This is a genomic window from Paenibacillus sp. FSL R5-0908 (assembly GCF_038006245.1).
Lineage (GTDB): Bacteria > Bacillota > Bacilli > Paenibacillales > Paenibacillaceae > Paenibacillus_AQ > Paenibacillus_AQ odorifer.
In genome coordinates this window covers 5,823,634-5,881,304 of the sequence record NZ_JBBOUV010000001.1, presented here as the reverse complement: position 1 = coordinate 5,881,304, position 57,671 = coordinate 5,823,634, and the positions used below count along the sequence as shown (strand labels likewise).

Below are 57,671 nucleotides of genomic sequence, written 5' to 3'. Positions count from 1 at the left end.
TTGGAATGTCGACATTAGGATCAATGTCAGCTTCGTAGTCTACACCCTCTGTTCTAAAACCAAACAGGTTAAAGAAATCTTGGCGGTAGCCTTCAAGATCAGCAAGCTCACCTGCATTGTCGGTTGTCAGCTCGTCCCAACGTTTCATAACCTCAGTCTGAACATCCTCACGCATTTCCCAGTCATCAATTCGGATCAAGCAGCCTCCGTCAGCAGTAGCTTCGCCCCCACTGTAAAGATGCTCAGAGAATAAACGGTACATTTGTTCAATACAGTTCTCGTGCAGCCCTTTTTCCTTCATTACTTCATACAATGCAGAGATATAAAGAGGGACTACAGGAATCGCGGAGCTGGATTGGGTTACCAGAGCTTTGTTCACGGAAACAAAAGCACGTCCACCTTGAGTGGACAGGCGATCATTCAGTTGGATCGCTGTTTGTTCCAGATCATGTTTGGCTTGACCAATCGTTCCGTCGCGATAGATAGGGTGAGTGATTTCAGGCCCGATGTAGGAGTAAGCAACGGTTGTAGCTCCATCGGCAAGCACGCCAGCTGCTTGAAGCTGATCGATCCACATTCTCCAGTCTTCGCCGCCCATAACTGCGATGGTCTGACGTACTTCCTCTTCTGAAGCAGGCTCAATAGTGGTCATGGAAACTTCACCTGTGTGGAAGTTCAAGGTTTTGTTCGAATAAGCGGTTCCCACCGGTTTAATGACAGAGGAGAAGGTTTCTCCTGTTACCGGATGAGTGCGGCGTGGTGAAGCGACACTATAGACAACTAAATCAACTGTGCCATATTCAGCTTTAATCAATTCAATGGTCTTTTCTTTGATAGCATCGGAGAAGGCATCGCCAACTATGCTGTGAGATTTAAGTCCAAGCTGCGCTGCTTGTTGTTCAAAAGCTGCGGAGTTGTACCAGCCAGCAGAAGCTGTACGTTGACCTTCAGCAGCTTTATCAAAGAAAACACCAATAGTGTTGGCTCCAGCACCGAAAGCGGCTGAAATTCTGGAAGCTAGTCCGTATCCGGTAGAAGCACCAATGACTAGTACATTAGCGGGTCCCTCAATTTTCTTTTGTGCTTTTACATATTCAATTTGTTGTTGTATTTGTTTGGCGCATCCCTCTGGATGGGCTGTTGTACATATAAATCCGCGAGTTTTAGGTTGAATAATCATCAAGGAATTCCCCTTTTTATAATAATTAAAGTCCAATGTTACTTCAGAGAAAGTATAGCAAACAATATTTACTAATACAAAGAATTTAGGATATTGGAGAAGAATGACTGCTCTCCACTACGATCGACTGCCATCCGCTGTCGCTTACGGACCCAGATGACTTTATATGCAAATTTATCGCCTTTTCAGCAGGGTTTCGGACCCCAGAGACGTTATTGCTTAGAAAAAGGTTCATATTAGGTGTATTTCGTGCCAATAGAGGCTATGAGGTCCGTTGGAATTCCAAATGTGCAATAATGCTGCGTTACGGGTCAACTATGTCCGATAGGGGATTGTGCGGGGAGCTGGGATAGGTCGATCGAAGAACGTACGAAGGAAATAAAACGAACAAATGACGAATCTTACGAATCGTGGCAATCCAACTAACTAATCCGAATCATCCGATGAACCAAAGCAGAAAAGGGGCTGCCCCAGCAGCCATTTCGTGGCCATGGGACAACCCCTTAATATAATGAGGCTAGATTACGCCTTAAATATGGAATCTATAGTTTTGATCTCTTCAGGTGTCAGCTGCACCTTCAGCGTCTCTAAGTTGGAAACGATCTGCTCAGGACGTTTGGCACCCGGAATAAGCGCATCGATGGAAGGTACGGTCAAATACCAGGCAAGTACGACATGTGCGACTTCGACACCTTTGGCATTGGCAATCTGACGAACCTTGTCCACCTTCTCCAGATTCTTGGCAAAGGTCTCCCCTTGAAATAGCGGATCATTTTTTCTAATGTCGCTGAATGTATCGCCTTGCTTATATTTGCCGCCCAGCAGGCCCGACGCAAGTGGGAAATAGGGCACGAAAGAAATGCCGTGTTCCTGCGTATAAGGGAGCAAATCTAGTTCCGCATCACGATGCAGCAGATTGTAATGGGATTGAAGAACATCCACATGACCGTCTTTGTTGGCTTCTTTCAGCTGATCAATGGAGAAGTTAGACACCCCGATCGCTCTAATCTTCCCTTCATCCTTCAGCTTCTGAAGTTCACCTACAGCTTCGTCCTTAGGTGTGCTTTCATCAGGAAAATGAATATAGTAAAGATCAATATAATCGGTCTGGAGGCGTTTCAAGCTGTCTTCCACAGACTGTCTTAGAAAAGCTGGAGAGTTGTCGAGTGTAATCTTGTCACCGGTAATCACGTGAGCGCCTTTAGTAGCAATGACCACATTGTCGCGGCCGCCTCTTTCCTTCAGCACTTCGCCAATCAGTTCCTCGGATCTTCCTGGTCCATAAATAAAGGCGGAATCAATAAAATTAATCCCATGATCCAGAGCGCTGCGCACAATATTTCTGCCGGTTTCATCATTTAAACCCGGAAATAAATTATGCCCGCCAACAGCATTGGCACCCAGACCCAGTGGGAGAACCTGCAGATTGGTTTTTCCTAAAGTTATTTTATTAGCCATAATCAATAGTCAGCTCCTTAAAATATAATACGTACTATATTAAGTATAGAGAATAACTGAGGTCAGGACAAATTTTGCCTTCCAGCTTTATACATGAATATTTAAACCGGATAAGTTATGATAGTAAGAAAATTTTATATTTGCGTTCGTGCAATCATGATGAGGAGAAGGAGGTCCGTCTTATGCTAGTCATTAATCAAAATGAAGTGGCCGAACTGTTAGCTATGGAATCTTGCATCTCCGTTATGGAATCTGTTTTGAAGGCTCTGTCCGCTGGACAAGCCGTACAAAGCTTAAGACAAGTGCTTCCTTTACAAAAGAGCAATCTGCTCGGTTTAATGCCGGGTTATTTGCAGCATGAAGAGGTAGCTGGTGCCAAAATCATCAGTGTATTTCCCAGCAATCATGGTTCAGGCCTGCCTTCTCATCAAGGTCTTGTTACCCTATTCGATTCATCTACGGGTGTTCTGAAAGCTATAGTGGATGGACAAAAGATTACAGCCATTCGTACGGCGGCAGTCAGTGCAGCAGCAACCCGATATCTGGCCAGAGAGGATGCTGAAATCCTTGCTCTTCTTGGAACTGGGGAACAAGCAAAAAGTCATCTGGAAGCGATGTTGCGGGTTCGACCCATCCGTGAGGTAAAAGTATGGAGCAGGACACTCGCAAAGGCGCAGGATTTCCAAATGGAGATGAGCCAAAAATATGATGTGCAGATCATTGTTGCTGAGACAGTTCAAACGGCAGTCAGCGCAGCGGATATCATTTGTACCGTGACAGCATCCACCGAACCTGTGCTCAAGGGAGAATGGCTGAAACCGGGTGTACATATCAATGCTGTCGGCGCATGTAGACCCAATGATCGTGAACTGGATTCGGAGACCGTCCAATTAGCTAAGTTATATGTAGATCGGCTGGAATCCGCTCAGAATGAATCTGGGGATTATTTAATCCCGCTGAACGAAGGCAAAATCACAGCAGATCATATTGTCGGGGAGATTGGCGAGCTGATCAGCGGCACTATCGAGGGCAGAAGGTCCGCAGCTGACATTACTCTTTTTAAAGGATTAGGGCTGGCTATAGAGGATTTAGCAGCAGCTAATTTTATATATAGTGAAGCTGTTAGATTACATAAAGGCACTGAAATTGCATTCTAAGGAGCGACTACACGATGAGCACTTATGAAGGTCTGTATGATTTCAAGTTGACGGAGCAAGAGGAGGAGCGGGCTAAACGCTTGCATGAACAGAACATTATTATCGATTTGCTGTTTCAAGGGCCCTTATCTCCAAGCGCGATTCCAGACTCTATCTCTGACAGAATCAAAGAATTATGTGAGCCTTATAAAGATGAGCCAATGGTATACAGCAGTATGCCTGCAAAAATCATCACAAAGCTATCTGCGAGCGGAGAGATCCCTGAGTATAAGGAAGAGTGGTACAAGTCCGGAATTACAGCAGGGAACCGCGAACTTCATTTGGAAACCTTAGACAGCATCATTACAAGCATGGCAGAGGTGCAGCTGCAATTCGATTCTGCAGATTGGTTAATCAAAGCCTTAACTGCCGAAGACATACGCGCTGCCAAGCGTAATGGTCATAAGGCGGGCATTATCACAGCACAAGAAACGGATGGTCTGGGCACGAATCTTGATCAATTAGATGTACTTTATAACTTCGGATTAAGAATTCTACAATTGACCTATAACAATCAGAACCAGGTTGGGGCGGGCTGCGCAGAACAATCGAATGCCGGTGTCACTAATTTCGGAAAAAGATTCATTGCACGCTTGAACAAGCTGGGAATCATTGTAGATACGGGGCATTGCGGGAAACAGACTACGTTAGATGCCTGCGCTTATTCCACAACTCCGGTGATTGCTTCACATACGGGTGTAGAGGCGATCTATCCGCATATGCGCTGTAAAAGTGATGAGGAGATTATCGCGATAGCCAAGACGGGTGGAGTTATTGGTATTTTTGCTATGCCTTGGTTTGTTCATGAAGATCCTAAACATACAACTATTGACCATGTGCTGGATCATATCGAATATGTAATCCGGCTTGTAGGCGTGGATCATGTCGGAATTGGAACCGATTGGCCGATGAGCGATGTACTCTGGTCATTGGTTTATTTTAAAGAACATATCGCACCCAAGCTTGGATTTGCCAAAGGAGACGGACCTTCTACAGAAACCGTTGCTGGACTTGAGAAATATAGTTATTTTATTAACTTTACTAGAGGTTTGGTTGCCCGCGGTTATGCGGATGCAGATATTGCTAAGATCATGGGCGGCAACTGGCTGCGCGTATTTGAAGAAATTTGCGGATAGGGGATCAACAGATGACAACCTACTTACACACAACTACATTTAACGTCTACTTTTCTGGTGTTTATACAGGCAAAATTCATTTTACAGAGCAACAGATCATGCTCGCTAAGGTCGATCCGCGCAGAAGAACGCAAATGCAGGACAATGTGCTGGATGGACAGTTCAAGACCGTACTCCCGCTTCAAAAAATCCACAAACATTTGGATGCTTATGCTAAAGCAGAATGGGCAGAAGACGAGGTAGTGCTGAGTAATGGCGATATCTATCAAAAGCATATTCAGTATCAGGCGCAGATTGAAGGCCGCGAACTGACCTCACAAGTATGGGCGCTGCGCAAAGAGACGGCTCTGGACATTGTGACTTTGGACGGGGAGATTATCGCTTTTTTAACGCCGAATCGGTATGGTATTGAGCTTATGGTTAAAGCTGGTTATGAGAAGCTGACTCCGTTAGTGGTCTACGATGATCCTCTTCTATCTAAGGCAGAATATGGTGTAAACGATCTGGGCACTGATCTGATTCCGATGCGCGATGGGGTGAAGCTGGCCACAGATGTTTTTTTACCAGAGGGTATTAAGCCGGGAACTAAGTTGCCGACTATTCTCGTAAGAACATGTTATGACCGCAACGGAAAAAAAGAGATTTTTATGAGATGGGCCAATAAAGGTTATGCAGTAGTATCGCAGGATGTTAGAGGTCGGGCGGATTCGGAAGGAGAACTGCTTCCTTTTTATAATGAACGGGAGGACGGCTATGATACGATTGACTGGATTATTGCTCAGGAATGGTCGGATGGCAACGTCGGCATGTGGGGCGCATCCTATCTAGGTTTTGTTGTTGTGGCGGCGGCCACCAGTGGGCACCCGAATCTGAAGGCGGTTGTGGATGAAGTGAATGTAGGCTCTCCATTTGTTGATACCGTTCGCAAAGGGGGAACTCTTTGTTCTTGGCCGTTGCTCTCTTGGACTCTTGCTCAATCTGTGGGTACTCGGACGGATTTTGATATCTTTGGAGGCATTACGGTGAATCCGGAAGCAGCTGTTGATGCAAGACCGATTAGAGAGATCCCTCAGCAAATGATTGGCAAAACATCAGGTCCTTGGGATCTGTGGAGCCAGCATCCGGAGTATGATGATTTCTGGAAAAACTGTACTTTTACCGAGCGCGGTGATCAGGTGCAGGTGCCTATGTATGTTATCTCAGGCTGGTATGACGGCGATAGCGCCGGCGTATCGGAGACTTGGAGAATGCTGACAGAACATGATGTGCCTAATCGCAAAATCCGTCTGGGCGCTTGGGAGCACGGGCCTAACAGAGCCAGAGACTATGAAGGTGTGAGCTTCGGCAATGATGCCGTAGTCTATGATTACGATGTTTCTGTGCTGCGCTGGTTCGACCGCTTCCTCAAGGGCATTCCAAATGGAATAGATCAGGAGCCTAGAGCCTCTTATTATGTTGTTGGTGAAAATAAGTGGAGAACGTCTGCGGATTGGACACCTGCTGAAGCCACAACTTCTTCCTTCTATCTTTCCAGTGGTGGGCGAGCGAATTCAGGACATGGGGATGGTCAACTGCTAGCGGCGCCTGAAGAACATTCTCCTGAAGAACATTCTCCTGAAGATACTTATCTCTATAATCCTCATGATCCTATGAATGATAGTGGTGAACGAGAGCCAGAGAATTTGCGAAAATACGAGCTACGCAATGATATCCTTGTCTACACTAGTGAGATTCTGACGGATGAGCTGACTGTGGCTGGAGAATTGTCTGCGGTTATCTATGCTGCCAGCACGGGCAAAGACACGGATTGGGTAGTTACGCTTAGTGATGTGAATGAACAAGGGGACTCTATCCGGTTATCCAATTATATTGTCAGAGCTAAATACCGTCATGGATTGGAAGCGCCTGAGCTGTTGATTCCTGGGCAGGTGGAGAAATATGATATTTTCATGCCGAATATTGCCCATAGATTTGCTGTGGGACACCGAATTCGGTTCTCGATTACTTCGTCCAGTAAATTCGTTGCTTTCCCTAATACAAATACAGGAAGTAATCCGTATGAAGATTCAGAAGCGATTACTGTGCTGCAGACTGTTTACCATAATCGTGAGTATCCGAGCCATGTGAAGCTGCCGGTGGTTCCTAACGCTTAAATGTGATTTTAATACGAAGAAGGTGCTTAACAAAGGTAAAGGGAATTAACACTTGAAGCTGAAGCTGCATTTGATGAGCAATGATGCTTCAAGTGGTGTACCGAGAGAGCACCAAGTGAACACCGAGTGAGGCCTAGGTGAAACAAAAAGTGAAGAATGAACTTATGCTTCAATAGAAGCGAAAAGTAAAACACTTATAGAGCGATTAGGGAATTTATCCCTGAAATTCTTAGGATTCTGGTCGTCAGGCATATAATTGGGGAAAAACTCCCTAATTATATGCCTGATTTCCGGAAAATTAGGAAAACCCCCTAATTATTAGGGAGTAATTCCCTGATTTCATTCATTTAGAGCGAAAATCTCCTACTTTGAGGGAGTTTTTCCCTAATTAGTTTTAGATCCACTCCGCACAACGCGCAAACGCAGAACGCATTCCCCCATCACGCAAACGCCGCAGAACGCCTACATCGCCACCATCCCAAATGCCACCGCCCAATCCAATGGCATAACTCACTAAGAACTAAATAGTCTATTGGCGAAGCAAAAGTTTTGGTGGAAGAAATGGTCGATCGTCATGAAATAGGCATCACTTAAGGCCGGTATGTGAAATCTCTCCCCAGAATCCCCCTTCCAGACTTATACCATAAACCTTGAACTATACTGCAAGGTCAACCTTGCATTTTTGAAGAAATGTCGATTATTCACAGAAAAGCGCATAAATGCTCCCTTCTTAGGTCACAATAGGGAAAAACCAGAATGAAGGGATTAACGTGAACGCGTTTCGCTTAAAAAAACAACTTTGGCGGCGATGGAGACGTTGGAAAAAGGCGCTTTGGGTAGGAGCTGCTTGTATAGCTCTTACTGTACTGGCTTGGCGCAGTATGCAGGTACCTGAGGAAATCAGTGGACTGCTGACGAATTCTAGCTGGGCGGATAGGGCCGATAGTGAGCTGGCCGCAGCTGTCTTTAAAGTAGGCGAGGACAGTGATGAGGCAAAAGAGAAGGGCACTTTAAATAATGAACAACTGCTGCAAACCATCACCCAAAGTGGGCTCAGCAGAACCGTTCATTTAAAAACAACCTATGTGTCCGGAGAAGAGATTCAGACGTTGCCGGGCGTAAAGAACCCGCTTCAAATGAAGACTATAATCAATGAACACCCTGAATGGAGCGGTTGGATCAGTTCAGAAGGGGATTTGTGGCTGGAACAAAAAGTGAATGATTTATCGACAATGATAAAAAATGAAGCTTATTTTGGTGTAGATGCGTTTGGGAATTTGACCTTGTTTAAAGGTCCGCCAGTTCAGGAGAAGGTTCTGAAGACTTTTTTTCAAATGGATATGGGTTCCCTGAAATCCTCATTGCCGGAAAATATTTGGAAAGAGCTTCACGAGGGGATTCGTGTGCAGGATATTGAAGAGTACAATAGTGTGCTGTCTACCTTCAGTGATTATGCCCGCGAAGCTGCTGAGCATGTTATGCAGAACAAGCAATAGATTTGATAAGCTGTCCAAAAGTCATTATTAATGGCTGAGGGCAGCTTTTTTTTGTATAAAATGAAACGGGGAAGAGCCTAAGCTGTAGGCCTAAAGTTGCCATTTCGCTGCAAACGCTAAACTTTTTTTCTCCCGCAAGGGGGATTTTTGCTATAATGGTTAGAAGGAATACATATGTTCGCTTCATGGCGGAGGAATGGATGAAAACGGTGGAATAATCTGCCTGTTATAGAGGAGAGATCGTGTTTGCGTATTTTGGGAATTGATCCGGGGCTGGCGATCGTCGGCTTTGGCTTTGTGGATAAGGAAGGACATAAACTGACCCCCGTCCAATATGGTTGTATTCAGACTGAGGCTCATACGCCTGAAGAAGAACGACTGCTGCATGTCTATGAAGGCATGGGTCAGCTCATTGATAAATATAAACCCGATGCTGTGGCGATAGAAAAGCTGTTTTTCGCTCGCAACGTTACTACAGCATTGCCAGTGGCGCAGGCCCGCGGTGTGACTATATTAGCTGCAGTACAGCGGGGTCTCCCCGTCTCGGAATATACACCTATGATGGTAAAGCAGGCTGTTGTGGGTTATGGTAAGGCTGAGAAACGGCAGGTCCAGGAAATGGTGAAGCTGCTGCTGAAGCTATCGGCGATTCCGAAACCCGATGATGTGGCGGATGCGCTGGCGGTAGCGGTATGCCATGCCCATTCGAGCAGTCTTAATTCTAAATTAAATGAGGTATTGCGAAAATGATAGATTTCTTAAGAGGACCCGTCGTTCATTTGGAGTCGGAATATGTGGTGCTGGATGTGCAGGGAGTAGGATACCGGGTATTCTGCCCGAATCCTTATGCTTTTGCCAAAGTAGAAGGGCCTGTAACGATCTATATTCATTACCAAACACGTGAGGACGCTACGCTATTATTTGGGTTCCCGACTCGTGAGGAACAAAAATTGTTCCGCAAGCTGATAGAGGTATCTGGCATCGGTCCTAGGGTTGCGCTTGGAATCCTGACAGGTGGAACACCGGATCAGTTGATTTCAGCGATTTATCAAGAGAATATAACGTTCTTAACGAAATTGCCGGGCATTGGCAAAAAGACAGCACAGCGTATGATCCTTGATTTGAAGGACAAGCTGGACGGACTCAGTATGGCTTCAATGCAAACGGGATTGTTTGCAGTGCCAACGGAAGAGGCAACGGATGGATTGGCCTGGCAAGAGGCGCGGGATGCGCTTAAGGGGCTGGGTTATACCGAAAGCGAATTGGACCGCGTGTGGCTCGCTTTGAAGAAAGAGGGAGCAGAGACAGGAACTGTAGATGTGCTGATGAAGAAAGCATTAGGGCTGCTATATATAGCAAAGTAGAGCCGTACACATCCTAAAGAAAGGGAGCGATAGGAAATGGATGACCGGATTATATCCGCGAATTTGATGATGGACGAGCAGGCGGTAGAACTAAGCTTGCGCCCTCGTTATCTGGGAGAATATATCGGCCAGACTCAGGTAAAAGAAAACCTGAAAGTATATATAGAAGCGGCCAAAATGAGAAGCGAAGCGCTGGATCATGTGCTGCTGTACGGACCTCCGGGTCTCGGCAAAACAACGCTCGCTAATATTATCGCCAATGAGCTGGGCGTGAACCTGCGAACAACTTCCGGCCCCGCGATAGAGCGTCCAGGCGATCTTGCCGCTCTGCTGACGAATCTGCAGGAAGGCGACGTGCTTTTCATTGATGAGATTCATCGTTTGCACCGCACGGTCGAGGAGGTTATGTATCCTGCGATGGAGGATTTCGCGCTGGATATCATGATCGGCAAAGGGCCAAGTGCCCGTTCGGTTCGATTGGATTTGCCGCCGTTCACACTGATAGGTGCCACAACCCGGGCAGGACTATTGTCTGCGCCACTGCGTGATCGTTTCGGAGTGGTCAGTCGCCTGGAATTCTATAACATAGATGAGCTGAGTTACATTGTATCTCGAAATGCGGATCTTCTAGGCATTGAGATTGTTGGCGATGCTGCAGAAGAGATCGCGCTTCGTTCGCGGGGAACGCCGCGGATTGCCAACCGCTTATTAAAACGGGTCCGTGATTTTGCTCAAGTGCGCGGAGATGGAATTATAACTCCTGAAATTTCTGGGGAAGCATTGAAGATGCTTCAGGTGGACCCGCGTGGGCTGGACAGTATTGACCACAAGATGTTAAGTGCTATGATTTCAAGCTTTCGCGGCGGTCCTGTAGGACTGGACACGATTGCAGCTACGATTGGTGAGGAAAGTCAGACGATTGAGGACGTATATGAGCCGTACCTGCTGCAGATAGGTTTCTTGCAGCGGAGTCCGCGTGGAAGAATTGTAACCCCGGCCGCTTATCATCATTTAGGGCTTCCGCTCCCTCCGGAGCAGCACTAGTCCGTCACTACAATTATAAAGGAGGATGCTGGATGAAGCATACGAAGAGGAAATGGAGAGGGGTCGCCCCGCTAAGCAAAGGATTGCTTGCGGCTGCACTTGCTGTAGGAAGTTTCCTGATCCCTGCGGGTGCCAGTCATGCCGATTCTAATAGCACGATACGAGTTGCTCTTTATGCTGATATTGGAAGTAAATATAAATCCACTGTGCCAGCAGTAACACTGCTATCAACGCAAAGCTTTACTTTGCTGTCGGATCAAGCAGGAAGTACCCCTTTGGTATCTATCCCAGCACAGAAGCAAATTCGTGTAAGTCTGGACGGATATAGAGTTAAGGTGATGGAGGTTTCAAGCTGGCAGACAGCAGCGGATGCAGCTAAAAAGCTCCAATCCACCTCCGATAAACCGCAGATTTTTGCAATCTCCAGAAATGGAGCGACTGTGTATCAGTTGTACACGGGCGTCTATGCTAGTGAAGCAGCTGCCAAGGATGGGCTTACCCGTGTAGTCAAAGCAGGGCTGAGCATTCCTGCTGACCAAACCCCGGCGGTGAAAGGCAATAAGCATCTATCAGCTGGCCGCTATTCTTCGGAGCAGGAAGCAGATGTGGCGCTAAATAGCCTCACTGCAGCTGGTTTGGATGCTTGGAAGGTGTTTCTGGCAGGAAACGATGGCAGTGCACAAGTAGAGGTATGGGTAGGCGAAGCTGCCAATGATAGTGATTTAACAGCTGTTCAGGCCGCTGTGTCTACGGCGGCACCACAATTTACGGTTTCTGTGGCCACCTCGCCCGGATTAATACTGCGTAAGGATGCCGGGCTGGATTTTAGCAGTGAAACTCAAGCCGATCATTATCTGGTTTCTGGAAGCAATGCTAAATTTCTTGCGGCAGGCAGCGAGACTGGGATTCAGTTAGTGGAAAGATCCAAGCGTACATATCGCGGAAATTTGGAACTGAGCAATTTGAGCGGATCGCTGGCTGTAATTAATGTAGTGCCGCTGGAGCAATACTTGTATGCCGTAGTGGGAGGAGAGGTTTCCTCCAGCTGGCCAGAAGAAGCGCTAAAAGCTCAGGCTGTCGCCGCCCGCAGCTATGCGCTGTCGCAAGGCAACCGTTTTGATGTAGCGAATGTAGTAGATACCACTCTTAGTCAGGTATATAACGGAATCGGGTCTGAAGCTCCCTCCATTATCAAAGCTGTAGATACTACTGCTGGTGAAGTGCTGATGAGCAGTGGTAAAGTTGTTGAGGCTGTATTTTCTTCCAATAGTGGTGGTATGACAGCTGACCCTTCAGAGGTTTGGGCGAATGGTGGCGATGTATTTGCTAGTGTTCCAAGCGTTGAAGATGTTTCGGCTGCTGCTGCTAAGAAGTGGTATTATGTTCTGCTTGCGAATGGTACCTCTGGTTATGCACGTGAAGATAATATTAAATTAACGGGCAGCAAAACTGCTGCCGGACTCGATATAGTTACCGCTACGACCAAAGATGTGAATATACGTCCTCTGCCAGTTATTGAGAGCAGTGTTAGTGCAGTCGGAAAGCTGAATCCGGGTGAGAACGCTGTAGCTCTGGATAAAGTATATGAGTCTGGCAGCTATAGCTGGATCAAAGGGCCGTATACCTCTGCTGAACTTCTAAAAAGCCTGCAGGGCAAAACAACAAGCACGCTCCCTTCCAGTATCTCTAACCTGCAGGTCACCCAGCGCGGTCCTTCTGGAAGAGCGATTCAGGTGAAAGCTAATGGTCAGGCTCTGAATGTGAAATATCCTGATATGTTCCGCTCCGCGTTTAATGGATTACCTAGTACTTTGTTTGATATTGTGGCACCCGGAAGTTATACTGTATTAGGCGCTGACGGCGCTACCGCCACAATTAGCAGCTCGCAGAGTGCTGGTGTGCTTTCCGCATCGGGGAAGGTTAATGTGAATGGCAGTGGAACTGTAGTGATGGGGGGAGATTCTGCGGCCAGAGTGATCACTAACAGCTCGGGCTTTCTGTTCATTGGGCAAGGCAACGGCCATGGTCTAGGCATGTCGCAGTGGGGCGTGAAAGGCATGGCGGACAGCGGGTATGATTACAAGCAAATATTGCAACACTATTATAAGAACGTTACTATAGTTAAGGAATGAAGACAGACCATGAATGTAGATGCTTATGATTTTCATTTGCCGGAAGAATTGATTGCCCAGACACCTCTCGCTGATCGCAGTGCTTCTAGACTGCTTTTAGTGAATAAGGAGGATGGAGAGCTGGCTCACCGGCATTTTACCGATATTATTGATTATTTTAATCCCGGAGACACACTTGTTCTAAATGATACGAGAGTCATTCCAGCGAGATTGTTTGGAGTGAAAGAAGATACTGGTGCTAAGGCGGAAGTGCTTCTCCTGAAGAATCTTGGGGATGATCGCTGGGAAGCTCTTGTAAAGCCAGGGAAAAAGCTCAAGACAGGCGCGGTGATCATCTTTAGTGATGAGCTTCGTGCCGTTATCGAGGACGAAGCTGATATGGGCGGCCGTACGCTTCGTTTCATATATCAGGGTATTTTTCAGGAGATTCTGGACAGGCTGGGAACGATGCCGTTGCCACCTTATATTAAGGAAACACTGGATGATCGTGAACGATATCAGACTGTGTATGCTCGGCATGAGGGATCGGCCGCTGCGCCTACCGCAGGGCTTCATTTTACCCAACAATTGCTGAAACAGATTGAGGCTAAGGGTGTAAAAATCGCTTATATCACCCTTCATGTAGGTCTCGGTACTTTTCGTCCGATGTCTGTAGAGAAGGTTGAAGAGCATGTTATGCATTCTGAGTATTTCGTAATGTCTCAAGAAACGGCAGATACCATAAATGCTACTAAGGCACGAGGCGGTCGTATTATTGCAGTTGGCACAACGTCTTGTAGGACACTTGAAACGGTCGGAAGACAATGTGAAGGTGGTCCGCTTGTGGAATGCAGCGGCTGGACGGATATTTTTATCTATCCAGGGTATAAGTTCAGTGTAGTAAATGCGCTAATTACCAATTTCCACCTGCCAAAGTCTACTTTGGTTATGTTGGTTAGCGCTTTGGCAGGTCGGGAACATATTCTAGCTGCTTATGAAGAAGCGATAGAGCAGAAGTACCGATTCTTTAGCTTTGGAGATGCAATGTTTATTTATTAAGGTAAGAGGATGGGTTAACTTATGGCAGCAATTACTTATGAGCACATCAAAACGTGCAAACAATCCGGAGCCAGACTTGGAAGAGTCCACACTCCACATGGTGTGATTGAGACACCAGCATTTATGCCAGTCGGCACACAAGCTACAGTCAAGACCATGAGTCCTGAAGAGCTGAAAGAGATGGATGCCCATATTATTTTGAGCAATACTTACCATCTGTTTCTAAGACCAGGCCATGATATTGTTCGTGAAGCTGGTGGACTGCACAAGTTCATGAACTGGGATCGTCCGATTCTGACAGACAGCGGCGGGTTTCAAGTATTCTCGTTAAGCGACATGCGCAAGATTACGGAAGAAGGAGTTCATTTCCGTTCTCATCTAAATGGGGATAAGAAATTCCTGTCTCCGGAAGTAGCGATGGAGGTTCAGAACTCCCTGGGTTCAGATATAATGATGGCATTTGATGAATGTCCTCCATTCCCGGCTGAATATGATTATGTAAAAAAATCACTGGAGCGCACCACGCGCTGGGCAGAACGTTGCCTGAAAAGTCATGCTCGTCCTAACGATCAGGGTCTTTTTGCTATCGTGCAAGGGGGCATGTATGAAGATCTGCGCCGTCAGAGCGCGGCTGATTTGACTTCCATGGATTTCCCGGGGTATGCTATTGGGGGGCTCAGCGTCGGAGAGTCCAAGCAGCTAATGTATGAAGTGCTGGATTATACAGTTCCCCTGCTGCCACAAGGCAAACCTCGCTATTTGATGGGCGTGGGTTCACCGGATGCGCTGCTGGAAGGATCAATCCGAGGAGTGGACATGTTCGACTGTGTCTTGCCTACTCGTATTGCCCGTAATGGAACAACGATGACCAGTCAGGGAAGACTCGTTGTACGCAACGCTAAGTATGCCCGTGATTTTGGGCCGCTTGATCCGGAGTGCAATTGCTATACATGCCGGAATTATTCCCGCGCTTATTTGCGCCATCTAATCAAAGCCGATGAAACCTTCGGACTTCGATTGACGACATACCACAATTTGCACTTCTTGTTGGATTTAATGCGTAAAGTGCGTGAAGCCATCAAGGAAGATCGGCTGCTTGATTTTCGCGATGAGTTTTTCGCCAAATACGGATTATATGATAATCTTAAAGGCTTTTAGGGTTTGATTTAAGAGTCATGCTTTAATGTACTTTGAAAGGGGGGAGAAATATGATTCAATCGTTTCAATATGCAGCTAACACAGGTGGTGGAGGTAGTATACTAGGTCTAGTAGGTCCCTTTGTCCTTATGTTTGTAGTATTCTACTTCTTGCTGATTCGTCCGCAACAAAAGAAGACCAAAACTCGTAACGCAATGTTGAAAGCTCTGAAAAAGGGCGATAAAATCGTTACTATTGGAGGACTTCACGGTACGATCATGGAGATTTCCGATGATATCGTGGTTCTGCGGGTCAACGATGTAACTAAGCTGACTTTTGATCGCGGTTCCATTAGTCACGCAGTGGCGACGGATGTCGAAGAGAAAGTATAGACTTGTTATTTAAGTACATAAAAAGCGGTGTCTTCTCATTGGAGAGGACACCGCTTTTTTGATCTTCAAGGTTATTTCGATTTAGCAGTTTAACTTTAACGTACATTTGTTACGCGGCTCGGAACGGTAAGCGATTCTTCACGTCCCCGCAAAGTTAATTTGGCGAGTTGAACGCCAACTGTAGAGGCTAGTACAGCTAGCAAGGTTCCACCAATCATATCTGTAAGCCAATGAATGCCCAGATAGAAGATTCCAAAGACGATTACAACTGCAGAAATGCTAGTGATGACCATCCAGCGGCGGTTCCCTGAACGGAAGGCCAGAAGTGCCATTGTAACAGATATGGACGTATGTAGACTCGGGAAGCAGTTATTGAGACCGGATAGCGGTCTATATTCCTGTTCGAATTTCGGAAATACATCCAGCATAGTAAATTTGACGCCTGCCGGCAGATAGGACCAAACCTCGTTTACCGGGAAGTAAAGATAGAATGGAATCGCCAAGGCATAGTTGATAATAATAGCATAGCAGGTGGCATATAACATCACCCGGTTTTTATCTAACAGATAGACCCCTAATGAAGCTGCTAGAACAGACTGAAGCATGAAAATGTAGAAAAAGACGATGATCGGTGTTAACCATGGACTGTAGAATATATCCTGAACGGCTTGGACAAAATGACCCTCTAGGCCAAATATAAACGGCGTATAATCAGAGGTAAGATGCATTTTTTGTTCAATTTGCAGTTCATATTTATTTATGGCTAATACGCCAAACATTCCTGCAATCAGCAACAAAAACTTATAGGATCGCAGCATCTCTTTCCCAATTTCAACCAATGCCATGAGTGGATTACGTTTAGCGCCAATCCATACTAATATCACTACTAATGCAACTGTGTACAAAACAATATGGTTCATTGATTGGTAAAACAAAGCAATCGAAGCCTCCTTGATCTCTTAATGAAGTCAGATGATCACAGTTTAACATATTTTCAAGGAATGTTTCGAATTTAATGGAATTATAATTTTAGCTTTTTTGTAAATTAACGCCAAACATTCCGCCGAGAGCGCCAATTGCTGCAGCTGCCAGAACCCATAGCAGATCCACACCAGAGGGTGCGCTGTCCAGTGCCAAAAAACCGATCAACAGAACGATAACCCCATAAAATGCGCCTGTAAGACTTCCTTGATACCAGCCTTTGCTCGTGGCTCTGCGACCGGCGGTTAGTCCTCCGAATGCTGCAGCTATGCCGTGTACAATGTACGTGTACATTGAGAGATCCTGCTCCTTCAGACTGCTGCCCCATAACAAAAGTGAGAGGACAAACGCACCCATCAGCATCCAAAGGAATGATCGACATAGGCCAGATAACACAGGATTGGCTATTCTCCATGAGAACATGCGCCGGATTAAATACATGGTACAACCTCCTAAAGTTTTTTTGAGGAAAAAGAATCAACATAGTTATTATTCATTGTATGGGATGGCTTGCCCCAATAGTACAAGAAAGGGCATTGCAGCCTTTTTACCATTAATTAATATGCCGGCTTCCGAATGTTCCCTGCACAGAGCGGTCAGAATAGGGTTACATTAATCCACCCGAGGAAACAAGTCTGCGGGTGAGAATGGAGGGGAGCGAAGCTATATGTTCCAGCATATCTCTACCCATATTTTCTTGACCGTGCTGATGTATTTCTTCATATTCCTGTGTATGCGCATCATGGGGAAGAGGGAAATAGGTAAGCTGTCTGTATTTGATTTAACGATCTCCATCATGATTGCCGAGATTGCTGTTTTTGTGCTTGAGGATATTAATCGGCCGATCTATGAAGGAGTCGTTCCGATGGCAACATTGGTGTTGATACAGGTGATTGTGGCTCAGCTCAGTCTTAAGAGCAGAAAGCTCAGACTTTTAATGGACGGCAAACCGAGCATACTCATTTCTGGCGGCAAGCTGCACCGGGGCGAAATGCGTAGGCAGAGATATAATATTGATGATCTGCTGCAGCAGTTGCGTGGACAGAACATCGCCAGTCCTGCTGACGTGGAATTTGCGATCCTGGAGCCTAGTGGACAGCTAACCGTATTCGAGAAAGAGAAGGGGAGTTCATCCTCTAACCCATCAGGCAATAGCAGTGCAGCTGCTGAGCATAAAAAGAGTGACGATAATAAAGGGAACAAGAACCGTAAGATAGAACTGCCGAAGAATAAGATCAGGTATGAAGGACTTCCAATCCCTCTGATTATGGATGGAAAGGTGCAGGATCAGAATTTAGAGATGATTGGAAAAACCAGATTTTGGTTAAGAACTCAAATTCGCCAAAAGGGAGTATCTGATTTCAAAAATGTTTTTCTATGCTCCATAGATCATAAGGGCAGAATTTATGTCGACCGTTTGGACAACAGATAACCTTTTAGAGCCTGCGTTTGATAAACGGCAGACGGTCCAAATCACGAATTGAGATAAGGCCAGCTAACAGACTGATTCCGAAATACAGGACCATTCCTATCGCAGAGGCAAATATAAATTGAATCCATTGTACATCTGCAATGGGAATGGAAGTGTATACATAATGCACGCCCGCTCCCATAACGACCATTGCACATAAGGTTTTTATGGTTTCGGTTACTCTTAAAGATAATGAAATAAGACTGACCACACTGTATCCGTGAAGCAGCGTAACCAGAATGCTGTTCACAATAATGGCTATGATGGCGCCATAAATTCCATACTCAGGTTGAGATGCCAGTATTACGATCAGAATGATTTTGACTACTGCTCCAATTAAGGTATTGATGAGTGCCCTGCCCGGTCGATCCATAGCTTGCAGCGCAGCTTGTAAGGGAGCTTGAACATAAATGAACAAGGCGAATGGAGCCATAAGTTTCAGCATAGGGGCTGTATCCGCGTTGCCATATAACAAATTGCATAGCGGGACCGCCAGGATATACATAAGAACAGCAAAAGGAGCACCTGTTACCAGCGCAAGCCGCAACGCTTGATGCATACGCTTGTGAATGGTGGGCAAGTCCTTTCTTGCGGCAGCTTCTGATATGGAAGGAACCAGAGACACAGCAAGTGAAGAGGTTAATGCCCCGGGCAGCAGCAATAAAGGAATAACCATCCCTTGTAAAGACCCGTACTGAGCTGTAGCGGCAGCAGCGGCTATACCTGCCAAGGCGAGACTGCGCACAGTAATAATAGATTCCAGCAGATACGAAAAAGAGCCGACAAGCCGACTTGCCGTAACGGGAATGGATATGCCTAGTAACCGCCGTAATATGGGGGAGTTGGCTTTCACACCTTGTGTATCAGATGAGATAACCTCCGGCTCGAGAGCGGGGTGCTCTGGAGTCGGATTTGTCTGCTTTTTATCTTTTTTAGTAATGACATAATATTGCCACAGAATCGCTAACATTCCGCCAATTTCTCCTACCGTCACACCTAACATCGCTCCAGCCGCCGCCATAGCAATACCCTTAGGAAGCAACAACCAGGAGAACCATAGCATAAAGAATATTCGCACTAAAGATTCGAAGATGGAGGAGAGCGCCGATGGAATCATGTTCTGCTTGCCTTGGAAATAACCGCGGTAGATTGCAGATACGGCGACAATCCCAATCATTGGGATCATGGCAATAAACGTATAATAAACCCGATGGTCTGTTAAGATAACATTGGAGACCCATGAGGCACTTACCAAAGCAACCAAAGTAAAGAAGATTGCAAGTCCAACACTAAGGGCAAGTCCAGTACGTAAAATCAGCCTTGATTTTTCAGGCCGATTCTCTCCTTCTGCTTCCGCAACCATCTTGGCTATCGCCAGTGGAATCCCGCCTGTAATGACAGTAACCAGCACAAGAAAAAAAGGATACGCGAGCTGATACAGACCCACACCTTCTGCTCCGATAATACGTGGTAAAGCAATCCGGGGAATAAATCCAAGCATCCGATTAATGATGCCGGCGGCTAGCAAGATTAAAGTTCCTTGTATAAAGCTCTGTTTCTTCAAAGGTCACGCCTTCTTCCCAAAATGAAATAAAACGCTGGTGAACTTGTCTATTCTTATGGATATGCTGTACCCCTATCTCGGCATGCCTTGTTTTAGTGGCATTAACTTTTTGTGACGGAAGAAGGAAAGCGAAGAACAAGAGTCGAATATCTATGGTGAGCATACGAACATGAGCGATCTTTGGAGGTGTCAACACGTGGAATCGGAACAGTGGAATCATGATCAACATAGTGAAGAAATCGAAGCCATGTGCCGCAGCAAAGCTGAAGAATTCCGGCTCCTCGGCTATGAGTATGTAACCAGCAAGGATATTTGGGATTGCATCAGCCGTAATTATGATAAGGAAGGCTTGCCTCCCCTACATAAGCTGGTAAACGACATTTATTCCTTGAAAGCCAATAGTTACATGAATTATTTGACTATTGCGGCCTATCGGGGGTTGAACTGAACAATAAACCACATATTTCTTTTTGCGAACTGCCTGATAAAGCAGTAAAGTAAGAGAATAATAACTCCATATCTCCTATTAAAACGGATGTCTTGCTGATTTAAGCAGGGGCGGCCGTTTCTTTGTGTGAGTATAGCTCTATCAATGCTGTGAATTGACGGTCATTTCGCGTGTAGCTATAATAGGAATATTGAGTTAATGAAAGGGGAACTAGCTAGAGCATGAAGAGACTAATGGGCTTTTTTATTACCGTGCTCGTTTTGACAGGCGTTATGGCATTTACTACTCCTGGACTGCTGGACAAGGTTAGACTTGGTCTTGACCTGAAAGGCGGATTTGAGATTTTGTATCATGCTGAGCCTATGGAAGCGGGAGCAGCATTGTCCCGAGCTTCTCTGCTGAAGACAGCGGAAAGCTTAGAAAAACGGGCGAATGCGCTCGGAACAAGTGAACCAGAGGTAACTACTGAAGGTACGGACCGTATCCGTTTGAAAATTGCGGGCGTAACGGATGAAGCCGAGGTTCGTAAAAAAATGAAGGAACCTGCAGTTCTGACTTTCCGTAGTGCTGCTGAAGGTGACGCTGAGGGAACTTACAGCAAAATCGAACTGGTAGGTAGTGATTTTGTTGAAGGTGCTGCAGAAGTTGGACGGGATAACCTGAATCAGCCAATCATCAGCATCAAGATTAAGGACAAGGACAAATTTGCAGAGATTACTAAACGTCTCTTAGGAAAGAATCTCGCAATTTACTTGGATGAGAACAAATTATCTGACCCTACGGTACAAGCAGTACTTACCGATGGCAGTGCTTCTATTTCGGGTAACTATACAATTAAGGAAGCACGTGAACTTGCAGACACTATTAACCTAGGTGCATTGCCACTGAAGCTGACGGAGAAATATTCCCAAAGTGTGGGTGCTACCCTGGGTAAGCAATCGCTTGATCAAACGATTCGAGCAGGTCTGCTGGCTTCTGTGATTATCCTTATTTTCATGATCGGAATGTATCGTTTGCCAGGTCTTTTGGCTAGTTTTGCCTTGCTCTTGCATACATGGGCGCTAATTGCGGTCTTCGTCTTCGCAGACTTCACCTTGACGCTGCCTGGTATAGCCGCATTTATTCTGGGTATAGGTATGGCGGTCGATGCCAATATCATTACCAACGAACGGATAAGGGAAGAAATGCGCAGTGGAAAAAGTATACTGTCCTCCGTTAAAGCGGGGAATAAATCCTCTTTCCGGACAGTAATGGACTCCAATGTGACTACTATTATTGTGGCAGCAGTTATGTTTGCCTTCGGTACAGGTGCGGTCAAAGGCTTTGCATTGGTGCTGATTGTAGAAATCGTGCTGAGTATCGCCACGAATCTTTATTTCTCCCACTGGTTGCTTAGCCAGCTTGTCAAAGCGGGTAAGCTGAACAAACCGAAGAGCTTCGGTGTTAAGGAGAGTGAAATCCGTGCGCTTTAAGAAAGAGCTTGATTTCGTACATTTGAGTAAATATTTCTATATTTTCTCTATCGCATTGACAGTAGCAGGATTGATTTTCCTGGCGACATTTGGCCTGAATTACAGCGTTGACTTTAAAGCTGGATCTAATGTGGACATCTCCCTTTCCAAGAATTTGAACTTGGATCAGGTTAAGACTGCAACTAGTGCAATCGATGTCGATCATGAACCAACGATCTCGTTTGGTGATCAGCGTGTGAATATCCGCTATGACGAAGTTCTTGATGAGGCTCAAGATGAAGCCCTAAAAGCTGAAATCCTTAAGCTGGATGACAAAGCATCATTTGAAATTAATACCGTGGACACTGAAATGGCAAAAGAATTGGCACGTAATGCTATTTATGCAGTTCTGATTTCTTGTCTGGGGATTATTATTTATGTAAGTATTCGTTTTGAATGGCGTTTCGCCGTGGCATCGATTGTGGCCTTGCTCCATGATGCCTTTATCGTAGTCGCGCTCTTCTCTATCTTCCGCTTGGAAGTGGATTTGACGTTCATTGTAGCGGTGCTTACGATCATCGGTTATTCCATCAATGATACGATCGTTATCTTTGACCGGATCCGTGAGAATTTACGTTTTGGTAAACAGAAAACTTATGAAGACTTGAAACACCTTGTGAATAAAAGTGTGGCTCAAACGCTCATGCGTTCTCTCTATACCGCATTTACCGTATTTATTGCGGCGTTCTTCCTGTTATTGTTCGGAGGCGAGTCGATTAAGATGTTCTCGCTTGCGATGGTAATCGGCTTGCTCTTCGGAGCTTACTCTTCCATCTTTATTGCAAGTCCACTCTGGTTAGTGCTTAAAAAGCGTGAGAAGGTTAAAGTGAAAAGCAGCCCGAATAAAGGTTAGAAGAAATTAGCATCGAAGTTCTAAATTCTACTTTTCTTATACGTTTAAGAAAGCCGCGTCAAATGCGACGCGGCTTTCGAAATCTTTAGGGTCATGTCATGTGTATTGAATCATCATGAGATTACTTGCTATTGGTAAGGAGGGCCTCGTATGAATAAAGAACGATCACCGCAAAGCGAGACGGTTGCTTGGACAGGGATCATTAGCAATGTTACTTTGGCAGTAGCTAAGGGGAGTTTTGGCTATATTTCAGGGAGCAAGGCATTAATGGGGGATGCTTTGTATTCCGGAGCAGATGCAGCAGCCAAACTGGCGGATATTCTTCCGTGGCGCTCTGAGCAAGGGAGAAAGAGTAAACAAAGGATCGAAGAACGACGGGGCACTAAGGAGCCGCTGCTGGCTATACTTTTTTCGGTATTTATTCTTATGGGGGGACTGCAGATCGCTTTCTCTGCAATCCGCGACTTAACAGATGGAAAATCATCTACACACGGACAGCTGGCGTTTGTAACCGTCTTAGTATCTATTGTGTTTAAAGAAGCTGTATTTCAATATCAATATCGCTACTTTAAAAAAATAGGTGATGGCAGTCACGCTGCATATGTTAATAGTCATCGTTTCAGCTTATATACATCTATCACAGTATTAGTCGGAATTTCATTATCCATGGGTGGTACCTATTGGCATCCTCTATCTTATATGGATCCTATTGCCGCACTCTTAACCGGAGTTTTAATTCTTCGTAAAGGCTATTCACTCATTGCTAGCTCTATTAACACTAAAAATGCGCAGGAGCTTCCTTCGGAGGAAGCCGCTAATTTTATTGAAACAGTGCAACGTGTTCATGGCGTCATTCGCGTAGAACATTTGAAGGCACTTGAGCAAGGGAATTATGTGAATCTTCAAGTGAAGATCAGTGTGAATCCGCGGATTACGGTGATGGAAGCACAGGATATTTCGGAATGCGCTAGGAAGCTGCTGCAGCACCGGTTTGTTCATGTCGGTGAGGTACATATGGACGTTGTTCCTTATGATCCCGGCTATCCGTACAAAAGCAATTATGAATTGCCGGATAATGATATTCCTACGTTGCTTCAGTAGTTTGCAAGGTGAGAGAAAGGTGAGTTCTATTGCTTTATTCAAAAACAAGATGGCAATCTCCGGCAGCCAATCCCGACACAGTTAGGGATATGGCCCGGAGCCTTTCTATTTCTCCACTCTTATCCTCACTATTAGTAAATAGAGGAATGAACACGCCTCATGAAGCTCTAAGCTTCATGGATGGCAGTGAGGAAGAACAGCATGATCCGTTCCTACTCAAAGGAATGGCTGAAGCGGTTCCTAGAATTAGAAAGGCTTTAAAAGATGAAGAACATATTCTGATTTATGGCGATTATGATGCCGACGGGGTGTCCAGCACAGCACTTATGATTCATCTGCTGCGCTATTTAGGCGCTTCCTTTGATATTTATATCCCACACCGCTCTAACGAGGGTTATGGACTGCATAATCATGCCCTGGATTGGGCTTTACAGCAAGGTGTCTCCTTAATCATTACCGTAGATACTGGCATTAGCGCGTATCATCAGATTGCTTACGCTAATGAATTGGGGATCGATGTGATCGTTACGGATCACCATGAACCTCCTGAGCTTTTGCCAGAGGCCTATACGCTTATTAATCCCAAGCTGCCAGACTGCCCTTATCCGTTCAAGGGATTAGCGGGTGTAGGTGTGGCTTATAAGCTTGCTCAAGCTATTCTAGGGGAAGAGACTCCCACAGAATGGGCAGAGATTGCAGCGATAGGAACGGTTGCGGATTTAATGCCGCTGCTTGGCGAAAACCGTGAGATTGTTAGAAATGGCTTGGAAAGTATGCGGCATTCCAGTTTCCCGGGGATTCGTGCCTTACTCGCTGTCAGCGGTGTGAACATGAGCACTGTGACTGCGGTCAATATCGCTTTTGGTATGGCGCCGCGCATCAATGCCAGTGGTCGCCTGGACCATGCTGGACGGGCTGTGTCTCTCCTCACTACCGAGCATGCAGCTGAGGCAGAGCAGCTAGCTGGAGAGCTTGACCTGCTTAACAAAGAACGCCAATTGGTGGTAGAAAGAATTGTTGTTGAGGCCACTGCCAAGCTGGAGCAGATGACACAGGGTGGCGAAATCCCAGACATCATTGTTCTTGCTGATCATGGCTGGAATGTAGGTGTGGTAGGTATAGTGGCTTCCAAACTGCTGGAGCGTTATTATCGGCCTGTGATCATTCTGGATATACATCCAGAGACCGGAATGTGCAAAGGTTCTGCTCGCTCCATACCTGGACTTGATATCTACGCTGCACTTTCTTCTTGTTCTGATTTAATGGATCATTTTGGAGGTCATCCAGCCGCTGCGGGAATGAGCCTGCATCGGGATGGATTAGAAGCCTTTGCTGCAGCATTAAATGAATATGCGTCCGGGGTGTTAACGCCAGAGCATTTCGTTCCTGTTGCTTCCGCTGATGCCGAGGTGTCTATCTCGGATTTATCACTGCAGACCGCGTTAGAATTGGAAAGGCTTGCACCTTTCGGAATGTCTAATCCGTTGCCGAAGTTTATTATTCGCGGGGCTACCGTGAAAGAGACACGTACAATGGGTCAAGATGGAAAACACCTGAAGATTGTATTGCAGCAGGGGAAAAGCAGCATTGAAGCCTTGGCTTTTGGCAAAGGCGCTTTATCCAGGCTGCTACCGGCGGGTACTACAATCAACGTGTTAGCTGAGCTGTCGATCAATGAATGGAATGGCTCACGCAAATCACAGCTGATGTTGCAGGATTTATCTGTGCAGGACGCTCAGTTATTCGATCTTCGTGGTGCTGCTGACGCCGTACGGCAAGCCGCACATATTAGAGAACTACTTCTTCCTTATAGCGGTGCGGGACCGTATCGAGCTGCTGCAGTGTTTCAGAATGGACGTAGTACGCCTGCAAGTGAATTGATAGGAATGTCTTTATGGGTATATGATAAAGAAGCTGGCATTAGCGCCGCTGTTAAGGATGAGCCCCTTCAGGAAGCAGGGCATGTCTCTCTGTTATGCTTACTGGATATGCCGGAGACTCCTGAACAATTGGATGCGCTGCTCCAAACCTTCCCTAATGCTGATAATATTGCGTTATTGCATTCTATCAAGGATGGCAGAGAACGACTTATTACTCCCACACGGGATCATTTCAAAATACTTTATAAACTGTTGGCTTCAATCACTTCAGTTGCAACGCCTGAGAACGAAGTTTTGCTGCGGTTAAGCCGCCAGTCCTCGTTAAGTATCCGCATGCTTAACAACATGCTTGATGTGTTTGAGGAGCTTGATTTTATTAAAAGAAGTCAGGGAAGTGTGGCGTTTATTACTCAGCCAGTAGCAAAAAGTCTGACAGCATCGAGTCATTTTGTCCGACTGGGACAGATGGCGGAGATGGAGCAATACTTCATGGAGGGCAGCCTGTCAGAGTTACAGGACTGGATGTTATCGCGTCGTTTAGGCGTATCATAATCCATGCAAATAGGAACTGCTGAGCGTACCCAACGGTGTATAAAAATGCAACGCTTAAATAACAAAGCGTATGCTTACGAAGCAAGTTTTGCCGATCTGAAATCACTGTAGCTTATGCTTACAAAACTTATAGGAGATGATAAATTTGGATTTTAAAGATAGTATTCGTGTGATTCCTGATTTCCCTAAAGAAGGTATTAGTTTTAAAGATATCACCACATTGCTTAAGGACGGAGAGGTTTATCGCCAAGCAATTGACGCGTTGAAAGCTCTCGTAGCGCACTTGGAAATCGACGTTATCGCTGGACCAGAAGCACGTGGCTTCGTAGTTGGAGCACCTCTTGCTTATGCGATGGGAGTGGGTTTTGTGCCGATTCGTAAAAGCGGCAAGCTTCCATATGAGACTATAGAGGTAGGTTATGATCTTGAGTATGGCAAGGACACCCTTGCTGTTCACACAGATGCTATCAAGCCTGGTCAAAAAGTATTGATCGCTGATGATTTATTGGCTACTGGTGGAACTATTGCTACTTCGGTTAACCTTGTAGAACAGCTTGGCGGTAAAGTGGTAGGTGCTGCTTTTCTGATTGAGCTGGTTGAGCTTGCTGGGCGTAATAAGCTTTCTGGAGTTGAAGTTCTTTCCTTGGTGAATTACGAGGATTAATCTTGTAAAGTTTGTCTTTTCCCGGGAAATAAACGGGGATTCGGCTCTCGAATTATGCTGAAAAGTGCAAAGATTAGCGCGTGACGCAAAGTGTGGAAGTTAAACATTAATTGGAAAATGTAAGATAATAACAGCAGTTATCTGCCTTTTGGCGGAGAGTTGCTGTTTGTATCTGAGTCAATAAAAAAAGCTGCCCAAGTCCATAAATGGATGTTGGAGCAGCTTTTTTAAAATTCTATTTTTACAACCGATTAATGGGCAGTTTTATCACTTTCTCCGCCATCATTAGAGAGTCCAAGCACTTCAATGAGTTTGAAGAACAGTGCCAATACGATACCAACAATTGTAGCCAGCGCCATACCACTAAGTTTAACGTTGCCCATAGTAAGGGTTGTACCACTGATTCCCACAACGAGTACCAACGTAGCCATAATCATGTTCGTAGCTTTGGAAAAATCAACTTTTTGCTCAACGAAAATACGTAATCCGGAAGCCGCAATTACACCAAACAGCAACAGGGATACACCACCCATTACAGGGGTTGGAATATTAGCGATAACGGAGGAGAAAGTTCCAGAGAATGAAAGCAGAATAGCAATCACCGCTGCGCCGCCGATTACATATACCGAATATACTTTAGTCAACGCCATAACCCCGATATTTTCACCGTAGGTTGTATTTGGAGTAGAACCGATAAAACCGGAGATAATTGTAGATATCCCGTTCCCCATCAGGGAGCGGTCAAGTCCAGGATCTTTTGCCAAGTCTCTGCCGACAATATTGCTTGTTACAAGTAAATGTCCAATATGCTCAACGATAACAACTAATGATACCGGGATAATAGTGAATATTACATTCCAATCAAATGAAGGAGTAACGATGGAAGGATGCGCTAAAAATTTTGCATTAGAGATAGCAGCGGTATCCACCATTTTCAAAATATATGCTAAACCATAACCAGTGACGATACCAATAAGGATGTGAATGATTTTTGGAAAACCGCGGAAGAGTACAGCTCCAATTACAGTTACACCAAGCGTCACCATAGAAAGTGCGATTGTTTTGCCATCTGGCGTCCAGTCTGCAACTGCAACGCCTTCAGGAGCAATTAGTCCTGCCATTCGTGCGGCAACAGGTACAAGTTCTAGTCCGATCGTAGCTACGATCGCTCCCATTACTGCTGGAGGGAAAACAACATCAATCCATTTGGTTCCTGCATAACGAATGATCAATGCCACGAGCACGAATATAATACCAGTGACGATAAAAGCACCCAAAGCTAGCGAGTATCCCTTCATGTGATCATTTGGGTAACGACTGAGTACTGACAATACCGGTGCAATAAAGGCAAAGCTGGAACCAAGGTACGCAGGGATTTTACCGCGACAGATCCAAATGTACAGCAATGTACCGATACCATTCATAAGCAAAATCATTCCAGGGTCGACCCCGAACAAGTTAGGCACTAGCACTGTACTGCCAAACATGGCAAACAAATGCTGGAGACTTAATAGAAAGCCTGGGCCCCATGGAAGTTTTTCGTTAACTTGAATTTCGCGTTGCAATGGAGTTCACTCCTCTTTCTTATCTGATATTATGTTGTCCGGCGAAAATCCGCCTTTACTAGATTAAATAGAACTTGGCTTTTTTACAACAACATTTTCACAAGTGTTATTAATTTGTCCGAATTTAATTACTTTTACTTCTGGAATACCATGAGATGGCAAGTGTTGACGTAATCCTCCTTAAGCCTCATAATTATAGACAACTTTGAATAAGGGCGTAAGTAAGCTTGGACAAATGAAATGATTGGAACCTGCAGATTTTTGAACAGTTGCGGGTTCATTTTATTATAGAAAGGAATCGGATACGACGAGAATGGGCATTGAGCGATTAATTGATAAGGCTGGCGCCTATATAAAAGATAAAGATCTTCTCCGCATCCGGGAAGCTTATGAATTTGCCGATCAGGCTCATCACGGGCAGATCCGCAAGTCGGGGGAGCCATACATTCTGCATCCGCTGGCGGTGGCAGATATTGTCGTCAATATGCAAATGGATGTTATATCTATTGTTGCAGCGCTTTTGCATGATGTGGTGGAAGATACGACGGTCTCACTGGAACAAATCCGCGCTAAATTTGGCGATACCTGCGCAATGCTTGTTGACGGCTTAACGAAGCTGGAACGCATTCGCTTTCGCTCAAAGGAAGAGCAGCAGAACGAGAATTACCGCAAAATGTTTATTGCTATGGCTCAGGATATCCGGGTCATTGTCATTAAACTGGCGGACCGTCTGCATAATATGCGAACGTTAAAATACCAATCTGAAGAGAGCCAGCGCCGTATTTCTTATGAGACGTTGGAGATCTTCTGTCCTGTAGCTGACCGGCTGGGGATTTCTGCGATTAAGTGGGAGATGGAGGATATTGCGCTTCGTTACTTGAACCCGCAGCAGTATTACCGGATTGCTAATCTGGTGCATAAGAAGCGGGCTGAACGTGAGCAATTTATCGACAGCGTAATTGGCCGTATTCGTGCCAAGCTGGATGAAATGGGCATTGAAGGTGATCTCTCCGGCCGCCCGAAGCATATTTACAGTGTTTATAACAAAATGAGCACAAAAAACAAGCAGTTTAATGAAATTTATGACCTGCTGGCCATTCGTATCATTGTGGATAATATCAAGGACTGTTATGCAACCCTTGGAATTATTCATACCTTATGGAAGCCAATGCCGGGGCGTTTTAAAGATTATATAGCTATGCCAAAAGCCAATATGTACCAATCTCTGCATACTACTGTGGTAGGACCAGGCGGAGAGCCTACTGAGGTGCAAATTCGCACCTGGGAAATGCACCGCACGGCAGAATACGGGATAGCCGCACATTGGGCATACAAAGAAGGCAGCAGTAATAATGCTAATCCGGAGAATCGGATGCCTTTCTTTCGCGAAATATTGGAGCTGCAGCATGAAGCTAAGGATGCCGAAGAGTTCGTAAAATCACTGAAAATGGATTTTTTCTCAGATCTGGTGTTTGTATTTACTCCTAAAGGTGAGGTTATCGAGCTTCCTGCCGGTTCTGTGCCTCTTGACTTCGCGTTTCGCATTCATACAGAAGTGGGCAATCGTACAATTGGTTCCAAGGTGAACGGGCGGATCGTGCCGCTTGATCACAAGCTGAAGACGGGCGATATTGTTGAGATTTTGACGTCTAAGCATTCTTACGGGCCTAGCCGTGACTGGCTCAAAATTGCACAATCCTCTCACGCAAGAAGCAAAATTAAGCAATGGTTCAAAAAAGAAAAACGTGAGGAAAATGTCGAAAAAGGTCGCGAAGCAATTGAACGTGAGCTGAAGCGCCTGAATGTTGAAGTTTCTGAGTGGATTTCTGATGAAAAACTATTGGAAGCAGCGAAAAAATTCGCTTTTAATGATGTAGAGGATATGTTGTCTGCCGTTGGTTTTGGTGGGATTACCGCTTCGCAGATTGCCTCCCGTTTGACGGAGAAGCTGCGCAAGGAGCAGGAAGAAGCTGCTAATCACTTGGAGCTTACTTCAGAGATGAAGGAGATCAAGTCATCCGGCGAGAGACGAAATCAACCCACCAATGGCGTTAGTGTAAAAGGAATTGAAAACTTACTTGTTCGTTTTGCACGATGTTGCAACCCGGTTCCGGGTGACGACATTGTAGGTTATGTTACACGGGGCCGGGGCGTATCTGTACACCGCCAGGATTGTCCTAACATTCCGGGTGAAGGTGACGGAGAAGAAGCAGCTAGAGTGATTGAAGTGGAATGGGAAGGCACGATGGAAGCGAACTACAGTGTGGATATTGAGATTACAGGCCATGATCGCAATGGACTGCTCAATGAAGTACTGCAGGCTGTGTCCGAGAGCAAAACGAACATTTCAGCGGTCACTGGGCGCTCTGACAAGAATAAGATGGCAATGATTCATATGACCATCCTTATTCGTAATACGGAGCATCTGCAATCCGTTGTAGATAAAGTAAAGCGAGTCAAGGATGTATATACAGTGAATCGGATCATGCAATAAGGCAAGGAGCGAAGTAGTGCGATGAGAGTTGTAGTACAGCGTTGTAAGGACGCCAAAGTAACCGTGGATGAGACAGTGACCGGAGCGATTGGCAATGGCCTGATGCTGCTTGTCGGCGTTACCCATGAAGATACAGAGAAGGATGCCAAATATTTAGCGGATAAAATAGCTGGACTGCGTATTTTTGAAGATGATGCTGGCAAAATGAACTATAGTGTCACGGATACTAACGGAGCTATTCTTTCAGTGTCACAGTTTACCTTATACGGAGATTGCCGTAAGGGAAGACGGCCGAATTTCATGGGAGCTGCAGCTCCTGCGGAGGCCGAGCGTCTTTATGATTATTTTAATCAAGAGCTTAGAGCTGGAGGTCTTCAGGTGGAGACGGGCATATTTGGAGCGATGATGGATGTGTCGCTGACCAATTGGGGCCCGGTTACTCTCATTCTGGATAGCCGCAGCTAACGAAATAGAGGATGTCGAAGTTTGCTTCTGGCCGGAGCTAACTTTCGACATCTTTTTTTTTATGCGGATAGAGCTTCTTTGGGCTGGATAAACTAAATGCAGGCAGATATCACGCATAAGGCAGGAGTTTAAGAATGAGACAATCACAGAAGGCATGGGTATGGAGAAGTATCCCGGCACTACCGACTGGGAGTCCTATGGAAGCCTGTGCATTAGCCAAAAAGCTAGACGGCGAGACCGAACCACTAGTGATCAAAGGAAGAAGCCGCAATCTCTTGCCGCGTACCTGAAGCGGGTGGAAGAGGCGGCTTTTTCGGTGTTGTGTAGGAAGCCTATTTTCAGTTTAAAGGTTAGAAAGCATCCTCATAAGGGTAATAGACCACAAGAAAGAATATTTAGAACATCATTAATTGCTAAAGACAGAGAGGAGAAACTATTACATGAGTAACGTTGCTTTCTTACTGGCTAATGACTTTGAAGATTCTGAAATGAAGGTTCCTTATGATGAAATTATAAAGGCAGGACATCAAGCTGACATTATTGGTTTGAAAAAAGGGGAGACCCTGCTAGGTAAAAAGAAAGAAGTCTCCTACGCAGCAGACAAGGCGATCGCCGATGTTCAAGCTAGTGATTATGATGCGATTGTCATCCCGGGTGGTTCTTCCCCTGAGAATTTACGGCAAAATGCCGATATTTTGAAGTTTGTAAAAGAAGCAAATGAAGCAGGCAAGCCTATCGCCTCTATTTGCCACGGACCGCAAATTCTGATCAGTGCAGACTTGCTTAAGGGACGCACCATTACCTCTTATCCTCCGCTGAAGGATGATGTTGTGAATGCCGGCGCGGAGTTTAAGGATGAGGAAGTAGTGGTTGATCGCAATTACATTACTTCGCGTACACCAAAAGATGAGCCTGCATTTGTTCGTGAAATATTGAAGGTCCTGAAATAAATAAGCAATATTTAAATTAGAGTCTTATAATCCAAGGAGGTAATGGCAATGAGCAGAAAAATCCAAGCATATTTCAGAACTGAAAATGAAGCAGAAGGCGCAAAAACAGCATTGATTAGCTACAAGGTGGATGGCTTGGAGGTTTGGCCGCTCACAGACCCTATCGGCAATGATCGTAATATTCTGTTTCCAATCATTCCACTGGATAGTGCATCTGTAGTTGCAGGCACAACTGGAACGCTTGGAACGGCTAGCACACCTGCAGCTGGAGCTATGCTGGTTCCTGGCATTGCCGCTTCCGACACTAGGGCTGACCCTGAAACACATTATAGTGTGAATGAAGATCAGGTTAGTGCGAACGTGGCAGAAGGAGATCTCGAGGATGGGGATTTAAGTGAACTTCGTTATGTGATGGAGCTAAGTATAGCAGAAGAGAATTATAATGAAGTTGTGGAAATCCTCCGGGGCAAAGGGGCTTATGTTGAACAATTCGAATAGTATTCTATTAAAAATAAACCGCTTTCATGGAATGTAATATAATCGTAATATTACGTACATGATTCCTTAATATAGCGTGTTTATAATAAAGGCATGACCCCCTTTTTAATAATATATGATGATGGACCTGCAGCATTCGGCTGCAGGTCATTTTTTTTGTTACATTATAATTACTGAATAAAAAACTCGGAAGCTGTCAAAATTTATAATAGGCATCCTTTTTAGTACCTTGACTTTAATGCAGTAGTTCAGTAGAATATTAACAATATACGATTTTATCATATGGTTTTGATGACGGGACCAAGTAATTCGAGAACCCACAACTCCAGAGAAGAATCCCCTGTCGATTCGGCTGACATCTACTTAAGTGGATGATGACCCGGCATCGCTTGGCTGCAAGGATTCTGTTGATGAGCGAATGAATGACCTCCCCGAGAACGTACGGCGAAAGTGGGCAGTGTTGATTGCCGCGATCAGTAGCCGTTTACGCGTAGGCGGGCGTTAACCGCTTTGAGCGGCTTCAGTATATTTTTACTGATCCGGAATGTGGGTGGTACCACGTGGTGTATTATTGGTTATGATAATCCCTCGTCCCTGTTTTTTTATAAAACAGGACGAGGGATTTTTTGCTTTTTCTGCAATAGAAACAGATGAAGAGAACAGCTTTAGAGGGGTTATTTTTTAGGAGGGATAGACTGTGGCTAAAGAAAGATTCGAGAAACCAACAGGAACGCAGGACGTGCTTCCGGGTGCTGTGGAGAAATGGCAGTATATTGAGGGGAAGGCCAGAGATTTATGCCGCCGTTTTAACTACCGGGAAATTCGCACACCTATGTTTGAGCACACAGGGTTATTCGAACGTGGAGTAGGCGAAACAACGGATATTGTGGAAGGCGAAATGTATACGTTCAAGGACAAAGGCGACCGTGATTTGGCTCTTCGTCCAGAAGGAACAGCTGGTGTCGTGCGGGCTTACGTTCAGAACAAGCTATACGGTGAACCAGATGTAAGCAAGCTGTATTATATCGGACCTATGTTCCGTTATGAGCGTCCGCAGGCCGGAAGATATCGCCAGTTCCATCAGTTTGGGATTGAGGCGTTTGGGGCCGTGGATCCGGCTATTGATGCAGAAGTAATTTCTATGGGCTACCAATTCTATAAGGATCTAGGTCTTAAGGATGTAAGAGTGGAGCTTAATTCCGTGGGTAATGCACCAAGCCGTGCGGCTTACCGGGAGAAGCTGCTGGGATTCCTTAGACCGATGAAGGATAACCTCTGCAGTGATTGTCAGCGTCGAATCGAGCGTAATCCGCTTCGTGTACTGGATTGCAAGGTGGATCAGGATAAATTTACAGATGCGCCTTCCATTTTGGACAGTTTGGATGATGAATGCATAACTCATTTTGAGAAGGTTAAGATGCATCTCGACATCATGGGTGTGGAGTTCACGATTAATCCTCGTCTTGTACGTGGTTTGGATTATTACACGCATACTGCGTTTGAATATAAAGCAGCTGGCATTGGCTCTATTGATACCGTAGGCGGCGGAGGCCGTTACAACGGTTTGGTTGAAGAAATCGGTGGACCGGATCAACCGGGTATTGGTTTTGGGATCGGACTGGAGCGTATTCTTCTTATTCTGGAAGATCAGAAGGTAGAACTGGAGACTGCGAAGCCACTGGATGTGTATTTTGTAGCTCTTGGCGAAGAGGCTGACATTGAAATCTCCAAGCAGCTATACTTTCTGCGTAGCCAAGGGTTCTCGGCAGAACGCGACTACCTCGGCCGGAAGATGAAAGCACAGATGAAGTCAGCTGACCGTATGTCGGCACGTTATACTGCGATTCTTGGCGAAGACGAGCTGAAGAATGGTGTAATTGCGCTGAAGTCGATGAGTACAGGGGAACAGCAGACTGTGAAGCTCGAGGAGCTGGCTCAGGCGTTGGTATAGAAGAAGACTTTTTAAGTAGAAATGTATTTTTAAATAAAAAGGGGAATGGTGAATTATGCAAAGAAGTCATAACTGTGGGCAATTAACACCAGAACATATTGGACAAACGGTAACCTTGAACGGATGGGTCCAGACCCGTCGCGACCTTGGGGGCGTACTTTTTATTGACCTGCGTGACAGAAGCGGTATTGTGCAAGTTGTATTCAACCCGGACTACTCCGGCGAAGCACTGCAAATTGCGGATAAGGTTCGCAGTGAGTATGTTTTGGCTGTTAAAGGAAACGTGGTTAAACGTGATGAAGAAACCATTAACCGCAATCTGCCGACAGGTGAGATTGAAGTTCAAATTACAGACATCGAAGTGCTGAACGCTGCTAAGACCCCTCCATTCTTCATCGAAGATGGAGTGGAAGTAGACGAATCTCTTCGCCTGAAATATCGTTACTTGGATCTGCGTCGTCCAGAAATGCAAAAAACACTGTTGCTACGCTCGAAAGCTTCTAAGATTTTCCGCGATTTCCTTGACAGTGAAGGATTTATTGACGTAGAGACACCAATCCTAACTAAGAGCTCACCGGAAGGTGCACGTGATTATTTGGTGCCAAGCCGTGTGCATGAAGGCGAATTTTTCGCATTGCCACAATCTCCACAAATCTACAAGCAGCTGTTGATGGTCGGTGGCATTGAACGCTATTATCAAATTGCTCGTTGTTTCCGTGATGAAGATCTGCGTGCTGACCGCCAGCCGGAATTTACACAAGTGGACATTGAGACTTCATTCCTGTCTCAGGATGAGCTGCTTGGTATGATGGAAAACCTGATGCAACGTCTGTTTAAAGAAACTGTAGGAGCGGATATTCAGCTTCCATTCCAACGTTTGACTTATGCTGAGGCTATGGGCAAATACGGTTCAGACAAACCTGACCTGCGTTTTGGATTAGAGCTTGTAGAAATGAACGATATTGTTGCCACAAGTGGCGTAAAGGTATTTGCTTCCGTGATCGAAAAAGGCGGAGAAGTGAAATGTCTAAATGCTAAAGGCTGTGGGACTTGGACTCGTAAAGAAATCGATGATCTCGGACCTTATGCTGCGCGTTATGGAGCGAAAGGTTTGGCTTGGATTCAAGTGAAAGACGGCGAGTTCAAAGGGCCGATTGTCAAATTCTTCACTGAAGAAGAAATTGCCGCTGTGAAGGAGCGTACAGGCGCTGAAGAAGGCGACCTACTGTTGTTCTCCGCTGATACCAAAAAGGTTGTAGCGGACGTTCTAGGTGCCCTTCGTGTCAAAATCGGACGTCAGCTGGGTCTGATCGACGATAACGTGTTCAAGTTCGCTTGGGTGACTGACTTCCCATTGCTTGGTTATGATGAAGATCAGAAACGTTATGTAGCAGAACACCATCCGTTCACTCGTCCACGTGAAGAGGATCTGCATCTGTTCGACACAGATCCAGGTGCAATTCGTGCACAAGCCTACGATATCGTTCTGAACGGTTATGAAGTAGGCGGCGGCTCCATGCGGATTTACAAACGTGAAGTTCAGGAAAAAATGTTCCAAGCTCTCGGCTTCTCAGATGAGGTTGCTTACGAGAAATTTGGTTACCTGATGGATGCGTTCGAATATGGTACACCTCCACATGGTGGTATTGCCTTCGGTTTAGATCGTCTAATCATGCTGTTGGCGGGCCGTACAAATCTGCGCGAAACTATCGCATTCCCGAAAACGGCAAGTGCAACGGATCTGCTTATGGATGCACCTTCGCCAGTAGACGGTTCACAATTGGAGCAACTGCATATTAAGCTGGCTCTTAAACCAAAAAAAGAAAAAGAAAAAGAATAATTAAATAAAGCGGGCGAGGCAGATTTCTGCTTCGCCATAGCTTTTGAAGGAGGCTGACCTCATGCTGCATCAGTTCTCACGTACGGAACTGGCGATCGGACCGGAAGGTCTGGAGATTATGAAGAACAGCACAGTAGCGGTACTTGGTATCGGCGGTGTTGGCGGTATGGCTGTTGAGGCATTGGCTCGTAGCGGGATTGGGAGACTGATTCTGATTGATAAGGATTCCGTCGACATTACCAATGTGAATCGGCAGATCCATGCACTTACTACTACGGTTGGGCAAAAGAAAGCCGAACTGATGGTAGAGCGTGTGAAGCTGATTAATCCGGAATGTGAAGCGATTGCGCTGAACATGTTCTATACGGAAGAAACCTATGAGGAACTGTTCAAGCTGAAACCGGATTATGTGATTGATGCCTCAGATACGATTATCTACAAGGTCCATTTGATTAAAGAATGTCTGGCACGTGGAATTCCTATGATTTCAAGCATGGGTGCTGCCAACAAAATGGATCCTACAAGATTCCAGGTAGCGGACATTTCCAAGACAACGTATGATCCGATTGCCCGGGTCATTCGCCAAAAGCTGCGTAAGGATGGGATTAAGAAAGGCGTGAAGGTGGTTTTCTCTACGGAGCCGCCAATGAAGCCACGTCAGGATGTTACGGACAAAATTGTTCCGGAGAATGCACCGGATCGACGTAAAGCGAAACAACCGCCAGCCAGCAATTCATTTGTTCCACCGGTAGCCGGCCTAATTATGGTCAGCGTTGCCGTGCGTGATTTGCTTGAGGCTGGAGGCGTCAGCTTGTAAGTGAATCGCTGAGCTGAGGCTGTTTCAATTATAGTTATAGGATTAGAGTAATGGACAAAAGGGCGAGTAGCTGGAATCCGGCTGCGTACGCCCTTTTGTTGTCGTTAAACAGGCGGGGTCTGCAAGAAGCAGGCCACAAATAGGCATAATAGCTGAACCGGGATGAACGGCTGATTATTAGATTTATATTCCGGGTAATATCCGCCTGCGGAACTTAATATCAGTGGAGGTTTTTGTACATGAAATCGAATTTTTGGCGAAATAGTGTGGGGCTTGCGCCTGAGAATGACTGGAAACGGGAATGGGCTGCAGGGATTCTCTCCTATTTTGCTTCAGTTTATATTGTTATGGTAAATGCGACGATTCTCCATGACGCGGGGATGCCGCTTAGACCGGCAATGGTGGCTACACTGTTGACGGCAATTACCGGCTGTCTGCTGATGGCTTTTGGCGGGAAGACGCCTATCATCGTGGTTCCGGGGATGGGGATTAACGCATTTTTCACTTATACGCTTGTTCATTCCATGAAGCTGGACTGGAGAGAGGCGCTTACTGTAGTCGTTATAACAGGTGTGTTGTTCGCTATCGTGGCCTTCACATCACTTTATCGTATTCTTAGTGAGGCAATTCCCCAAAACCTGCAGCATGCCATTACAGTCGGTATAGGGCTGTTTCTGACTTTTATAGGGCTGCAAAAAAGCGGGATAGTGATTGCTCATCAGACTACTTTTGTTGCCATAGGACATTTTAGTGATCCAGCAGTTATTACATCCTGTGTGACTTTATTGCTGGCTCTAGTGTTATTTATCCGGGGAACTAACGGTGGCCTGCTGATAAGTATGCTGGTTGGTACAGGACTAGCCTATCTGCTGGGAGCTGCACATGCACCGGAAAAACAGGCCTCAGGGCATGTATTCTCAGGTTATGGCGGCCTATTTTTCGGAATGGACTGGAGCGGCATTGTGAGCCTGGTGTTCTGGATTGCTGTATTCCTGTTATTGTTAATCGTTGTATTTGAAAATATCGGTCTTGTAGCCTCGCAGACGATGATGGCAGGCCGTCCAGAACGCTTCAAAAGCAGCCTGCGTGCGCTCTCGCTTGCTAATATCGCCGCGGGTCTTTTCGGAAGTAGTCCGGTTGTGGCCGCTGCAGAATCTAATGCAGGAATAGCTGCGGGCGGGCGTTCAGGTCTCACCTCGTTGGTGACAGGGCTTCTATTCGGGGCGACCTTCCTATTTCTTCCGCTGTTATCCTATATTCCTGACAGTGCGATCGCACCGATCCTGATTGTGATCGGCGGGCTAATGGTACAGAATGTGCGTGAGATGGACTTGAGTGATTTGACCGAGCTGTTCCCGTCTTTTCTAATCATGGTTATGATTCCATTCACCTATAGCATCGTGGACGGTATGGCTTTTGGTTTTATTACCTACCCAATTGTGAAGCTGGCGTTGGGCAAAGGGAAGGAAGTGCCTCCTGCGCTGTATGGGATTGCTGGTTTGTTTGTGGCTAACTTTATTTTGCAGGCTGTGCTATAGTGCGGCATCCAGTTTCTTTGATTGCGAGGGACCTGTTGCACACTAATTAGCTCTATTAGCCAGCGTTGAAATCAAAGAGGTAAATGCCGTTGTGCCGCTGATTGGAGTCAAATGTGCGTAGATGTCAGAATCAAAAGGAAAAATACCGTTGATTCGAGCCAAATGCGTGGAAGAGTCGAAAACAAAGCTATAAATACCGTTGATTGGGGCTAAATGTGCGTAGACGCCGAAAACAGAGGCAAAAATGCCTCTGATGCGAGCCAAATGTGTGCGAACGCCGAAATCAAAGGCAAAAATGCCTCTGATGCGGGCCAAATGTGAGCGAACGCCGAAATCAAAGGCAAAAATGCCGCTGATTGGAGCGAAAGGTGCGTAGACGACGAAATCAAAGGGATAAATACCGCTGATTGGAGCGAAATGCACGTAGACGACGAAATCAAAGGGATAAATACCGTAGATTGGAGCTAAATGTGTGGAAACGCCGAAAACAGAAGCAAAAATGCCTCTGATTGGAGCCAAATGCATGCGAACGCCAAAACCAAAGGCAAAAATGCCTTGGGTTTGTCCCAAACATTTGACGCTTGTGAATGCTAAGGAGCACTAAAGGGCTTTAGGTTGGAGAACTTATAAGTTTAGTCAAATCATTTGAAAGATTTGGTATTTAAGCGCTGATTGTGCTACAATGGGTATCCTTTTGCGTGAGAAATGGGCGTAGGAGCATGAAAATTTAAGCTCGATAAACTTTTAGGAGGTAACTGAAATTGGAAGACAACTTTCAAAGTGCCTATCAAGAGGAAGAAGACAGGCTGAATCAAGCGCTTACTGAAATTGACACTTTGCTGGAGAAGCTCCAACAGACACCAGTGTACACGGGACATGACTATACGGAACAGGTGCTGGAAGCGAACCGTGATCAGAAGCGCAAAGATCTTGCCAAGCTTAGGCAGGAGCCTTATTTCGGACGGCTTGATTTTCAAGGCAATGATGAGAATGAACGGAAGGCACTCTATATAGGCAAAATCGGCGTAGACCGTGAGCAGGTAAGCGACCGTCCGCTAGTCATCGACTGGCGCGCACCGGTAGCAAGCCTGTTCTATTCGTTTACCGGCGGTACGGAGCCAGCCTCCTATGAAGCTCCTGAGGGACTAATAGAGGGGCTGGTATACCTCAAACGCAACGTGGTGATTCGGAAGCAAATTCTGGAGCGGGTCGCGGATACGTACAATCGGGAAAGCGATGCACCGATAGTATCAGATGAGTTTCTCGTCTATCGACTTGGGGAGAACAAGGATAATCGTCTCCGGGATATCGTATCGACCATTCAAGAGGAGCAGGACAAAATTATCCGTGCTGCCAAGAATACAGCGCTGATCATTCAGGGCGTGGCAGGAAGCGGTAAAACAACCGTTGCACTGCACAGGCTTGCTTTTCTGCTGTATCAATATAAGGATCAGGTTTCTGCGGAAAAAATGATCATTTTTGCACCAAACCGGATGTTTTTGGATTACATCTCGGATGTATTGCCTGAGCTCGGGGTAGGTAATATTGCTCAAAGTACATTTCCGGATTGGGCGGCTAATGTACTAGGACTGGAATTGCCGGAACAGGATGCGACGGAGACGATGAACCGCTGGTTCGAAACCCCTGGCGGCATGCCGGTAATTACAGAAGAGACACCGGGGCGTTTCAAGGGTTCCACGGTGCTGATGGGAATCATAGAGTCCAGCATCAAGCTATTGGAAAGCAGCTCTGTACCTGAGGGTGATTTTAGCCCGTGGGAGGGTGCCGTGCTACGCCGTTCTATGATTTTGCGCTGGCATAATGAGGAGTATGCTCCCTATCCTCCAGCCAAGCGCAAGGAACGGGTAATGGCGCGGATTCATCGCTGGATTGAGATGGAACTGAAGAAGAGTCCTTCAGCTGCTGCTATGAAGGATCGCAAGAAAAAAGGCGCGCAGCGAGAGAAGGCTTATAGTGCCAAATGGCCTAAATATGATCCATTAACGATCTATAAGCAAATTTTCCGAGCAGCTAAACTTCCTGAGGATTGGCCGGTTGAACCACCTGAGAAAATTCCGGCAGCTGTACTGAAGGAAACGGCAAAAGAGCTGAAAAAAGGCATCATACGTGAAGAGGATTTACCTCCGTTGCTGTATATCCATTATCTTTTAAACGGCGATGAGGGTGTTACTCGCTTTGACCATGTAGTAATTGATGAGGCACAGGATTTTTCACCTTTCCAAATTGCCGTTCTGGATTTATATGTGCGAGGCCATTCCTTTACGATCCTAGGTGATCTCTCGCAGGGCATACATGCCTATAAAGGCGTACACGCGTGGGAAGAGATGCAGACGTTGTTTACCCCTGAGAACACGGCTTATCACGCGCTGACACGCAGCTATCGTTCTACTATGGAAATTATAGACTTCGCTAATGGAATTCTATCGTCAGGTGTGGAAAGCTCATTACTGGCCGTTCCTGTGTTTCGTAGTGGAGATCCCGTGCGTATGATCGCCTACGGCGAGGATCACGGGGAACTGGTGGCTGATGAGCAAGCTCGCTTGCGGACAATAACCTCTGCACTGAAGTCTCTGTCAGGAAGGGAATACCGTACGGTGGCTGTCCTAACAAGAAATCTTCATGAGGCTGCAGAACTATATGCGGAGCTGGCACAGCATTTTGAAGATATTCATCTGATTGATGGCAGTATGACCCAATATCAGGGTGGGCTATCGGTGCTGCCTGTCTATTTATCAAAAGGTTTGGAGTTCGATGCAGTGATCTTAGCAGATGCCGATCAAGACCATTACGGAGCGACGGCTTGGGACGCGAAGCTGATGTATGTCGGCTGTACACGTGCTCTCCATGAGCTGTGGCTGCTCCATAATGGGGAAGTTCCTTCCTATGTGCAAACGGCGGCTGGAAGCGATTCTGAGGGGGAGTAAGACTGGTGGAGAATGGTTATAACTGTTCTTGGTCTTGTAACTCACCCATAGGTATGGCTTAATAATAAGTGTCCGGCCGGGCAAGAACACTTCTGGAAGGAGGCTGATTGAAATGATTTCAGTATACGAGGTGGTTTCCGTCTAAGACGGAAACCTGCTTAAAGCGAGGAGGCCTTATGGCCTCCTTATTACTAACATAAGAAATACCACACTTATCCATAAGAACGAAATTTATGAAATCGAATGTAGACGCTACCAAAAGGTTTTTATATAATGAAATTACGGATTTTTCCAAATATGAGGAGAAGAAAGGAGGCAGGTGACGTGATTATAACTAAAAACTTAGTTGACCGACGCATAGGGACACACCTGTTGAAGGAGGAAATGCAAGTTGAGTTATGTAAATGGGAAGGATGTGCTCCCCCCTGGCTTGCTCGAAGAGCTTCAGGGATACATCCAAGGTGAACTGCTCTACATCCCAAAGAAGACAGAAGAGCGGGTTCGATGGGGCGAGAACAGCGGTTCGAGGAAAGAAATAGCGAACCGGAACAAGGAAATTTTCAGTTGTCATCGAAGCGGTGATTCCGTAGCTGAACTTCAGAAGAAGTACCATCTATCGGAAGAAAGCATTCGTAAAATCATATCAAAAATGCGGCTGGCAGTAAATTGCTAGCTTGCAATTCAAGCATAAACGCCTCTGGTGTCCTTAGAAGGACGGTAAGCGTTATGCGAGAAATCATAAGGATAAAGTATAGCGTGAAACCTATACTTTCTTATATTTTGAAAAAAGAGCATGGCTCCCGCCTTTCTAAGACGAGATCATGCTCTTTTTATTTTGGCGCAAAATAAGTCTATGCTGATACTATTACCTTGACCCGGCAGGACCTCCTAATCCTTCCCTGTGATATGGTATGATAGAAAGGGATTTACATTGAGCTTTTACAAGAATATAGCAAGGAAGTGGAGTTATGGATTTATTTTCTTTCGGAGAGGACACCGGGGGCGGACGGCTGCTTGCGGACCGGATGAGACCGGAGAATCTTGATGAATATATTGGTCAAGAGCATATCATAGGCCGGGGGAAGCTGCTGCGAAGAGCGATTGAGGCGGATCAAGTTTCTTCGATATTGCTCTATGGTCCCCCGGGATGCGGCAAGACGACACTCGCGCATATTATTTCTCATCACACGCAAGGAGAGTTCGTACGTCTGAATGCGGTGGAAGCTACCGTGAAGGATGTACGGGAGGTTATTGAACGAGCTCAGAACAATCAAACATTGTACGGCACTAAGACGATCCTGTTCCTGGATGAGGTGCATCGATTTAATAGCTCACGCCAGGATGCGCTTTTGCCAGCGGTAGAAAAAGGGACCATCACCTTCATTGGAGCGACTACAGAGAACCCGTTCCATTATGTTAATGGGGCGCTTATGAGCCGCTCTACCTTATTTCAGCTGGAGGCATTAACAAGTGAACACAGTCTGATCGCGATGCGCAGAGCGTTGGCGGACAAAGATAAAGGTCTTGGATTTATGGAGCTTCAGGTCGATGAGGAGGCTTTGTTGCATATTGCAACAATGGCTAATGGAGACATCCGGCGGGCACTAAATGCGCTGGAGCTGGCAGCCCTGACTACCGTGCCGCAAGTTGATGGAAGTGTTCATATCACTTTGGAGGTGGCGGAAGAATCCATTCGGCGCCCTATTGTGAAGGCTGATGAATCGACGCAGTATGATGTGCTATCCGCTTTTCATAAAAGTATTCGCGGTTCCAGCGACGCCGCGTTGTTCTGGTTTCTGTATGCGGTAGAAAAGCTTGGAATGGACCCTATGACTTTTATTCGGCGCCTGATTGCAGCCAGCAGTGAGGATATTGGCTTGGCTAATCCCCAAGCTATGGTTCAAGCGGTGAGTGCGCTGGATGCCTATCGAAACAATGGTTGGCCAGAGGCGAAGCTGAACATTGCCCAAGCTATTCTTTTTGCAGTGGAAAGTCCGAAGTCTAATGCTGTGGTTATGGCTATTTCCAATGCAATGGCAAGTATGGATGAGATCAAATCAGCGGAGGTACCGCTGCATCTGCGTGATACGCACTATAAAGGTGCAACTGCGTTAGGACATGAAGGATATCAATATCCGCACAATTTTCCGGGGCATTATGTGAAGCAAGAGTATTTACCTAAGGAGATTTCTCAGCGTGTTTTTTATCAAGCTACTGAGCAAGGCAATGAGATTAAGATTCGTCATAATCAAAAGCTTCGACGGGAGCAGTAAGCAGCTAGCGACTGTAATACCTTCCAATTTCATGCTGGAAAGCCAAAGATTTTAACTTTCATTCGAACTAAAAAATTCCCAAAAAAAGGCGGCCTAGAGCCGTTTTTTTGTTGCCTACGTTACTTTTAATCACATCGATTGAAAATTTTTTATAGGAAAAGATTGATAATTTACCATAAGTTAATTAAAATGAACTACAAAGTTACGAGATGTTCATTTTTATTTCCGATTGAACTACTGGTAGTATTCTTAATGGTGTTAATTATCATCACATTGGTTATTTCAAAATGTTTCATGAAAATCAACACTATTTATATCAAAATTTACATAATATTTTCATTGTGTTAATTTTGAAATCCTTGTCGTTAGGGTGATGAATATGGGCGAAGAACTACTAGAAATCAAAAATTTGTCGACATCGTTCAGAATTGCAGACGACTATTATGCTGCGGTTGATGATGTTACCCTGTCTGTTCGCAAAAATGAAATTCTGGCTATCGTTGGAGAGTCTGGTTCAGGAAAAAGTGCGCTCGCCTTTTCAATTATGGGGCTGCACACCAGAGCCAAAATTGACGGACAAATCAAATACAAGGGCCAGGACATCGTTACCATGTCTCCTGCTGCACTAAACAAGCTGCGCGGCCAAGAAATGTCTATGATTTTTCAAGATCCTTTATCCGCTTTAAACCCGCTAATGATCATCGGTTCACAGATTGAAGAAGTACTTATCCTACATGATTCCAAGCTTTCTAAGAAACAGCGAAAAGAGAAGGTCATTGATCTTTTGACCAAGGTTGGAATTTCCCGTCCCGAGCATACATATCAGCAGTACCCCCACGAATTATCCGGTGGCATGAGGCAGCGGGTGGTTATCGCCATTGCGATAGCCAATGGGCCCAAGCTTTTGATCGCCGACGAACCTACTACAGCACTAGATGTGACTATCCAATTACAAATCCTTGAACTTATTAAAAAATTAAAAAACGATATGGAAGCAGGCATTATCTTAATCACTCATGACTTAGGGGTTGTAAGCGAAATGGCTGACCGTGTTGCGGTGATGTATGCCGGACAAATCGTCGAAATCGCAGATATTTTTACGTTGACGTCTAATCCGAAACATCCGTATACGAGATCCTTATTGAACTCCATTCCAACGGCAAAAGAAGAGAAATCCAGATTGCATGTGATTCAGGGGATTGTTCCACCACTGCAAAACCTTCCGCGTAAGGGCTGCCGTTTCTCGGCACGGACGCCTTGGATACCTGAATCGGAGCATGAGGAGAACCCACAGCTGCATGAAGTCGCACCCGGACATTTCGTTCGCTGCACCTGTTATAACAATTTCCATTTCCCTGATACTAACGAGGAGGCAATCCACAATGGGACTTCTTGAGGTTAAAAATTTAGCAGTACATTTTCCGATCCACGGCGGTGTTTTTCGAAGGGAAGTTGGCGTAGTTAAGGCTGTCGATAATGTTAATTTTACCATTGAAGCTGGGCAAACCTATGGTCTGGTTGGTGAATCTGGTTCCGGAAAGACGACAACGGGGCGCGCGATTATAGGTCTTAATTCTATTACTAGCGGCAGCGTGATTTTTGAAGGGCAAGATTTGGCTTTGAGGGGTGTTCGTAAGCAAAGAAATGTCCGCAAAGACATTCAAATGATCTTTCAGGATCCGTACTCTTCCTTAAATCCTAAGAAGCGTGTACTCGATATTATTGCAGAACCGTTGCGTAATTTCGAAAAAATGTCTCCAGGGGAAGAAAAACGCCGGGTGCAGGAATTGCTTTTACAGGTAGGCTTAAGTCCTGAGAACATCCTGAAATATCCGCATGAATTTTCTGGCGGCCAGCGGCAGCGGATCGGAATTGCCAGAGCCATTGCACTCAAGCCAAAACTTATTATTGCTGACGAGCCGGTATCTGCGCTCGATGTCTCTGTACAGGCACAGGTGCTGAACTTCATGCAGGACATTCAAAAAGAGCTGAATCTTACTTTTCTATTTATCAGTCATGATCTCGGGATCATCAGGCATATGTGCGATCACATAGGGATTATGTATAAAGGACGACATGTGGAGCAAGGGACTGCTAAAGATATTTTTGACAATCCTCAGCATATTTATACCAAACGACTCATTGCTGCCATTCCTGATATTGATCCGAAACAGAGAGAAAGGCAGACGGAATTTAGAAAATCAGTAAGCAAGGAATATGAACAAGCGCACCGGAATTATTTTGATGAAGAAGGCATGGCTTATCCATTAAAATCAATTTCCGAGACTCATCTGGTAGCCTTGCCTGAGAAAGGTTGAGAATATGTGGAAGATTATCGTTCGTAGAATTCTTATAATGATCCCTCAAGTAGTTCTATTAAGTATTCTTGTTTTTCTTATGGCGAAGGCGATGCCTGGTGACGCACTTTCAGGAATGCTTGATCCGAATATTGATCCGGCGGCCATTGATGCGATGAGAGAAAAGCTCGGTCTAAATGATCCATGGTATATCCAGTACTGGGATTGGATCACTAAAGCGATACAAGGGGATTTCGGCCAGTCCTTCCGTTTCAAAATGCCGGTCTCAGAGCTAATCGGTCAACGCCTGATGAATACCCTTTGGCTGGCCATTGTTACGCTGATTCTTACATACCTTATTGCTATCCCGCTTGGTATTACCAGCGGACGTTATAACGATTCGTGGCTGGATCGCTTGATAACTGGCTATACCTATATTGGATTTGCTGCACCGTTGTTTATTTTTGCACTCTTAATGGTATGGGTTTTCGGGTTTCATTTTCATTGGTTTCCTACCAGCGGCAGTGTCAGTCCCGGGGAAGTTCCAGGTACACTAAGTCACTTCTGGAGTAAATTCTATCATCTGCTTCTGCCTGCGCTATCTATGGCGCTAATTGCAACGGTTGGGACCGTACAATATCTGAGAAATGAGATCATTGATACGAAGCAAAAAGATTTCATTCTCACTGCTAGAGCTAAAGGGGCTTCGGAGTCACGCGTATACAATCGTCATATTTTGAGAAACTCCTTGCTGCCGATCGCTGCATTTTTTGGATATGAGATCACTGGGCTAATCGGTGGTACGGTGTTCGTTGAAACGATCTTCAGCTATCCAGGAATGGGTTTGCTGTTTCTAAGTTCGATAACGATCCGGGATTTCAGCGTGGTAACAGCCCTCGTTCTTCTGTATGGGGTTGCTTCCATCGTCGGTGCGTTGTTATCAGACATTATTTTAAGTATCGTAGATCCTCGTATCCGGATTAAATAAGAAGATGAACACTTTGGGGTGAATGAAATGGCAAAGACGAGCGCAGAGATAGCTCTGCTGCAGGAAACTGATAAAAGTCCATCGGGCTTCAAAATTGTTTGGCGGGAGATGGTGCGGGATAAGCTGGCACTGGTCTCATTGATTTTCCTATTTACGATTATTGCTGCTGTATATGGGATCTCCTTATTTTTAGATCAGAAAGAAATTGTCACGGTTGACTTGTTCGCCCTATATGAGAAGCCTTCGGCTGTGCATTGGCTGGGGACTGATTATGGAGGCCGGGATGTATTCGGTCAATTAATTATAGGAACACGAAATTCCATGTCTATTGCCTTTATGGTTACATTTTTTACGGGAATTATCGGTATTCTGGTAGGTTTAGTCTCAGGTTACTTTGGGGGAACGGTAGATAATGTCGCGATGCGTATTGTGGATTTCTTCATGATTCTACCTTTTCTAATGATTGTTATAGCTTTTGTCAGCGCAGTTCCTAAATACAATACGTTGACCTTCTCTTTTATCATGACAGCATTTCTTTGGATGGGGATTGCCAGGCTCATTCGTTCCAAGACATTGCAAGAGAAGGAATTGGATTATGTTCAGGCATCTAAGACCCTAGGCTCCTCCAATCTAAAAATTATGTTCACGCAAGTTCTGCCGAACTTAAGCTCAATCATTATCGTAACAATGACCTTGAATCTGGCAGCGAATATTGGATTGGAATCAGGCCTATCCTTTCTAGGTTTTGGTTTTCCAGAAAGTACACCCAGTCTGGGTACTCTAGTAAGCTATGCGAGAAATCCGCAGACTCTTGAGTTCAGATGGTGGATCTGGTTACCCGCATCATTGCTGATCCTGGTATTGATGTTGAGTATAAATAATGTGGGTCAAGCGCTTAAACGTGCGACCGACGCAAGACAAAGAAAAGGATAATAAGGGAGGAAATGATTAAATGAGAAAAGCCATTCGTTCAAAAGCTTTACTAGTTTCATTAATGTTTGTAATGTTGTTCGCTCTTGCGGCTTGCGGCTCCAAGAACAACAACGAAGCGGCTGAATCAACAGCAGCTCCTAGCGCCAGCGCACCTGCGGCAACCGCAGAAGCCACGGCCGCGCCTGAGGCAGAAGATGGACTTTATAACATTAAAGATTTCAGTAACGTTAAGACTAACCAAGGTGAAGCTATTGACGGAGGGACAATTACATTTGGACTTGTTTCCGATAGTCCATTTGAAGGCACTTTGAACTGGAACTTCTATTCTGGAGATCCGGATGCTCAAGTTCTGAACTGGTTTGATGAAGGTTTGTTAACTTGGGATAAAGACTATGTTTATACTAATGATGGTGCGGCTACTTATGAAGTTGCAGAAGATGGACGTACCTTTACCTTTACGATTCGCGACAATGTAAACTGGCAGGATGGTAAACCAGTAACCGCTGAAGACTGGTTGTTCGCCCATGAAGTTATTGGTAATCCTGCTTATGATGGTCCTCGTTACGGTTCTGACTTCACTAATATTGAAGGCATGGATGAGTACCATTCCGGTAAGGCCAAGACCATATCCGGGATTAAAGTGCTGGGTGATAAGAAACTGCAAATTACTTATAAGCAATCTACACCTTCCTTGTTAACGGGTAGTGTATGGATTTATCCATTAGCCAAACATATCTTTGGCGGCATGGATGTTGCCAAAATCTCCTCTTCGCCTGAAGTCCGCCAAAAGCCAATTGGCTTCGGAGCTTTTAAAGTTGAGAGTATCGTTCCTGGTGAGTCTGTAGTATTTGTTAAGAATGAAGATTACTGGCGCGGAGCCCCTAAACTGGATAAAGTAATTTTGAAGGTCATCAACCCAACAACAATTGTACAAGAACTGAAATCTGGTGGAGTTGACTTGGTGGATTCCTTCCCTATTGATCAATACCCTGATAATGCAAAGATGTCAAACGTTGAATTCCTGGGTGCGGTTGATCGTGCTTATACGTATATAGGCTTTAAGCTTGGTAAATGGGATGCAACGAAAAAAGAGGTTGTTACCGATCCTAAAGCTAAAATGGCGGATGTGAATCTTCGTAAAGCAATGTGGGCAGCGGTTGACAATGATACTGTTGGTAAAAAGTTCTATAATGGTCTGCGTTGGAATGCGACTACCTTAATTCCACCTTCCCATCCTGAATTCCATGATGCTTCCAATCCAGGTGTAGCTTATGATCCAGAAGCAGCTAAGAAGATCCTGGATGACGCTGGTTACAAACTAAACGGTGAATTTAGAACGAATCCAGATGGCAGCGAGCTGAAGATTAATTTCATTTCGATGACTGGAGGAGACATTGCTGAGCCGTTGGCTCAATATTATGTACAATCCTGGAAAGCGATTGGTCTGAATGTAACTTTGGAAATGGTAGAGTTTAATACCTTCTATGATCGCATAGGTCAAAATGGTGAGGATGATCCTACTGTTGATGTGTACCAAGGCGCTTGGGGTGTAGGGATTGACGTTGACCCATCAGGTCTGTATGGCAAAGATGCAATCTACAACTTCCCACGTTACTCGAGTGCAGAGAACGATCGTTTGCTTGCCGAAGGGATCTCCGAGGCTGCATTTGATGTAGATAAACGTAAAGAAATCTATAAAGAGTGGCAACAATTTATGGTTGACGAGATTCCAGTATTCCCAACACTTTATCGTGCTGTAATCGTGCCGGTTAATAACCGCGTCCTGAATTATTGGGCTGTTGGTGATGGAGTTGGAATCTATTATAACGACATTGCGGTTTCTGCAGATAAAGCTGCGGTAGCTCAGTAAGAGGGTATTAATGAACAGCAGTTCAAGGAGAAATCCTGAGCTGCTGTTTTTTTATTTTTCATTAAATTAACAATAATTCCTATATTTTGTACATTATTTACTGTAAAAATATAGTGTTTTAATGAAAGATATGGTATATTTTGGGTGAGAGCGAAACTTTCGCTTAAATATAGCTCTTAGAGTGAGGTGAGTGGATGATCGCCATGACGGGTACCTGATTCAAGTGAGGGAGGTGTTACGGGACTGAGGTGTAATCTTTCTTGTGGCATTCACTGAAGAGAGGGGCAGTAGAAATGATCAAGAGGTATAGGAAACAAGGACTGGTGTTCAGTTTGTTGTTTACGCTTACATTTTGTTCAAATGCTGCATTTCAACCGGCGATAGCAGAGGCAGCGGCCGGAGACTACAACTATGCGGAGGTTCTACAAAAATCTATTTATTTCTACGAAACCCAGCGGTCTGGTGAATTGCCAGATAACAATCGGGTGGAATGGCGGGGCGATTCCGGTCTTTTGGACGGTGCGGATGTGGGACATGATTTGACTGGTGGTTGGTACGATGCCGGTGATCACGTTAAATTCGGTTTGCCTATGGCTTATTCTACAACGATGCTGGCGTGGTCGGTTTATGAGTACAAGCAAGGATATGAGGGGTCTGGGCAGCTGGAGGAAATTTTAGACAATATTCGCTGGGCAACAGATTATTTTGTAAAAGCTCATACCGCTCCTAACGAGCTGTGGGGACAAGTTGGTAACGGAACAACCGATCATAATTGGTGGGGACCCGCAGAAGTCATGCAGATGCAGAGACCTTCCTACAAAATTGATGCCACTCATCCCGGATCAGATCTTGCCGCAGAAACAGCTGCAGCGTTAGCTTCAGCATCCATTATTTTCAGGGATACGGATGCCGTATATGCGGACAAGCTGCTGCTGCATGCTAAACAGCTTTACAATTTTGCTGACACTTATCGCGGCTCCTATTCCGACAGCATTACCGATGCCAAACAATATTATAATTCTTGGAGCGGTTACGCGGATGAATTGAGCTGGGGGGCTGCCTGGTTGTATTTGGCGACTAACGATCAGCAGTATCTCAATAAGGCTATTGCAGCAAGCGATCAATGGGGAACGAATCAGGCTGGAAACTGGGGGTATCAATGGACACAGTCTTGGGACGACAAGCATTATGGCGCTCAATTACTGTTGGCACGAATCACCGGGCAGACCAAGTTCATTCAATCTACTGAACGGAATATGCAGTATTGGACGACTGGCGTGGGTGGAACAAGTGACCGTGTTGCCTATACTCCTGGCGGACTCGCCCATCTGGATCAATGGGGCGCATTACGTTATGCAGCCAATCAGGCTTTTATGGCCTTCGTTTACTCGGACTGGGTGAGCGATCCGGTGAAGAAAGATACGGCGCGTTCTTTCGCGGAGAGACAAATTACGTATATGCTTGGCGACAATCCACGAAACAGCAGTTATGTTATCGGTTATGGTAATAATTCTCCTCAGCATCCCCATCATCGAACCTCACATGGATCATGGAATGATAGTCAGAGCGTTCCGGTAAATCATCGCCATGTCTTGTACGGAGCGCTAGTTGGAGGCCCGTCCAAAACAGACAGCTACACCGACTCCATTAGCGATTATGTCTCGAATGAAGTTGCAACCGATTACAATGCAGCTTTTACAGGAGCTATTGCAAAAATGGTGCTGCTGCATGGACAAGGGCAACAGCCGCTTGCACAATTTCCACCTGCAGAGACACGTGAAGATGAGATGTTTGTCGAAGCCTCTGTGAATGCTAGTGGCAGCAACTTCGTAGAGATTCGAGCATTGCTGAATAACCGTACGGGCTGGCCGGCACGGGCCAGTAAAGAGATGTCTTTTAACTACTATGTGGATCTTAGTGAAGCGATAGCGGCTGGTTATGGTCCTGAGGATATTACGGTTACAGCGGGAGGCTACAATCAGGGTGGATCGGTGTCTGCACTTCAGCCTTACGATGCAGCTAACCATATCTACTATACTAAGGTTGATTTTACAGGTACTTTGATTTATCCGGGTGGACAATCTGCTCATCGTAAGGAGATTCAATTCCGAATTGCAGCTCCGCTGAACACTAACTTCTGGAATAATGCTAATGATTTTTCATTCCAAGGGGTGGCAGCTCAGGGAGCAACTCCTGTAAAAACAGCGAACATCCCAGTGTTTGATGCAGGTGTGCACATGTATGGAGAACTTCCAGCGGGTGGCGGACAACCTGGAGAACCTCAAGTCCCTGCACGTCCGACTAATGTTCAGGCTGTAGCAGGTAACGGAACGGTCCATTTGACTTGGAATGCGATTAGCGGGGTCAGTGAATATACCGTTAAACGCAGTGAAGTGAGTGGAGGCCCGTATACAGTGCTTGAGAATGTCACGGGAACGGATTACATGGATAGTGGACGGGTGAACGGAACCACTTATTATTATGTGATTACTGCCACGAATAGTGTAGGGGAGAGCTTGCCATCTATACAGGTTAGTGCCAAACCCCAAGAACCAACACAGCCCACAACGGGGAATTTGAAGGTGCAATATCGTACGAATGATACGAATGCCAGTGATGGACAGCTGCGCCCTCAGTTCCGAATTATGAATACAGGAACCGAGTCTGTGGCACTTAGCGGCTTGAAGCTGCGTTATTATTTCACTGTGGATGGGGATAAACCACAACAGTTTCATTGTGATTATGCTGTAGTGGGCAGTGGTAATTTAAGCGGCAGTTTTGTTAAGCTGAATCCCGCCAGTACGGGCGCGGATTATTATCTGGAGATTTCTTTTGGTGCAGGGGCTGGAAGCATAGCGCCTGGTGGAGATAGCGGCGAGATTCAGGCTCGCACCAATAAGACGGACTGGACGGCTTACAATGAAACGGATGATTATTCCTACAGCGCGGTTCAGCAGACATTTGCCGATTGGAATAAGGTTACACTTTATCAAGGTGAAACACTTGTATGGGGCTTAGAACCATAAATATATCCAAGAGAGGGAGCTTGCCTAAGATGATGAAATTGAGCTTAATAAAGAAGCCTGTTTCTGTAATAATGGCCGCAGTCCTGTTTCTCTCACTCATGACCGGTCTATTTAATTTTAGACCTCAGACTGCTCACGCTTCAACTACGGAGCAGACACGTTTTCTGCAATTATATGCGCAGCTAAAAGACCCCGCAAATGGTTATTTCTCTGCCGAAGGAGTACCTTATCATGCGGTAGAGACCTTGATGAGTGAAGCCCCTGATTACGGACATATGACGACCTCAGAAGCTTACAGTTATTGGATGTGGCTTGAGGTACTCTATGGTTATCACACAGGGGACTGGACTAAGCTGGAATCAGCTTGGGACAACATGGAGAAATATATCATTCCTATTAACGAAGGTGATGGCAAGGAAGAACAGCCAACCATGAGTTATTACAATCCGAACAGCCCGGCTACGTATGCAGCGGAGCATGCTCAGCCGGATCAGTATCCAAGTCAGCTAGGTGGCCAGTATACAGCAGGTAAAGATCCGTTAGATGCTGAATTGAAGGCGACGTATGGCAACAACCAGACCTACTTGATGCACTGGCTGGTAGACGTGGACAACTGGTACGGCTTCGGCAACTTGCTGAATCCTACGCATACAGCCGCTTATGTGAATACATTCCAACGGGGTGAACAAGAGTCCGTTTGGGAGGCGGTCCCTCACCCGTCTCAAGATGACAAAACGTTCGGAAAAGCAAACGAAGGCTTCATGAGTCTGTTCACAAAAGAAGCTAACGTGCCTTCCGCTCAATGGCGTTACACGAATGCTACAGATGCCGATGCACGGGCAGTACAAGCAATGTACTGGGCTAAAGAGCTCGGCTACAACAATACAGTGTATTTGAATAAAGCTAAGAAAATGGGCGATTTCCTGCGGTACGGTATGTATGATAAATACTTCCAAAAAGTAGGAAGTGCAGCTACTGACGGCACCCCTGATGCCGGGACTGGCAAAGATTCCAATCAATATCTTCTAGCTTGGTATACCGCATGGGGCGGTGGACTTGGAGCTACAGGAAACTGGGCTTGGAGAATCGGTGCGAGCCATGCCCACCAAGGGTATCAGAATGTCGTGGCTGCCTACGCACTTTCTGATTCGGAAGGGGGTCTGATCCCGTCATCAGCTACAGCTGGGCAGGATTGGGAAAATTCTCTGAAACGTCAATTGGAGTTTTATACTTGGCTGCAGTCCTCTGAAGGGGCGATTGCCGGTGGAGCGACCAATAGTTATCAAGGTGCCTACAAGGCTTATCCAGCTGGAACCAGTACTTTTTATGGCATGGCATATGACGAAGCTCCAGTCTACCACGATCCGCCATCCAATAACTGGTTCGGAATGCAGGCATGGAGTGTGGAACGGGTAGCAGAGCTGTACTATATCCTTGCTTCTAACGGAGACACTACATCTGAAAACTTCCAAATGGCAAAACAAGTTATAGAGAATTGGGTAGATTGGTCTAAAGATTATGCCTTTGCCAACAAACGTCCAGTTACGGATGCTGAAGGTTACTACCTGAACAGCCAAGGAAATCGAATTCTTGGAGGCGCCAATCCACAAGTGGCTACAGTCTCTGCACCAGGAGAATTCTGGATTCCAGGTAATGTGGAATGGACAGGACAACCTAATACGTGGAATGGCTTCAGTGGTTCTACTGCAAACAATAACTTGAAAGCCGTAACTAAGAGTCCAAGCCAAGATACAGGAGTACTGGGCAGCTATATTAAGGCACTTACCTTCTATGCGGCTGGCACCAAAGCTGAACATGGCAGCTACAGTACTCTGGGAGGAGAAGCTCAGGTACTGGCTAAATCTTTGTTAGACACGGCATGGGGTTATAACGATGGAATTGGTATTGCAACTACCGAAAGCCGTGGAGATTATTCTCGTTATTTCACTAAAGAAGTCTATTTCCCAAGCGGCTGGACAGGTACATTCGGCCAAGGAAATACAATCCCTGGTACATCAACAGTGCCTTCCGATCCTGCTAAAGGCGGAAATGGGGTATATGCAAGCTATACCGATATCCGTCCGAATATCGTAAATGACTCTAAGTGGCAATATCTGCTGGACAAATACAATACTTCTTTTAATAAAGTGACTAAAACTTGGGACAATGGAGCCCCTGAATTTACCTACCATCGCTTCTGGTCGCAAGTAGATATGGCAACTGCTTATGCTGAATACGATCGACTGATCAACAGCAGCGTGCCTACTGAGCCAGTAGCTCCTAAAGCACCTTCTAAACCAAGTGCGGTCGCTGGTAACAAAGTTGTAGATCTTAGCTGGAACAACGTAACTGGAGCTACAAGCTATACTGTGAAAAGAGCTGCAACAACTGGCGGCCCTTACAGCGATGTGGCTGTTGTCACTCAAGCTACTTACAGTGATGCTTCCGTGGTTAACGGTACGGATTATTACTATGTAGTTAGTGCCTCCAACGTGGTTGGTGAGAGCCCGAATTCGCCTGAGGTTCACGCCAAGCCTATGGATGTACCGATTCCGGCACAAGGAGATTTGGTGGTGAAGTACCGGACAAGTGACACCAATCCGGGAGATAATCAGTTCCGCCCGCAGCTGCAAATTGTTAACAATGGGGATACGGCTGTAGCGCTTAGCGATGTAAAGCTGCGGTATTATTACACGATTGATGGCGATAAACCTCAACAATTTAATGTTGACTATGCTAACATCGGTGGAAGTAATATACAGGGAACATTCGTGAAGGTAGACCCTGCTAAAACTGGAGCGGACTATTATTTAGAAATCTCCTTCGGTGCAGGTGCAGGCAGTCTTGCACCGGGAGCCAACACGGGTGATATCCAGATCCGGGTCAACAAAACGGACTGGAGCAATTACAACGAGGTTGGAGACTACTCTTATGACCCTACCAAAACATCGTACACGGAATGGAATCATGTGCCGTTGTATTTGAATAGTGCTCTAGCATGGGGACTTGAGCCTTAAAGTCTAAATAAGGGAAGCCCTAGCCATTTGGCTGGGGCTTTTATTGTTATTGGCTAGTTAGCGACTGCATTGTGCCTAATTGTGGCTTCATGTCCATTTTAATTGTATTTCCTACAACTAAAATAAGCTCTAGCCGCGCCAACGTAATTTAATTGCACTTCATACAACTATTCATCAGTATATGGATACTTATTGAGATATAAGCTCAGTTTAACTGTACAATATACAACTAAAATCCAAAAAGAAATAAAAAAGCACGAAATAGCTGTATTAACTACAACTATTTCGTGCTTTGGTACGTTTGTTAGATATTGGGAGTTACTACGACTACTTGTAGATCAAGCTTTTATGGAAGCTTGGTTTACATTCACACTTGTGCTGAAGGAACAACCTTCTCCGCGTATTCTATCGTTCCGCCGCCGAGACATTGCTCGCCGAGATAGAAGACAACGGCTTGACCAGGTGTGATCGCTTTTTGTGGAACATCAAAGGCTACATTTATTGTTCCATCTTCACGCGCTGTAAGGGTCACGCCTTGATCTGGCTGGCGATACCGGAATTTAGCGGTGCATTTCAGCGGCTCTTGCCCAAGCGCTTGCCCGTCAATCCAGTTAACACCGGAAGCAATCAGGCTAGTGGAGTACAGGCTGTGGTGTTTGTCTCCTTGTACTACATAAAGAATGTTGCGGCTAAGGTCTTTCTCGGCTACAAACCACGGTTCGCCGTTGCCAGAGCCACCAATACCAAGCCCTTGGCGTTGGCCTAACGTGTAATACATAAGTCCGTCGTGGCGGCCTTTAATCTCTCCAGTTACTATGTCAACCATATCGCCAGCTTGTGCCGGGAGATATTGGCTGAGGAATTCGCGGAAGTTGCGCTCGCCGATAAAGCAGACGCCTGTGCTATCTTTTTTCTTGGCCGTGTAAAGTCCTGCTTCTTCAGCAATTCTCCGCACTTCAGGTTTCGGCAGATGTCCAATAGGGAACATTGCTTTAGAGAGTTGATGTTGTCCCAGTGCATTCAGGAAATAGGTCTGATCCTTATTGTTGTCTACGCCACGGAGCAGCTTGTACACACCATCTTCTTCAATAACACGTGCGTAATGTCCAGTTGCGACATAATCGGCACCAAGCTGAAGGGCTTTGTTCAAAAATTCTCCAAACTTAATCTCGCGGTTGCACATGACGTCAGGATTTGGCGTCCGGCCGGCCTTATATTCATCGAGAAAATAAGAAAATACCTTATCAAAGTATTCCTTCTCGAAATTAACGGTATAGTAAGGAATATCAATCTGCTCGCATACGCGGCGAACATCCTCTGCATCGCTTTCGGCCGTACATACTCCGAATTCGTCGGTATCGTCCCAGTTCTTCATGAAGATGCCGATGACGTCATAGCCCTGCTGCTTGAGCAGAAGCGCCGTGACGGAGGAATCGACCCCTCCGGACATGCC

At 45.7% G+C, this 57,671-nt stretch carries 45 protein-coding genes (2 of these 45 only partly in view); 37 read left to right on the top strand and 8 right to left on the bottom strand.

All coding sequences use genetic code 11. The annotated features are described in order from the left end of the window. Together fabV and MKZ09_RS26755 are read right to left on the bottom strand one after the other, a co-directional pair. Positions 1–1,180: the 5' portion of an enoyl-ACP reductase FabV gene (gene fabV / locus MKZ09_RS26760; protein ID WP_036687496.1), read on the bottom strand. The gene continues 11 nt to the left of window position 1, outside the view; only the first 1,180 of its 1,191 coding nucleotides appear in the window; it begins with the start codon at positions 1,178–1,180; its stop codon lies beyond the left edge, outside the window. Between the two features lie 522 nt (positions 1,181–1,702). Beyond that, a complete protein-coding gene (locus MKZ09_RS26755; RefSeq protein ID WP_076137440.1) occupies positions 1,703–2,638 on the bottom strand; it encodes an aldo/keto reductase in 936 nt (311 codons plus the stop codon). Positions 2,639–2,820: 182 nt separating this feature from the next. On the opposite strand from MKZ09_RS26755, the gene MKZ09_RS26750 reads away from it, so the two are divergent. The 11 genes from MKZ09_RS26750 to yajC all read left to right on the top strand — a co-directional run bounded on the left by MKZ09_RS26750 (position 2,821) and on the right by yajC (position 15,726). Next, positions 2,821–3,795, top strand: a complete 975-nt coding sequence (locus MKZ09_RS26750) for an ornithine cyclodeaminase family protein (RefSeq protein WP_076206466.1) — start codon at positions 2,821–2,823, stop codon at positions 3,793–3,795. Positions 3,796–3,809: 14 nt separating this feature from the next. Then, positions 3,810–4,970: a dipeptidase gene (locus MKZ09_RS26745; protein ID WP_076206464.1), complete on the top strand. Its 1,161-nt coding sequence runs from the start codon at positions 3,810–3,812 to the stop codon at positions 4,968–4,970. An 11-nt stretch (positions 4,971–4,981) separates the two neighbouring features. Then, entirely contained in the window at positions 4,982–7,123 is a 2,142-nt protein-coding gene (locus MKZ09_RS26740; protein ID WP_081394321.1) for a CocE/NonD family hydrolase, read from the top strand. A 770-nt stretch (positions 7,124–7,893) separates the two neighbouring features. Beyond that, positions 7,894–8,619 carry a BofC C-terminal domain-containing protein gene (locus MKZ09_RS26735; RefSeq protein ID WP_076206462.1) on the top strand — a complete coding sequence of 242 codons (726 nt, stop codon included), beginning with the start codon at positions 7,894–7,896 and terminating at the stop codon, positions 8,617–8,619. A gap of 246 nt (positions 8,620–8,865) precedes the next feature. Next, positions 8,866–9,369: a crossover junction endodeoxyribonuclease RuvC gene (gene ruvC, locus MKZ09_RS26730; RefSeq protein ID WP_036677679.1), complete on the top strand. Its 504-nt coding sequence runs from the start codon at positions 8,866–8,868 to the stop codon at positions 9,367–9,369. Then, entirely contained in the window at positions 9,366–9,983 is a 618-nt protein-coding gene (gene ruvA / locus MKZ09_RS26725) for a Holliday junction branch migration protein RuvA (RefSeq protein ID WP_036677675.1), read from the top strand. Before ruvC ends, ruvA begins: the two co-directional genes overlap by 4 nt. Before the next feature lie 36 nt (positions 9,984–10,019). Next, the gene (ruvB, locus tag MKZ09_RS26720; RefSeq protein ID WP_036677672.1) at positions 10,020–11,027 is read left to right on the top strand and encodes a Holliday junction branch migration DNA helicase RuvB; all 1,008 of its coding nucleotides are present in this window, start codon (positions 10,020–10,022) and stop codon (positions 11,025–11,027) included. Positions 11,028–11,059: 32 nt separating this feature from the next. Beyond that, positions 11,060–13,159, top strand: coding sequence for a SpoIID/LytB domain-containing protein (locus MKZ09_RS26715; RefSeq protein ID WP_076137433.1), 2,100 nt, complete (start codon positions 11,060–11,062; stop codon positions 13,157–13,159). A gap of 9 nt (positions 13,160–13,168) precedes the next feature. Further along, positions 13,169–14,197: a tRNA preQ1(34) S-adenosylmethionine ribosyltransferase-isomerase QueA gene (queA, locus tag MKZ09_RS26710; protein WP_076137431.1), complete on the top strand. Its 1,029-nt coding sequence runs from the start codon at positions 13,169–13,171 to the stop codon at positions 14,195–14,197. 21 nt (positions 14,198–14,218) lie between these two features. After that, positions 14,219–15,355, top strand: a complete 1,137-nt coding sequence (gene tgt / locus MKZ09_RS26705; protein ID WP_036677666.1) for a tRNA guanosine(34) transglycosylase Tgt — start codon at positions 14,219–14,221, stop codon at positions 15,353–15,355. Between the two features lie 50 nt (positions 15,356–15,405). After that, positions 15,406–15,726, top strand: coding sequence for a preprotein translocase subunit YajC (yajC, locus tag MKZ09_RS26700; protein WP_076206460.1), 321 nt, complete (start codon positions 15,406–15,408; stop codon positions 15,724–15,726). 95 nt (positions 15,727–15,821) lie between these two features. On the opposite strand, the gene MKZ09_RS26695 is transcribed toward yajC, so the two are convergent. Next, positions 15,822–16,661 carry a phosphatase PAP2 family protein gene (locus MKZ09_RS26695; protein WP_232061443.1) on the bottom strand — a complete coding sequence of 280 codons (840 nt, stop codon included), beginning with the start codon at positions 16,659–16,661 and terminating at the stop codon, positions 15,822–15,824. A gap of 94 nt (positions 16,662–16,755) precedes the next feature. Continuing rightward, positions 16,756–17,148 (bottom strand): TIGR04086 family membrane protein, encoded by a 393-nt coding sequence (locus tag MKZ09_RS26690; protein ID WP_038572995.1) that lies wholly within the window; start codon positions 17,146–17,148, stop codon positions 16,756–16,758. A gap of 226 nt (positions 17,149–17,374) precedes the next feature. Here MKZ09_RS26690 and MKZ09_RS26685 point away from each other — a divergent pair, with 226 nt between their 5' ends. Continuing rightward, on the top strand, positions 17,375–18,139 hold the full coding sequence (locus MKZ09_RS26685) for a DUF421 domain-containing protein (protein WP_076130399.1): 765 nt from the start codon (positions 17,375–17,377) through the stop codon (positions 18,137–18,139). 4 nt (positions 18,140–18,143) lie between these two features. Here MKZ09_RS26685 and spoVB read toward each other — a convergent pair whose 3' ends face one another. Continuing rightward, positions 18,144–19,742: a stage V sporulation protein B gene (gene spoVB, locus MKZ09_RS26680; protein ID WP_076137430.1), complete on the bottom strand. Its 1,599-nt coding sequence runs from the start codon at positions 19,740–19,742 to the stop codon at positions 18,144–18,146. A gap of 196 nt (positions 19,743–19,938) precedes the next feature. Between spoVB and MKZ09_RS26675 the strand changes: the two genes are divergently transcribed. The 6 genes from MKZ09_RS26675 to MKZ09_RS26650 all read left to right on the top strand — a co-directional run bounded on the left by MKZ09_RS26675 (position 19,939) and on the right by MKZ09_RS26650 (position 26,751). Then, on the top strand, positions 19,939–20,190 hold the full coding sequence (locus MKZ09_RS26675; RefSeq protein WP_036677655.1) for a post-transcriptional regulator: 252 nt from the start codon (positions 19,939–19,941) through the stop codon (positions 20,188–20,190). A gap of 221 nt (positions 20,191–20,411) precedes the next feature. Further along, entirely contained in the window at positions 20,412–21,662 is a 1,251-nt protein-coding gene (gene secD / locus MKZ09_RS26670; RefSeq protein WP_036677653.1) for a protein translocase subunit SecD, read from the top strand. Continuing rightward, positions 21,652–22,554, top strand: a complete 903-nt coding sequence (secF, locus tag MKZ09_RS26665) for a protein translocase subunit SecF (protein ID WP_052097271.1) — start codon at positions 21,652–21,654, stop codon at positions 22,552–22,554. Before secD ends, secF begins: the two co-directional genes overlap by 11 nt. Before the next feature lie 150 nt (positions 22,555–22,704). Then, positions 22,705–23,655: a cation diffusion facilitator family transporter gene (locus MKZ09_RS26660; protein WP_076206458.1), complete on the top strand. Its 951-nt coding sequence runs from the start codon at positions 22,705–22,707 to the stop codon at positions 23,653–23,655. 29 nt (positions 23,656–23,684) lie between these two features. After that, positions 23,685–26,087: a single-stranded-DNA-specific exonuclease RecJ gene (gene recJ, locus MKZ09_RS26655; protein WP_076206456.1), complete on the top strand. Its 2,403-nt coding sequence runs from the start codon at positions 23,685–23,687 to the stop codon at positions 26,085–26,087. Between the two features lie 145 nt (positions 26,088–26,232). Beyond that, positions 26,233–26,751 carry an adenine phosphoribosyltransferase gene (locus tag MKZ09_RS26650; protein ID WP_076206454.1) on the top strand — a complete coding sequence of 173 codons (519 nt, stop codon included), beginning with the start codon at positions 26,233–26,235 and terminating at the stop codon, positions 26,749–26,751. 251 nt (positions 26,752–27,002) lie between these two features. Here the strand turns inward: MKZ09_RS26650 and uraA are convergent, their stop codons facing one another. Then, positions 27,003–28,316 carry a uracil permease gene (uraA, locus tag MKZ09_RS26645; protein WP_038572987.1) on the bottom strand — a complete coding sequence of 438 codons (1,314 nt, stop codon included), beginning with the start codon at positions 28,314–28,316 and terminating at the stop codon, positions 27,003–27,005. A gap of 313 nt (positions 28,317–28,629) precedes the next feature. On the opposite strand from uraA, the gene MKZ09_RS26640 reads away from it, so the two are divergent. From MKZ09_RS26640 to MKZ09_RS26600, 9 genes are all read left to right on the top strand, one after another. Beyond that, a complete protein-coding gene (locus MKZ09_RS26640) occupies positions 28,630–30,810 on the top strand; it encodes a RelA/SpoT family protein (RefSeq protein ID WP_036677643.1) in 2,181 nt (726 codons plus the stop codon). A gap of 21 nt (positions 30,811–30,831) precedes the next feature. Next, positions 30,832–31,275 (top strand): D-aminoacyl-tRNA deacylase, encoded by a 444-nt coding sequence (gene dtd, locus MKZ09_RS26635; RefSeq protein WP_036677641.1) that lies wholly within the window; start codon positions 30,832–30,834, stop codon positions 31,273–31,275. Between the two features lie 134 nt (positions 31,276–31,409). Further along, on the top strand, positions 31,410–31,565 hold the full coding sequence (locus MKZ09_RS26630; protein ID WP_162636812.1) for a hypothetical protein: 156 nt from the start codon (positions 31,410–31,412) through the stop codon (positions 31,563–31,565). A gap of 150 nt (positions 31,566–31,715) precedes the next feature. Next, positions 31,716–32,225 carry a type 1 glutamine amidotransferase domain-containing protein gene (locus MKZ09_RS26625; protein ID WP_076105448.1) on the top strand — a complete coding sequence of 170 codons (510 nt, stop codon included), beginning with the start codon at positions 31,716–31,718 and terminating at the stop codon, positions 32,223–32,225. Positions 32,226–32,273: 48 nt separating this feature from the next. Further along, positions 32,274–32,723 (top strand): hypothetical protein, encoded by a 450-nt coding sequence (locus tag MKZ09_RS26620; RefSeq protein ID WP_036677637.1) that lies wholly within the window; start codon positions 32,274–32,276, stop codon positions 32,721–32,723. Between the two features lie 697 nt (positions 32,724–33,420). Further along, positions 33,421–34,674 (top strand): histidine--tRNA ligase, encoded by a 1,254-nt coding sequence (gene hisS, locus MKZ09_RS26615; protein ID WP_036677635.1) that lies wholly within the window; start codon positions 33,421–33,423, stop codon positions 34,672–34,674. 55 nt (positions 34,675–34,729) lie between these two features. Further along, the gene (gene aspS, locus MKZ09_RS26610; protein ID WP_076137423.1) at positions 34,730–36,514 is read left to right on the top strand and encodes an aspartate--tRNA ligase; all 1,785 of its coding nucleotides are present in this window, start codon (positions 34,730–34,732) and stop codon (positions 36,512–36,514) included. A gap of 61 nt (positions 36,515–36,575) precedes the next feature. Continuing rightward, positions 36,576–37,331 carry a tRNA threonylcarbamoyladenosine dehydratase gene (locus MKZ09_RS26605; RefSeq protein WP_076137421.1) on the top strand — a complete coding sequence of 252 codons (756 nt, stop codon included), beginning with the start codon at positions 36,576–36,578 and terminating at the stop codon, positions 37,329–37,331. Positions 37,332–37,570: 239 nt separating this feature from the next. Next, the gene (locus MKZ09_RS26600; RefSeq protein WP_036677630.1) at positions 37,571–38,869 is read left to right on the top strand and encodes an NCS2 family permease; all 1,299 of its coding nucleotides are present in this window, start codon (positions 37,571–37,573) and stop codon (positions 38,867–38,869) included. A 42-nt stretch (positions 38,870–38,911) separates the two neighbouring features. Here the strand turns inward: MKZ09_RS26600 and MKZ09_RS26595 are convergent, their stop codons facing one another. After that, complete coding sequence (locus MKZ09_RS26595; RefSeq protein ID WP_076206452.1) at positions 38,912–39,439, bottom strand: hypothetical protein; 528 nt, start codon at positions 39,437–39,439, stop codon at positions 38,912–38,914. Positions 39,440–39,630: 191 nt separating this feature from the next. On the opposite strand from MKZ09_RS26595, the gene MKZ09_RS26590 reads away from it, so the two are divergent. From MKZ09_RS26590 to MKZ09_RS26545, 10 genes are all read left to right on the top strand, one after another. Next, the gene (locus MKZ09_RS26590; protein WP_076206450.1) at positions 39,631–41,814 is read left to right on the top strand and encodes a HelD family protein; all 2,184 of its coding nucleotides are present in this window, start codon (positions 39,631–39,633) and stop codon (positions 41,812–41,814) included. A gap of 391 nt (positions 41,815–42,205) precedes the next feature. Beyond that, positions 42,206–42,487 carry a CD3324 family protein gene (locus MKZ09_RS26585; RefSeq protein WP_076129667.1) on the top strand — a complete coding sequence of 94 codons (282 nt, stop codon included), beginning with the start codon at positions 42,206–42,208 and terminating at the stop codon, positions 42,485–42,487. A 295-nt stretch (positions 42,488–42,782) separates the two neighbouring features. Further along, the gene (locus MKZ09_RS26580) at positions 42,783–44,087 is read left to right on the top strand and encodes a replication-associated recombination protein A (RefSeq protein ID WP_076206448.1); all 1,305 of its coding nucleotides are present in this window, start codon (positions 42,783–42,785) and stop codon (positions 44,085–44,087) included. Between the two features lie 379 nt (positions 44,088–44,466). Next, positions 44,467–45,483 carry an ABC transporter ATP-binding protein gene (locus MKZ09_RS26575; protein WP_036677618.1) on the top strand — a complete coding sequence of 339 codons (1,017 nt, stop codon included), beginning with the start codon at positions 44,467–44,469 and terminating at the stop codon, positions 45,481–45,483. After that, entirely contained in the window at positions 45,470–46,405 is a 936-nt protein-coding gene (locus MKZ09_RS26570; protein ID WP_076137415.1) for an ABC transporter ATP-binding protein, read from the top strand. The genes MKZ09_RS26575 and MKZ09_RS26570 overlap by 14 nt, the downstream gene beginning before the upstream one ends. A 4-nt stretch (positions 46,406–46,409) precedes the next feature. Beyond that, positions 46,410–47,372, top strand: a complete 963-nt coding sequence (gene opp4B, locus MKZ09_RS26565; RefSeq protein ID WP_036677612.1) for an oligopeptide ABC transporter permease — start codon at positions 46,410–46,412, stop codon at positions 47,370–47,372. Between the two features lie 27 nt (positions 47,373–47,399). After that, positions 47,400–48,305, top strand: a complete 906-nt coding sequence (locus MKZ09_RS26560) for an ABC transporter permease (RefSeq protein ID WP_076129671.1) — start codon at positions 47,400–47,402, stop codon at positions 48,303–48,305. Between the two features lie 19 nt (positions 48,306–48,324). Continuing rightward, positions 48,325–50,175: an oligopeptide ABC transporter substrate-binding protein gene (locus MKZ09_RS26555; RefSeq protein WP_076137413.1), complete on the top strand. Its 1,851-nt coding sequence runs from the start codon at positions 48,325–48,327 to the stop codon at positions 50,173–50,175. 293 nt (positions 50,176–50,468) lie between these two features. Further along, the gene (locus MKZ09_RS26550) at positions 50,469–53,201 is read left to right on the top strand and encodes a glycoside hydrolase family 9 protein (protein ID WP_076137412.1); all 2,733 of its coding nucleotides are present in this window, start codon (positions 50,469–50,471) and stop codon (positions 53,199–53,201) included. A 32-nt stretch (positions 53,202–53,233) separates the two neighbouring features. Next, the gene (locus MKZ09_RS26545) at positions 53,234–56,218 is read left to right on the top strand and encodes a glycoside hydrolase family 48 protein (protein WP_081394324.1); all 2,985 of its coding nucleotides are present in this window, start codon (positions 53,234–53,236) and stop codon (positions 56,216–56,218) included. 367 nt (positions 56,219–56,585) lie between these two features. On the opposite strand, the gene mnmA is transcribed toward MKZ09_RS26545, so the two are convergent. After that, a protein-coding gene (gene mnmA, locus MKZ09_RS26540; protein WP_076137460.1) for a tRNA 2-thiouridine(34) synthase MnmA crosses the window boundary here: on the bottom strand, positions 56,586–57,671 show its 3' portion. It continues 36 nt past the right edge of the window; only the last 1,086 of its 1,122 coding nucleotides appear in the window; its start codon lies beyond the right edge, outside the window — the gene reads right to left on this strand; its stop codon occupies positions 56,586–56,588.

Coding starts and splice junctions, on each gene's coding strand:
- MKZ09_RS26545 (WP_081394324.1), top strand. CDS start 53,234: ATGAAATTGAGCTTAATAAAGAAGCCTGTTTCTGTAATAATGGCCGCA.
- secD (WP_036677653.1), top strand. CDS start 20,412: ATGAAGAGACTAATGGGCTTTTTTATTACCGTGCTCGTTTTGACAGGC.
- MKZ09_RS26570 (WP_076137415.1), top strand. CDS start 45,470: ATGGGACTTCTTGAGGTTAAAAATTTAGCAGTACATTTTCCGATCCAC.
- MKZ09_RS26620 (WP_036677637.1), top strand. CDS start 32,274: ATGAGCAGAAAAATCCAAGCATATTTCAGAACTGAAAATGAAGCAGAA.
- MKZ09_RS26755 (WP_076137440.1), bottom strand. CDS start 2,638: ATGGCTAATAAAATAACTTTAGGAAAAACCAATCTGCAGGTTCTCCCA.
- opp4B (WP_036677612.1), top strand. CDS start 46,410: ATGTGGAAGATTATCGTTCGTAGAATTCTTATAATGATCCCTCAAGTA.
- MKZ09_RS26605 (WP_076137421.1), top strand. CDS start 36,576: ATGCTGCATCAGTTCTCACGTACGGAACTGGCGATCGGACCGGAAGGT.
- MKZ09_RS26575 (WP_036677618.1), top strand. CDS start 44,467: ATGGGCGAAGAACTACTAGAAATCAAAAATTTGTCGACATCGTTCAGA.
- tgt (WP_036677666.1), top strand. CDS start 14,219: ATGGCAGCAATTACTTATGAGCACATCAAAACGTGCAAACAATCCGGA.
- MKZ09_RS26625 (WP_076105448.1), top strand. CDS start 31,716: ATGAGTAACGTTGCTTTCTTACTGGCTAATGACTTTGAAGATTCTGAA.
- yajC (WP_076206460.1), top strand. CDS start 15,406: ATGATTCAATCGTTTCAATATGCAGCTAACACAGGTGGTGGAGGTAGT.
- MKZ09_RS26740 (WP_081394321.1), top strand. CDS start 4,982: ATGACAACCTACTTACACACAACTACATTTAACGTCTACTTTTCTGGT.
- MKZ09_RS26560 (WP_076129671.1), top strand. CDS start 47,400: ATGGCAAAGACGAGCGCAGAGATAGCTCTGCTGCAGGAAACTGATAAA.
- MKZ09_RS26750 (WP_076206466.1), top strand. CDS start 2,821: ATGCTAGTCATTAATCAAAATGAAGTGGCCGAACTGTTAGCTATGGAA.
- MKZ09_RS26555 (WP_076137413.1), top strand. CDS start 48,325: ATGAGAAAAGCCATTCGTTCAAAAGCTTTACTAGTTTCATTAATGTTT.
- MKZ09_RS26660 (WP_076206458.1), top strand. CDS start 22,705: ATGAATAAAGAACGATCACCGCAAAGCGAGACGGTTGCTTGGACAGGG.
- ruvA (WP_036677675.1), top strand. CDS start 9,366: ATGATAGATTTCTTAAGAGGACCCGTCGTTCATTTGGAGTCGGAATAT.
- MKZ09_RS26685 (WP_076130399.1), top strand. CDS start 17,375: ATGTTCCAGCATATCTCTACCCATATTTTCTTGACCGTGCTGATGTAT.
- MKZ09_RS26715 (WP_076137433.1), top strand. CDS start 11,060: ATGAAGCATACGAAGAGGAAATGGAGAGGGGTCGCCCCGCTAAGCAAA.
- MKZ09_RS26600 (WP_036677630.1), top strand. CDS start 37,571: ATGAAATCGAATTTTTGGCGAAATAGTGTGGGGCTTGCGCCTGAGAAT.
- MKZ09_RS26630 (WP_162636812.1), top strand. CDS start 31,410: ATGAGACAATCACAGAAGGCATGGGTATGGAGAAGTATCCCGGCACTA.
- dtd (WP_036677641.1), top strand. CDS start 30,832: ATGAGAGTTGTAGTACAGCGTTGTAAGGACGCCAAAGTAACCGTGGAT.
- MKZ09_RS26690 (WP_038572995.1), bottom strand. CDS start 17,148: ATGTATTTAATCCGGCGCATGTTCTCATGGAGAATAGCCAATCCTGTG.
- MKZ09_RS26640 (WP_036677643.1), top strand. CDS start 28,630: ATGGGCATTGAGCGATTAATTGATAAGGCTGGCGCCTATATAAAAGAT.
- ruvB (WP_036677672.1), top strand. CDS start 10,020: ATGGATGACCGGATTATATCCGCGAATTTGATGATGGACGAGCAGGCG.
- aspS (WP_076137423.1), top strand. CDS start 34,730: ATGCAAAGAAGTCATAACTGTGGGCAATTAACACCAGAACATATTGGA.
- MKZ09_RS26745 (WP_076206464.1), top strand. CDS start 3,810: ATGAGCACTTATGAAGGTCTGTATGATTTCAAGTTGACGGAGCAAGAG.
- MKZ09_RS26580 (WP_076206448.1), top strand. CDS start 42,783: ATGGATTTATTTTCTTTCGGAGAGGACACCGGGGGCGGACGGCTGCTT.
- queA (WP_076137431.1), top strand. CDS start 13,169: ATGAATGTAGATGCTTATGATTTTCATTTGCCGGAAGAATTGATTGCC.
- MKZ09_RS26550 (WP_076137412.1), top strand. CDS start 50,469: ATGATCAAGAGGTATAGGAAACAAGGACTGGTGTTCAGTTTGTTGTTT.